The 56,797-nt window shown below is 69.1% G+C and carries 46 protein-coding genes, 2 tRNA genes and 1 pseudogene (1 of these 49 cut by a window edge); 35 read left to right on the top strand and 14 right to left on the bottom strand.

Features of this window, described 5'->3' with window-relative positions:
* Both J2Y70_RS10960 and J2Y70_RS10955 read right to left on the bottom strand, forming a co-directional pair.
* Positions 1-2,335 carry the 5' portion of a TonB-dependent receptor gene (locus J2Y70_RS10960; protein ID WP_309917164.1) on the bottom strand. It extends 428 nt beyond the left edge of the window, so the window shows 2,335 of its 2,763 coding nt (coding positions 1-2,335); it begins with the start codon at positions 2,333-2,335; the stop codon falls past the left edge of the window.
* Between the two features lie 254 nt (positions 2,336-2,589).
* Positions 2,590-2,844, bottom strand: a pseudogene (locus tag J2Y70_RS10955) (glycoside hydrolase family 97 N-terminal domain-containing protein); the annotation flags it as partial.
* 259 nt (positions 2,845-3,103) lie between these two features.
* On the opposite strand from J2Y70_RS10955, the gene J2Y70_RS10950 reads away from it, so the two are divergent.
* Genes J2Y70_RS10950 through J2Y70_RS10940 form a run of 3 tightly spaced genes read left to right on the top strand, consistent with a single transcriptional unit; the run spans position 3,104 to position 8,474 of the window.
* Positions 3,104-5,305 carry a Six-hairpin glycosidase-like protein gene (locus tag J2Y70_RS10950; protein WP_309917161.1) on the top strand — a complete coding sequence of 734 codons (2,202 nt, stop codon included), beginning with the start codon at positions 3,104-3,106 and terminating at the stop codon, positions 5,303-5,305.
* Positions 5,302-6,801, top strand: coding sequence for an MFS transporter (locus J2Y70_RS10945; RefSeq protein WP_309917158.1), 1,500 nt, complete (start codon positions 5,302-5,304; stop codon positions 6,799-6,801). The genes J2Y70_RS10950 and J2Y70_RS10945 overlap by 4 nt, the downstream gene beginning before the upstream one ends.
* Positions 6,798-8,474, top strand: a complete 1,677-nt coding sequence (locus J2Y70_RS10940) for an alpha-amylase family glycosyl hydrolase (RefSeq protein WP_309917156.1) — start codon at positions 6,798-6,800, stop codon at positions 8,472-8,474. The genes J2Y70_RS10945 and J2Y70_RS10940 overlap by 4 nt, the downstream gene beginning before the upstream one ends.
* A gap of 356 nt (positions 8,475-8,830) precedes the next feature.
* Here the strand turns inward: J2Y70_RS10940 and J2Y70_RS10935 are convergent, their stop codons facing one another.
* Positions 8,831-9,898 carry a LacI family DNA-binding transcriptional regulator gene (locus J2Y70_RS10935; protein WP_309917153.1) on the bottom strand — a complete coding sequence of 356 codons (1,068 nt, stop codon included), beginning with the start codon at positions 9,896-9,898 and terminating at the stop codon, positions 8,831-8,833.
* A 456-nt stretch (positions 9,899-10,354) separates the two neighbouring features.
* Between J2Y70_RS10935 and thrS the strand changes: the two genes are divergently transcribed.
* The 22 genes from thrS (at position 10,355) to J2Y70_RS10825 (ending at position 33,948) form a co-directional block, all read left to right on the top strand.
* The gene (gene thrS, locus J2Y70_RS10930) at positions 10,355-12,259 is read left to right on the top strand and encodes a threonine--tRNA ligase (RefSeq protein WP_263394898.1); all 1,905 of its coding nucleotides are present in this window, start codon (positions 10,355-10,357) and stop codon (positions 12,257-12,259) included.
* Positions 12,260-12,322: 63 nt separating this feature from the next.
* On the top strand, positions 12,323-12,847 hold the full coding sequence (gene infC, locus J2Y70_RS10925) for a translation initiation factor IF-3 (RefSeq protein ID WP_074375534.1): 525 nt from the start codon (positions 12,323-12,325) through the stop codon (positions 12,845-12,847).
* Positions 12,848-13,355: 508 nt separating this feature from the next.
* Complete coding sequence (gene rpmI, locus J2Y70_RS10920) at positions 13,356-13,553, top strand: 50S ribosomal protein L35 (RefSeq protein ID WP_002811096.1); 198 nt, start codon at positions 13,356-13,358, stop codon at positions 13,551-13,553.
* A gap of 10 nt (positions 13,554-13,563) precedes the next feature.
* Positions 13,564-13,923 (top strand): 50S ribosomal protein L20, encoded by a 360-nt coding sequence (gene rplT, locus J2Y70_RS10915; protein ID WP_003466653.1) that lies wholly within the window; start codon positions 13,564-13,566, stop codon positions 13,921-13,923.
* A gap of 203 nt (positions 13,924-14,126) precedes the next feature.
* Positions 14,127-15,122, top strand: a complete 996-nt coding sequence (gene pheS / locus J2Y70_RS10910) for a phenylalanine--tRNA ligase subunit alpha (protein ID WP_309917148.1) — start codon at positions 14,127-14,129, stop codon at positions 15,120-15,122.
* 120 nt (positions 15,123-15,242) lie between these two features.
* Positions 15,243-17,621 carry a phenylalanine--tRNA ligase subunit beta gene (gene pheT / locus J2Y70_RS10905; RefSeq protein ID WP_309917146.1) on the top strand — a complete coding sequence of 793 codons (2,379 nt, stop codon included), beginning with the start codon at positions 15,243-15,245 and terminating at the stop codon, positions 17,619-17,621.
* Positions 17,622-17,643: 22 nt separating this feature from the next.
* The gene (locus J2Y70_RS10900; RefSeq protein WP_003466661.1) at positions 17,644-17,943 is read left to right on the top strand and encodes an integration host factor subunit alpha; all 300 of its coding nucleotides are present in this window, start codon (positions 17,644-17,646) and stop codon (positions 17,941-17,943) included.
* Positions 17,924-18,280, top strand: coding sequence for a MerR family transcriptional regulator (locus tag J2Y70_RS10895; protein WP_009597860.1), 357 nt, complete (start codon positions 17,924-17,926; stop codon positions 18,278-18,280). Before J2Y70_RS10900 ends, J2Y70_RS10895 begins: the two co-directional genes overlap by 20 nt.
* Before the next feature lie 97 nt (positions 18,281-18,377).
* Positions 18,378-18,454: transfer RNA gene (locus J2Y70_RS10890), tRNA-Pro, on the top strand.
* A 719-nt stretch (positions 18,455-19,173) separates the two neighbouring features.
* Entirely contained in the window at positions 19,174-19,872 is a 699-nt protein-coding gene (locus J2Y70_RS10885) for a polysaccharide biosynthesis/export family protein (RefSeq protein WP_263394895.1), read from the top strand.
* Positions 19,854-21,287 (top strand): GumC family protein, encoded by a 1,434-nt coding sequence (locus tag J2Y70_RS10880; protein ID WP_309917710.1) that lies wholly within the window; start codon positions 19,854-19,856, stop codon positions 21,285-21,287. Before J2Y70_RS10885 ends, J2Y70_RS10880 begins: the two co-directional genes overlap by 19 nt.
* A 307-nt stretch (positions 21,288-21,594) precedes the next feature.
* Positions 21,595-23,055, top strand: coding sequence for an undecaprenyl-phosphate glucose phosphotransferase (locus tag J2Y70_RS10875; protein ID WP_309917139.1), 1,461 nt, complete (start codon positions 21,595-21,597; stop codon positions 23,053-23,055).
* A 205-nt stretch (positions 23,056-23,260) separates the two neighbouring features.
* The gene (locus J2Y70_RS10870; RefSeq protein ID WP_309917707.1) at positions 23,261-24,517 is read left to right on the top strand and encodes a polysaccharide biosynthesis protein GumE; all 1,257 of its coding nucleotides are present in this window, start codon (positions 23,261-23,263) and stop codon (positions 24,515-24,517) included.
* Positions 24,514-25,620: an acyltransferase family protein gene (locus tag J2Y70_RS10865; protein ID WP_309917136.1), complete on the top strand. Its 1,107-nt coding sequence runs from the start codon at positions 24,514-24,516 to the stop codon at positions 25,618-25,620. Before J2Y70_RS10870 ends, J2Y70_RS10865 begins: the two co-directional genes overlap by 4 nt.
* 46 nt (positions 25,621-25,666) lie before the next feature.
* Complete coding sequence (locus tag J2Y70_RS10860; protein WP_309917134.1) at positions 25,667-26,800, top strand: glycosyltransferase family 4 protein; 1,134 nt, start codon at positions 25,667-25,669, stop codon at positions 26,798-26,800.
* The gene (locus tag J2Y70_RS10855) at positions 26,797-27,846 is read left to right on the top strand and encodes a GDP-mannose--glycolipid 4-beta-D-mannosyltransferase (RefSeq protein ID WP_309917132.1); all 1,050 of its coding nucleotides are present in this window, start codon (positions 26,797-26,799) and stop codon (positions 27,844-27,846) included. Before J2Y70_RS10860 ends, J2Y70_RS10855 begins: the two co-directional genes overlap by 4 nt.
* Positions 27,843-29,348 carry a lipopolysaccharide biosynthesis protein gene (locus J2Y70_RS10850; protein ID WP_309917129.1) on the top strand — a complete coding sequence of 502 codons (1,506 nt, stop codon included), beginning with the start codon at positions 27,843-27,845 and terminating at the stop codon, positions 29,346-29,348. Before J2Y70_RS10855 ends, J2Y70_RS10850 begins: the two co-directional genes overlap by 4 nt.
* 52 nt (positions 29,349-29,400) lie before the next feature.
* Entirely contained in the window at positions 29,401-30,588 is a 1,188-nt protein-coding gene (locus J2Y70_RS10845) for a glycosyltransferase family 1 protein (RefSeq protein WP_309917126.1), read from the top strand.
* Between the two features lie 61 nt (positions 30,589-30,649).
* Complete coding sequence (locus J2Y70_RS10840) at positions 30,650-31,441, top strand: polysaccharide pyruvyl transferase family protein (protein ID WP_309917124.1); 792 nt, start codon at positions 30,650-30,652, stop codon at positions 31,439-31,441.
* Positions 31,428-32,225 (top strand): WecB/TagA/CpsF family glycosyltransferase, encoded by a 798-nt coding sequence (locus tag J2Y70_RS10835; RefSeq protein ID WP_309917121.1) that lies wholly within the window; start codon positions 31,428-31,430, stop codon positions 32,223-32,225. Before J2Y70_RS10840 ends, J2Y70_RS10835 begins: the two co-directional genes overlap by 14 nt.
* A 176-nt stretch (positions 32,226-32,401) precedes the next feature.
* Positions 32,402-32,872: a cupin domain-containing protein gene (locus tag J2Y70_RS10830; protein WP_309917118.1), complete on the top strand. Its 471-nt coding sequence runs from the start codon at positions 32,402-32,404 to the stop codon at positions 32,870-32,872.
* Between the two features lie 89 nt (positions 32,873-32,961).
* Positions 32,962-33,948, top strand: a complete 987-nt coding sequence (locus J2Y70_RS10825; protein WP_309917115.1) for a TraB/GumN family protein — start codon at positions 32,962-32,964, stop codon at positions 33,946-33,948.
* 73 nt (positions 33,949-34,021) lie between these two features.
* On the opposite strand, the gene dxs is transcribed toward J2Y70_RS10825, so the two are convergent.
* The 8 genes from dxs to J2Y70_RS10785 form a co-directional block, all read right to left on the bottom strand.
* Positions 34,022-35,935, bottom strand: a complete 1,914-nt coding sequence (gene dxs / locus J2Y70_RS10820; RefSeq protein ID WP_263394884.1) for a 1-deoxy-D-xylulose-5-phosphate synthase — start codon at positions 35,933-35,935, stop codon at positions 34,022-34,024.
* 151 nt (positions 35,936-36,086) lie between these two features.
* Positions 36,087-36,746, bottom strand: a complete 660-nt coding sequence (locus tag J2Y70_RS10815; RefSeq protein WP_263394883.1) for an HNH endonuclease — start codon at positions 36,744-36,746, stop codon at positions 36,087-36,089.
* 101 nt (positions 36,747-36,847) lie between these two features.
* Complete coding sequence (locus J2Y70_RS10810) at positions 36,848-38,632, bottom strand: acyl-CoA dehydrogenase C-terminal domain-containing protein (protein WP_263394882.1); 1,785 nt, start codon at positions 38,630-38,632, stop codon at positions 36,848-36,850.
* Between the two features lie 202 nt (positions 38,633-38,834).
* Positions 38,835-39,830, bottom strand: coding sequence for an HlyD family secretion protein (locus J2Y70_RS10805; protein WP_263394881.1), 996 nt, complete (start codon positions 39,828-39,830; stop codon positions 38,835-38,837).
* Positions 39,831-39,838: 8 nt separating this feature from the next.
* Positions 39,839-40,039, bottom strand: coding sequence for a DUF1656 domain-containing protein (locus J2Y70_RS10800; RefSeq protein WP_263398475.1), 201 nt, complete (start codon positions 40,037-40,039; stop codon positions 39,839-39,841).
* The gene (locus J2Y70_RS10795) at positions 40,029-42,212 is read right to left on the bottom strand and encodes an FUSC family protein (RefSeq protein WP_309917107.1); all 2,184 of its coding nucleotides are present in this window, start codon (positions 42,210-42,212) and stop codon (positions 40,029-40,031) included. Before J2Y70_RS10795 ends, J2Y70_RS10800 begins: the two co-directional genes overlap by 11 nt.
* Positions 42,209-42,706 carry a MarR family transcriptional regulator gene (locus J2Y70_RS10790; protein ID WP_309917106.1) on the bottom strand — a complete coding sequence of 166 codons (498 nt, stop codon included), beginning with the start codon at positions 42,704-42,706 and terminating at the stop codon, positions 42,209-42,211. The genes J2Y70_RS10795 and J2Y70_RS10790 overlap by 4 nt, the downstream gene beginning before the upstream one ends.
* Before the next feature lie 535 nt (positions 42,707-43,241).
* A complete protein-coding gene (locus J2Y70_RS10785) occupies positions 43,242-43,718 on the bottom strand; it encodes an LEA type 2 family protein (RefSeq protein WP_309917103.1) in 477 nt (158 codons plus the stop codon).
* A 16-nt stretch (positions 43,719-43,734) separates the two neighbouring features.
* Between J2Y70_RS10785 and J2Y70_RS10780 the strand changes: the two genes are divergently transcribed.
* The 4 genes from J2Y70_RS10780 to J2Y70_RS10765 all read left to right on the top strand — a co-directional run bounded on the left by J2Y70_RS10780 (position 43,735) and on the right by J2Y70_RS10765 (position 46,039).
* On the top strand, positions 43,735-44,151 hold the full coding sequence (locus J2Y70_RS10780) for a hypothetical protein (RefSeq protein ID WP_309917101.1): 417 nt from the start codon (positions 43,735-43,737) through the stop codon (positions 44,149-44,151).
* 324 nt (positions 44,152-44,475) lie between these two features.
* Positions 44,476-44,551 (top strand) — tRNA-Phe (locus J2Y70_RS10775).
* 372 nt (positions 44,552-44,923) lie between these two features.
* A complete protein-coding gene (locus tag J2Y70_RS10770) occupies positions 44,924-45,205 on the top strand; it encodes a hypothetical protein (protein ID WP_263394876.1) in 282 nt (93 codons plus the stop codon).
* Between the two features lie 291 nt (positions 45,206-45,496).
* The gene (locus tag J2Y70_RS10765) at positions 45,497-46,039 is read left to right on the top strand and encodes a lipocalin family protein (protein ID WP_263394875.1); all 543 of its coding nucleotides are present in this window, start codon (positions 45,497-45,499) and stop codon (positions 46,037-46,039) included.
* Positions 46,040-46,083: 44 nt separating this feature from the next.
* On the opposite strand, the gene J2Y70_RS10760 is transcribed toward J2Y70_RS10765, so the two are convergent.
* The 3 genes from J2Y70_RS10760 to queG are packed head-to-tail and all read right to left on the bottom strand — an operon-like array spanning position 46,084 to position 49,008.
* Entirely contained in the window at positions 46,084-46,479 is a 396-nt protein-coding gene (locus J2Y70_RS10760) for a hypothetical protein (RefSeq protein ID WP_263394874.1), read from the bottom strand.
* Between the two features lie 43 nt (positions 46,480-46,522).
* Positions 46,523-47,854, bottom strand: coding sequence for an exodeoxyribonuclease VII large subunit (gene xseA / locus J2Y70_RS10755; RefSeq protein ID WP_263394873.1), 1,332 nt, complete (start codon positions 47,852-47,854; stop codon positions 46,523-46,525).
* Between the two features lie 26 nt (positions 47,855-47,880).
* Positions 47,881-49,008, bottom strand: a complete 1,128-nt coding sequence (queG, locus tag J2Y70_RS10750) for a tRNA epoxyqueuosine(34) reductase QueG (protein ID WP_309917096.1) — start codon at positions 49,006-49,008, stop codon at positions 47,881-47,883.
* Between the two features lie 23 nt (positions 49,009-49,031).
* Here queG and J2Y70_RS10745 point away from each other — a divergent pair, with 23 nt between their 5' ends.
* From J2Y70_RS10745 to J2Y70_RS10720, 6 genes are all read left to right on the top strand, one after another.
* The gene (locus J2Y70_RS10745; protein WP_309917093.1) at positions 49,032-50,516 is read left to right on the top strand and encodes an NAD(P)H-hydrate dehydratase; all 1,485 of its coding nucleotides are present in this window, start codon (positions 49,032-49,034) and stop codon (positions 50,514-50,516) included.
* Positions 50,513-50,992, top strand: coding sequence for a tRNA (adenosine(37)-N6)-threonylcarbamoyltransferase complex ATPase subunit type 1 TsaE (tsaE, locus tag J2Y70_RS10740; RefSeq protein WP_263394870.1), 480 nt, complete (start codon positions 50,513-50,515; stop codon positions 50,990-50,992). Before J2Y70_RS10745 ends, tsaE begins: the two co-directional genes overlap by 4 nt.
* Positions 50,993-51,073: 81 nt before the next feature.
* Complete coding sequence (locus tag J2Y70_RS10735) at positions 51,074-52,705, top strand: N-acetylmuramoyl-L-alanine amidase (protein ID WP_263394869.1); 1,632 nt, start codon at positions 51,074-51,076, stop codon at positions 52,703-52,705.
* Positions 52,706-52,864: 159 nt separating this feature from the next.
* On the top strand, positions 52,865-54,730 hold the full coding sequence (gene mutL, locus J2Y70_RS10730; RefSeq protein ID WP_263394868.1) for a DNA mismatch repair endonuclease MutL: 1,866 nt from the start codon (positions 52,865-52,867) through the stop codon (positions 54,728-54,730).
* Entirely contained in the window at positions 54,730-55,659 is a 930-nt protein-coding gene (locus tag J2Y70_RS10725; RefSeq protein WP_263398474.1) for a DUF1684 domain-containing protein, read from the top strand. The genes mutL and J2Y70_RS10725 overlap by 1 nt, the downstream gene beginning before the upstream one ends.
* 16 nt (positions 55,660-55,675) lie before the next feature.
* Positions 55,676-56,632, top strand: coding sequence for a TraB/GumN family protein (locus J2Y70_RS10720; protein ID WP_309917088.1), 957 nt, complete (start codon positions 55,676-55,678; stop codon positions 56,630-56,632).
* Positions 56,633-56,797 lie beyond the last annotated feature (165 nt).

The raw sequence follows: 56,797 nt of genomic DNA, 5'->3' as shown, positions 1-56,797 counted from the left end.
CGCCGAAGCCGCGCAGGCTGTCGGTCAGCATGTCCAGCGGCAGCGAGGCGGTGAGCTCCAGGCCGCGCAGGGTGCCGCCCTTGCCGTTCTGCGGCGAGGAGAAGGTGCCGATGGTCTGCACCGGGGCGGTCATGCCCGGCGGCACCACGTAGTTGGCGAGCAGGCCGGAGAAGTCGTAGTCGTCGCGCGACTGCGTGTAGACGTAGCTCTTCAGGTCCTTGTAGAAGATCGCCGCGGCCACGTAGGCCTTTTCGTCGAAGTATTTCTCGTACGACAGATCCAGTGCGGTCGCGCGCCACGGATCCAGCAGCGGGTTGCCGCCGCTGCCGCCGGGCCTGCCGGTGGATGTGTCGACGCCGAAATCCAGGCCGGCGCGCATCTGGTCCACACGCGGGCGCGCGACCTGCTTGGCGGCGGCGAAGCGCAGGGTCTGCTGGTGCGGGAACGTGAAGGCCAGGTTCAAGCTCGGCAACCAGTCGTTGTAGGTCTTGCCGGAATCGATCGGCAGCACGTTCTGGCCCGCCGGGCGCGAACGGTCGAAATAGTTGGACTGCGAGCTCTGGTCGGTGTGCTGCATCTGCACGCCGATGTTGCCGCGTACGCTCACTTCGCCGATATCGGTATTGATGTTGGCGCGCAGCCAGGCGGTGGTGATTTTTTCCTGCACGGTCCACGACTTCGGGATCAGATAGTCGAGATCGGTCACCGGATTGAACGTCATGTAGCGCCCGACCGCAGCCGGCACATTCCAGGCCGGAATGTAGCCGATGCCGGCGAAGCCCAGATTCACCGGATCGTACTGCAGATCGTTGGCGATGCTGGTTTCGCCCTGCACGCCGAGCAGGATGTTGCCTTCGGCCTGGGTCTTCTGCTTTCGCCGGTCGGCGTAGTTCACGCCCACGTCGATATCCGAGAACCACGACAAGGCCTGCGGCGCCGGTAGTGTCGCCGACAGGCGCCCGCCCTTCAGGCGGTCCTCGATCTGCGGCACCTTGCCGTAGCCGGAACCGTAGATGGTGTTGGTCAGGAACAGCGCATCGGGGTTGGAGTAGTCCAGCCCGGGTGCGATCTGCGAGAAGCCGTTGGGGTTGACGGTGACGCCGACGGTATCCAGTTGCGGCATTGGGGTCAGCTGCAGGTTGTTCTCCAGGTTCAACTCGTCGCGGGTGGCCTTGGAATAGTTCAGGTCGGCGACGAGCCTGACATCGCCGACGTTGATCTCGTTGTTCCAGCCGAACGCGTCGATCTTGTCCTTGCGCTTGTTGTACATGCCGCGCACCAGCGGATAGACGCCGCTGGCGTTGCCGCCGGTGAAGGTGTTGTCGGCATTCAGCTGCGGATTGCCGATCAGCAGGCCGGGGGTGTAGTTGCCGTTGTAGTTGCTGAGGTTGACCTCGAACTGGTTGGCGGTATCGATCTGTTCGGCTTCGGTGTGGAACGCATCGAAGGTGCTGGTCCACGTGCCGGACGGGCGGAATTGCACGGTAGCCATCACGCCGTCGCGCTTGTTGTTGCCGGTGCGGCGCAAGGCCTTGATGCCATCGGAGAAGTAGGTGCCCGGGGCCAGGCCAGGGCGGTTGCCGGCGTCGGTATGCTCGGTGGTCCACGGCTCGTACAGGCCGACCTGGTTCTCCTGGATCGGGTTGTCGCTGTGCGCGTAGCCGATCGAGATGCCCAGGGTCTTGTCGAGGAACTGGTCGATGTAGCTGGCGCTGAAGCGGTTGCCGTACGCGTCGACATCGGCCGCCTCACCCAGCGAAGTCTTCTGCAGGCGGCCGCTGACCGCGATCACCCGGTCCGGGAAGCTCAACGGGCGCACGGTCTGCATGTCGATGGTGCCCGACAGGCCCTGGCCGACCAGCGCCGCGTCTGGGGTTTTGTACACGGTCACGCCGTTGACCAGTTCCGAGGGGTATTGGTCGAACTCGACGCTGCGGTTGTCGCCGGTGCTGACCACCTCGCGGCCGTTGAGCAGGGTGGTGGCGAAGTCGGGCGACAGGCCGCGGACGCTGATCACCTGAGCGCGACCGGCCACGCGCTGCGCGGCCAGGCCCGGCAGGCGGCCCAGCGATTCGGCGATGCTCACGTCCGGCAGCTTGCCGATGTCCTCGGCCGAGATCGCCTCGACGATGGACGTGGCGTCCTGCTTGACCGCGATCGCGCTCTCGATGCCGCGACGGATGCCGGTCACCTGGACCTTGTCCAGTTCGGTGACCGGATTCTGCGCCGGCGCGGTGGCGGTGCCGGTCTGCGTTGCGGACTGTGCGGTAGCCAGCATCGGCGTCATGGCGATGGCCAACGCCAGCGTCAGCGCATTGCGCTTGTGGTTCAACATTTTCCCCTCCCAGGCAATGTTGTCTTGCGAATTTTCTGGCCCGGCCAAATCGCCGGATGTAGGTATCGCGCTGCCGACGATGCGGTGACGCGACTGCGACGTATGGTAGACACGGCAGTCCAGCGCGAACGTCGGCTGCATACGTATTCACTGGGTTTCATCACGGTGGAATCGATTCCACGATTGCGATGTCTTGTTTGCGGTGGCCACGCGCATGCGTGCTCGGTATCGCAGGGTCGTCATGCGGAAGGTGCCATCGACAGAGCGCGGTCCAGGCGTCCGTCGCGCAACTGGAAGCCCAGCCTGGAATCGCCGATCACCGGGTCGCCGAGGCGCTGCACGCGGTAGCTCGGCTTGCCGTCGTCCAGCTGCAGCGCGACCTGCAGCACCTTGCTCGGGGAGTTCACGCTGGCCACGGTCCTGGATTCTGCGCGCAGCAGCGGTGCAACGCACAACAACACCACTGCAAAAAGGAGCGGCAGGCGCGGCGCGCGGCGCACGCGTGGCATGGCATGAAGCTGCGGCATGTCCCCTCCCAAGGCGGCCGTGGCACGTGCGGCGACTATAGCGAGGCGCTGCGGCGCCGCTGCGGGGTGGGCGATGAATACGTATGCAGATGTGCGCGCCACGGTGCGGCGCGTCTACCATGTCTGCAGCGCTTCTCGAAGAAGAGGCCGCGACCGCGGCGCCGGCATGCCGGTGCTGCGAACCCACAATGCAGGCAAAGAGGGAGGGAGGCCGACGGGCGCGAGCCGGTCCGCCGCTTCGATGCTGAAGATGATCTGCTTGGCCGCCACCTTGGGTGCCGCGGTGTCGGCGTCTGCGTGGCAGACGTCGTTGCAATGGCGCGGCCAGACTGCGCAGGCCGCGACCGCTGCCGACGGCGGCTTCGTGCTGACCTCGGCGCAGGGCACGCGCACGCTGGTGGCGCAGCCGCTGCGCAGCGAAACCGCCAGTCCGCTGTTCGATGCGCTGTTCGCGCTGGCGCAGCAGGAACTGCGCGACGACCAGGTGGACGCGATCCGCGATCCGGCCTTCGACCACGGCAAGCCGTTGCCGTGCGATTGCTATCAGACCGGCGAACGCTGGCCCTACGTGTGGACCCGCGACGTCAGCTACGCGGCCGATCTCGCGCTGGCGCGGCTGGACCCGCAGCGCACGCGGCGTTCGCTGCGTTTCAAGCTGTCGGCGATGCGCGGCGCGGACGCGCGGTCGGGACTGTTCGTGGCCCAGGACACCGGCTCCGGCGGCAGCTGGCCGGTGAGCAGCGACCGCGTGGTCTGGTTCCTGGCCGCGCGGCATCTGCTCGACGACGCGGCGTTCGCGGCCGATACCCGCGCCGCGCTCGCGGCGACCCTGGCGCAGGACCGCGAATTCGCATTCGATTCGCGGATCGGCCTGTACCGCGGCGAGACCTCGTTCCTGGACTGGCGCGAACAGACCTATCCGGCCTGGACCCGCAACGACGTGCGCTTCATCGCCGAGTCGTACGCGCTGTCCACCAACGTGCTGCACTATCAGGCGCTGCGCCTGGGCGAGCGGCTGGCGCGCGAGCAGGGCGACGACGTGCCCGCGGCGCGCTACGCCGGCTGGGCTGACGCGCTGAAACGGGCGATCGCGCAGCGCTTCTGGCGCGAGGACCGCGGCACCTACGTTAGCTATCTCGGCAGCGCCGCGCATCCAGTCGCCTACGAGAGCTACGACCTGCTCGGCCTGTCGCTGGCGGTGCTGGCCGACGTGCTGCCGCGCGAACGCGCGCGCCAGGCGCTGGCGCGCTATCCGGCGGTCGAGGCGGGTAGTCCGGTGGTGTGGCCGCAGCAGCAGGACGTGCCGATCTACCACAATCGCGCGATCTGGCCGTTCGTCAGCGCTTATGCGCTGCGCGCGGCGCGGCATACCGACGACAGCGCGCGCATCGCCTTCGAAGTGCGCTCGCTGCTGCGTGGCGCCGCATTGGCCGGTTCGAACATGGAGAACTACGAATTCCTGAGCCAGGCCGCGCACGTGGACGATGGCCCGCTCAGCGGACCGGTGGTCAATTCGCCGCGCCAGCTGTGGTCGGTGGCCGGCTATCTGGCGATGGTGATCGAAGGCGTGTTCGGAGTCGAGGACGACGGCAAGGTCGCGCCCAAGCTGCCGGTGAGCCTGGTGCCGATGCTGTTCGGCGACAACGACGAGATCGCGCTGCAACTGCGCGACCGGCGCATCGTGCTGCGGCGGCCGGCGCAGCTGCACGGCGACCTGCTGGTGGCTGGCGACACGCACACCCATGACGGCGTGACCACCGTGCAACTGGTCGCGCGCGACACGGCGAGTGCGCCGGTGCCGCTGCTCGCGGCCAAGGATGCATTCGCCCCGCCGACGCCACCGGCGCCGCGCGTCGACCGCGACGCGCAGGGCTGGCGCGTCGCGGCGGCCGCCGACACGGTGCTGTACGTCGATGGCCAGCGCCAGCCGGGCGCTGCCGACGGTGCGCGTCTGCCGCTGCGCGAGCAGGTGCAGTGCCTGAGCCTGACCCGGCGCGGCGCGCAGTGGGAGTCATTGCACAGTCCCAGCGTCTGCGTCGGCGACGTGGTGCGCCTGGCCGGTGGCGACGATTGGCGCTGGACCGCGCCGCGCGATGGCGACTACCGGCTGCGTCTGCGCTACGTCAATGCGCATGGCCCAATCAATACCGGCGTCACCGCCGCGGTGAAACAGTTGCAGCTGCAGTGCGGCGACGCCGCGCCGCAACGCATGCCGGTGGTGATGCCGCACAGCGTCGGGGAACAGGAATCCACCGCGGCGGTGTTCGCGCTGAAGACCGGGCAGGCCTGCCGCATCCGGGTGGTGCCTGCGGCGAACATGAGCGCGCTGCAGCACTTCGCCCGCTACACCGGCGGCCAGGGCGGCGCCGACGGCGTGGTCAACGCCGCGGACGTCGCCGCACTGCTGATCGCGCCGGCCGGCGCAGCGCAGGTGCGCCGATGAGCGCCATGCCCATGCCGCGCACCAAGCCGGCGCTGTCGTTCTGGCAGATCTGGAACATGTGCTTCGGCTTCCTCGGCATCCAGTTCGGCTTCGCGCTGCAGAACGCCAATGCCAGCCGCATCTTCCAGACCCTGGGCGCGGACATGGAGCAGGTGCCGGGCCTGTGGATCGCCGCGCCGCTGACCGGCTTGATCGTGCAGCCGATCGTCGGCCATCTGTCCGACCGCACCTGGAACCGCTTCGGCCGGCGCCGTCCGTATTTCATGGTCGGCGCGCTGTTCACCACGCTGGCGCTGCTGGCGATGCCGAACTCGCCGGCGCTGTGGGTGGCCGCGGGCACGCTGTGGATCCTGGATGCGTCGATCAACATCTCGATGGAGCCGTTCCGCGCCTTCGTCGGCGACCAGTTGCCGCAGCGCCAGCGCGCCAGCGGCTATGCGATGCAGAGCTTCTTCATCGGCGTCGGCGCGGTGGTGGCGAGCATGCTGCCGTGGCTGCTGGCGCACTGGGGGGTGAGCAATACCGCCGCGCCCGGCCATGTGCCGGCCACGGTGCGCTATGCGTTCTACCTGGGCGGCGCGGTGCTGTTCCTGTCCATCGGTTGGACCGTGCTGCGCACCCGCGAGTATCCGCCCGAGACCTTGCAGGGGTTCGACGACGCAGCGCCAGCGCTTGTCGCCGAGCATGCGGCGACCATGCCGCGTTCCGATGGCGTCGCGGCGCTGTGGCTCGCGCTCGGCCTCGCCGGCGCGGCGGCGATCTTCTGGAGCGGCGGCGATCGCATGCCGTACGTGCTGGCCGGTCTGTTCGTCGGCTATGGGCTGTTGCGATGGCTGGCGCCGCGGCTGCGCCCCGAGCACATGCTGGCGGCGATCATGCGCGACGTGCAGGCGATGCCGCAGGCGATGCGGCGCCTGGCCTGGGTGCAGTTCTTCTCGTGGTTCGCGCTGTTCGCGATGTGGATCTACACCACCGCGGCGGTGACGCAGACGCACTACGGCGCCAGCGACGTCACCTCGGCGGCGTACAACGACGGCGCCAACTGGGTCGGCGTGCTGTTCGGCGCGTACAACGGCTTCGCTGCGCTGGCGGCGATCGTCATCCCGCTGCTGGTGCGCGCGTTCGGCCTGCGCGTCAGCCACCTGCTCAACCTGTGCCTGGGTGCGGCCGGCCTGCTGTCGTTCCTGTGGATCCGCGATCCGCAGTGGCTGCTGCTGTCGATGCTCGGCGTCGGCTTCGCCTGGGCCTCGATCCTGTCGCTGCCGTACGCCTTGCTGTCCGACAGCGTGCCGGCGGCGAAGATGGGCGTGTACATGGGCATCTTCAATTTCTTCATCGTGATCCCGCAGCTGGTTGCGGTCAGCGTGCTGGGCTTCGTGCTCACGCACTGGCTCGGCGGCCGGCCGCTGTACGCGCTGGGCATCGGTGGCGCCAGCCTGCTGCTGGCGGCGCTGTGCGTGCTGCGGGTCCCCGCCGAACATGGAGCAAGACAATGACCTATCGGATGTCGCTGCTGGCGCTGGCGCTGCTGGGCGCCTGCGCGCCGCCTGCGCGGGCGCAGTCGGCGGAGTACTACGGCACGCTGGAGCCGTTCGCCAGCGAGGCGGTGTATTTCGTGGTCACCGACCGTTTCGTCAACGGCGATTCCGGCAACGACCATCGCGACCAGGGCGGGGCGCACCGCACCTTCGACATCCCGCTGCCGGCGCCGCCGGGCGAGAGCGACAACATCGGCTACCTGGGTGGCGACTTCAAGGGCGTGGTCGACAATGCCGGCTATATCCGCGGCCTGGGCTTCGGCGCGGTGTGGATCACGCCGATCGTCGACAACCCGGACGAAGCCTTCACCGGCGGCAAACCGATCACATGGGGCAGCAACCTGAGCGATCGCGGCAAGACCGGTTACCACGGCTACTGGGGCGTCAATTTCTACAAGCTGGACGAGCACCTGCCCAGCCCGGGCCTGGATTTCGCCGGCTTCACCCAGGCGATGCACGCGCAGCGCCTGAAGGTGGTGCTGGACATCGTCGGCAACCACGGCTCACCGGCCTATTCGATGCCGCAGCGGCAACCGCTGTTCGGTCAGGTGTTCGATCGCGACGGCACACTGGTCGCCGACCACCAGAACCTGCCACCGGCCAAGCTGGACCCGGCGCGCAACCCGCTGCATGCGTTCTACAACACCGGCGGCGGCCTGGCCGAGCTGTCGGACTTCAACGAACGCAATCCGGCGGTGATGGAGTATCTGGTCGGTGCCTATTCGCAATGGCTGGGGCAGGGCGCCGACGCGTTCCGCATCGATACCATCGGCTGGATGCCGGACAGCTTCTGGCATGAATTCGTGCGCCGCATTCGCGCGCAGCGGCCGGGCATGTTCATGTTCGGCGAGGCCTTCGATTACGACGCGCTCAAGATCGCCGGGCACACCTGGGCGCGCAATGCCGGGGTCAGCGTGCTGGATTTCCCGCTGAAGCAGGCGCTGGCCTCGGTGTTCGGGCATGCGCGCGGCGGCTTCGAACAGTTGCAGGCGCCGCTGTACCTGGAGCGCGGCCCGTACGCCAATCCGTACGAGCTGATGACCTTCTACGACAACCACGACATGGCGCGGCTCGACGCCAGCGACGCCGGCTTCATCGATGCGCACAACTGGCTGTTCACCGCGCGCGGCATCCCGGTGATCTACTACGGCTCGGAAACCGGCTTCATGCGCGGCCGCGCCGAGCATGCCGGCAACCGCAACTACTTCGGCCAGGAACGGATAGACGCCGCGCCGCAGAGTCCGATCTTCGCGCCGTTGCAGCGCATCGCGCAGCTGCGTCAGCGCAGCCCGGCATTGCAGCGCGGGCTGCAGCTCAACTTGCGCCTGGCCGGCGACGAAGCGGTGTTCTATCGCGTGTACCAGCACGCCGGCAGCACCCAGACCGCGCTGGTGTTGCTGAACAAGAGCGATGCGCCGAAGACGCTGGAGGCGAATCGCTACCTGCAGCCCGGCACCTGGCGCGACGGCTTCGACGGCAGCGCGATCGAGGTCGCGGACGCCTTGCGTGCCGAAGTGCCGGCGCATGGCGTGCGCGTGTTCCTGTCCGATGCGCCGATCGTGCGCCCTGATTTGCGCGCACGGCTCGCTTGGCTGATGGCGGCCAAGGACGGCGTGGCGCCGCCGCAGTAGCTTGATGCTTGCCCTTGTAGGAGCGGCTTTAGCCGCGACACTCCATCGGGTAGAGCGTCACGGCTAGCCGCTTTTTACGGGAAAGCCGGTGCACTGCAGGAGAGGCTTGAGCCTCGACGCGGATTGCCGCGCCGTTGTGGTCTCCAACTCCGTTCGTCGCGACTGAAGTCGCTCCCACAGTGACTTGCGGCGAGGTCGCTGGGTGCACTGTGGGAGGGACTTCAGTCCCGACTGCTCCAAAACTGGATAACAGGACTGGCCGTTCATCGCGGCGAATACGAACGGCATGCGCGGGTCTGCAAGGCACGCCAGAGCGGGACGCCACGGGGCCTGCCTGCCCGCAGGCCGCCATGCCGTCAATTGCGCAGCGACGAGCCGCGCAACGCCAGCGTCACCGGCAGGGTGCGGCTGTCGACCGGCTGCCCGGCGATCTGCGCCAGCAGGGTCTCGACCAGCACCGCACCGGCCAGCTTGGTGTCCTGCTGCACGGTCGACAGCGCAGGCGCCACGCAGGCAGCGACGGGGATGTCGTCGAAGCCGGCCAGGGCTACGTCCTCGGGCACGCGCAGGCCGTGTTCGCGCAACGCCTTCAGTGCGCCGATCGCGATCAGGTCGCTGGCGGCGAACACCGCGTCGAAGCGTTCGCCGCCGCGCAGCAGCGCCTGCGCCGCCTCGTAGCCGGACTGCTCGGTGGTGATCGCGTCCACCTGCAGGCCGGGCACGAGGTCAGACCCGGCCGCGCGCAGGGCCTGGGCATGGCCGCGGTAGCGCTCGAGGAATTCGGGATAGTGGTTCGAGGCGTCGCCGAGGAAGGCGATGCGCCGGCAGCCCTGCTCCAGCAGGTGCGCGGTGATGTCGTGGCCGCCCTGGAAGTTGTCGCTGCCGATCGACACCCCGGGCTGTCCGGGCAGCACCGCGCCCCAGCGCACGAAGTGGGTGCCTTGCTCGACCAGATGCTGCAGCCGCTGCTGCGCCTGCAGGTAGTCGCCGTAGCCGAGCAGGATCAGGCCGTCGGCCTTCTGGCTGTCGCCGTAGTCGGCGCGCCAGTTGTCCGACAGCTGCTGGAACGACACCAGCAGGTCGTAGCCGTGGCGCGCGCAGGCGCGGGTGATCGAGCCCAGCATCGCGTGGAAGAACGGGTTGATCAGCGAATCGTCGGTGGTCGGGTCTTCGAAGAACAGCAACGCCAACGTGCCGGCATTGCGCAGGCGCAGGCTGGAGGCGTGCTTGTCGACCTTGTAGTTCAGCTCGTTGGCGATCGCCAGGATCTTGCGCCGGGTCTGCTCGTTGACCGCCGGGCTGCCGCGCAGGGCGCGCGACACGGTGGGCTGCGACACGCCCGCCAGATAGGCGATATCGAGCGATGTGGCCTTGCCTTTGATGACGGCGCTCGCATTGCAGGAAAACAGCCCGAAGCATGCCATGGCGTACGGGATAGCACTTGCTGCGGCGCAGCGTTGGGTGGCGGGACCAGGGACCGGGGACCGGGGACCCGGAAGAGCGCAGGGCATGCAACTTTCGCTGCTATCGTTCTGGCAGGAGGCTTTCATGATCGATGCGATGCATGCCGTCAGCCCCCAGCCAAGCGCTTGTCGGGTCCCTGGTCCCCGGTCCCGGGCGTGCAGACAGGCAAATCCCCAACGCCGCCGAATTGGTTTACCATTCCACAACTATTCAACGCGGAATGACGGGTGGCCCGCGGCAACGCCGGCCGAGCGTGCGACATGAGCACTACCATCGCCCCAGCATGAAACCCGCCCAAGGCTGTCCGAGCAGGCGCCCTTGTGGCGCCTTCTTTGTATCCCGCGCCTAGCGCCGCCGGCTTCCGGCGCGCGGCGGGAAACGCCCGCTCCGCATCGCTTTCCTTCTTGCCGACTCCCATGATCACGATCACGCTTCCCGACGGCAGCCGCCGCGAATTCGAACACCCCGTCAGCCCCATGGACGTGGCCCAGTCCATCGGCCCGGGCCTGGCCAAGGCGACCATCGCCGGCCAGGTCGACGGCCGCCTGGTCGACGCCAGCGACCTGATCGACCACGACGCCAGCCTGCGCCTCATCACCGCCAAGGACGCCGAGGGCGTGGAGATCATCCGCCACTCCTGCGCGCACCTGGTCGGTCACGCGGTCAAGCAGCTGTACCCCGAGGTCAAGATGGTGATCGGCCCGGTCATCGCCGAAGGCTTCTACTACGACATCTACAGCGAGCGCCCGTTCACCCCCGAGGACATGGCGGCGATCGAGCAGCGCATGCAGCAGCTGATCGCGCAGGACTACGACGTGGTCAAGAAGGTCACTCCGCGCGCGGAGGTGATCGAACTGTTCCGCCAGCGCGGCGAGGACTACAAGCTGCGCCTGATCGAGGACATGTCCGACGACATCACCGCGATGGGCTTGTACTACCATCAGGAATACGTGGACATGTGCCGCGGCCCGCACGTGCCCAACACGCGCTTCCTCAAGGCGTTCAAGCTGACCCGCATCTCCGGAGCCTACTGGCGCGGCGACGCCAAGAACGAGCAGCTGCAGCGCATCTACGGCACCGCCTGGGCCGACAAGAAGCAGCTCGACGCTTACATCCTGCGCATGGAAGAGGCCGACAAGCGCGACCACCGCAAGATCGGCAAGGCCCAGGACCTGTTCCACCTGCAGGAAGAGGCGCCCGGCCTGGTGTTCTGGCACCCCAAGGGCTGGTCGCTGTGGCAGGTGGTCGAGCAGTACATGCGCAAGGTCTACCGCGACAGCGGCTACGGCGAGGTGCGTTGCCCGCAGATCCTGGACGTGTCGCTGTGGCAGAAGTCCGGTCACTGGGACAACTACCAGGACGCGATGTTCTTCACCGAGTCGGAGAAGCGCACCTACGCGGTCAAGCCGATGAACTGCCCCGGCCACGTGCAGGTGTTCAACCAGGGCCTGCACAGCTACCGCGACCTGCCGATCCGCTATGGCGAGTTCGGCGCCTGCCACCGCAACGAGCCCTCCGGCGCGCTGCACGGCATCCTGCGCGTGCGCGGCTTCACCCAGGACGACGGACACGTGTTCTGCCTGGAGTCGCAGATCGAGGCGGAGGTCACCGCGTTCCACCAGCAGGCGCTGGCGGTGTACGCCGCGTTCGGTTTCGACGACATCCAGATCAAGATCGCGCTGCGCCCGGAAAAGCGCCTCGGCGACGACGTGACCTGGGACAAGGCCGAAGCGGCGCTGCGCAGCGCCCTGGGCGTGTGCGGGGTGGAATGGCAGGAGCTGCCGGGCGAGGGCGCCTTCTACGGCCCCAAGATCGAGTACCACCTGAAGGACGCGATCGGCCGCACCTGGCAGCTGGGCACGATGCAGGTGGACTTCATGATGCCCGGCCGCCTCGGCGCCGAATACGTGGACGAGAACAGCCAGAAGAAGCACCCGGTCATGCTGCACCGGGCCATCGTCGGCTCGATGGAGCGCTTCATCGGCATCCTGATCGAGCACCATGCCGGCGCGTTCCCGGCCTGGCTGGCGCCGGTGCAGGCGATGGTGATGAACATCACCGATGCACAGGCCGACTACGTAGACAGCGTGCGGAAACTCCTTGCAAATCAAGGCTTCCGCATCGAGGCCGATTTGCGGAACGAAAAAATCGGCTATAAGATTCGCGAACACACGCTGCAGCGGGTGCCGTACCTGTTGGTGGCGGGCGACCGCGAGAAGGAAAACGGCGCCATTGCAGTACGCACGCGATCGGGGGAGGATCTGGGAACCATGTCGGTTGCCGCCTTCGCCGAACGGCTGCTCGCCGAGCAGCTGGCGTAAGACAACCCCGATGCGGGCGGAGCCTCCGTCCGCGTCGGTCCGATTCCCCTGGGAGATTGCAACATCAGTACCCCTGACAACAAACAGAACCGCAAGAACCAAGAGATCCGTGTCCCGCGCGTTCGCGTGATCGGCAAGGACGGCGAAATGGTCGGCGTGCTGACGCGCGACGAAGCGTTGGCGCTGGCCGAAGAGGATGGGCTCGACCTGGTCGAGATCCAGCCGCAGGCCGATCCGCCTGTCTGCAAGATCATGGACTTCGGCAAGTTCAAGTTCGAGCAGCAGAAGAAGGCGAACGAAGCCAAGAAGAAGACCAAGCAGGTCGAGATCAAGGAAATCAAGTTCCGTCCGGTCACGGACGAAGGCGATTACCAGATCAAGCTGCGCAACATGCGCCGCTTCCTCGAAGAGGGCGACAAGGTCAAGGTCAACATCCGCTTCCGTGGCCGCGAAATGAGCCACCAGGAACTCGGGCGCGAAATGGCGTCGCGGATCGAAGCCGACCTCGGCGAAGACATCGTCATCGAATCGCGTCCGCGCCTGGAAGGCCGGCAGATGGTGATGATGATCGCGCCGAAGAAGCGCTGACCGCAGCAGCTCAGGATCGCGCCCCCGCCCATGTGCGGGAGCGCGGCCGCTGCCGGGCGCCTGCTGGCGCCCTTCGCGTTTTCCGATGTCGCTTGCCGCCGCCGTCAGGCGGTGGAGGGGCGTGGCTGCCCGCTGTCCGGGGTAAGTCGCCTGCTGCGCCCATCGGGTGTCGCGCGCAGGGCGGGGCCAGTATCCGCTCGAGACAGCAGCGCACTGCGAGCACTCCCTGTCCGATGGTGCGCAAGCACCCGCCGATGCCGCAGCCTTTCCGAATCCCGAATCCCGAATCCCGGGCGCCAGCGCCCAGATCGAAATGCATGATTTGCAAGGCATTCCAAGCCCTGGCATAATGCGCGGCCCAGTGCATCGGGTTTGCCGTTCACGCGGCAATAGGACCCGCCCTGATTCTTTGAGGATCAAGGGCTTACAAGCCGGTACGGGCACGGATGGAAAGCGTGGCGCAAGCCACCGCCCTGACCAGTGACAAAACACCATCAAGGACATTGCAATGCCCAAGATCAAGACCAACCGGGCGGCGGCCAAGCGTTTCCGCAAGACCGCCTCCGGCAAATACAAGTGCGGCCACGCCAACCGTAGCCATATCCTCACCAAGAAAGCGACCAAGCGGAAGCGCAACCTGCGGCAGACGAACCATGTTCGTGCCGAGGACGCTGGCCGTCTTGACCGTATGCTGCCTTACCTCTGAGGACTGAACCATGGCTCGAGTAAAACGTGGCGTCCAGGCACGCCGTCGTCACAAGAAAGTTCTGAACCTGGCCAAGGGCTACTACAACGCCCGTCGCAAGGTCTTCCGCGTCGCCAAGCAGGCGGTGATCAAGGCGCAGCAGTACGCCTACATCGGCCGCAAGCAGAAGAAGCGCGTGTTCCGTTCGCTGTGGATCACCCGCATCAATGCGGCGGCCCGCATCAACGGCCTGAGCTACAGCCGTTTCATGAACGGCCTGCTCAAGGCCGGCATCACCCTGGACCGCAAGGTGCTGGCGGACATCGCCGTGCACGACGCGCAGGGCTTTGCCGCCCTGGCGGAGAAGGCAAAGGGCGCGCTGGCGGCATAATGCAGGTCCCTCTGCAACGGCCCGCACATCCATGTGCGGACTGTTGAACAACAGCAGGGAAATAGCAGACATGCAGGGGAAGGGCGCGAGTCCTTCCCCTTTTTGCGTTTTGTGCATCCCGATAGCGAGTGTTGCTCGCGATCGGGTGTCTCCCGAGCACCGTATCCGGATCGGGTGGTCGGCTGAATTGAGGCGCGAGTGCAATGAGTGAAATCGAATCCCTGAGCGGGAAGGCGCTGGCGGACATCGCCGCCGCGCAGAGTCCCGAGGCGCTGGAGCAGTTGCGGGTCGCGCTGCTGGGCAAGAGCGGCAGCATCACCGCGCAGCTGAAGCAGCTCGGCGCATTGCCGCCGGAGCAGCGCAAGCTGGCCGGCGAGGCGATCAACCAGGCGCGCGATGCGGTGTCCGCGGCGCTGGCCGAACGCCGCGCGCTGCTGGAAAGCGCAGCGCTGGACGCGCGCCTGGCGGCCGAGCGCATCGACGTGACCCTGCCGGGCCGGCGCGGCGAGCGCGGCGGACTGCATCCGGTCACGCGCACGCTGGAGCGCATCACCGAGATCTTCGCGCGGCTGGGCTACGAGCTGTCCGACGGCCCGGAGATCGAGGACGACTGGCACAACTTCGAGGCGCTGAATTTTCCGCCGCACCATCCGGCGCGGGCGATGCACGACACCTTCTACTTCGGCGACGGCCGCCTGCTGCGCACGCATACCTCCGGGGTGCAGGTGCGCTACATGGCCGAGCATGCGCCGCCGCTGCGCATGATCGCCGCCGGCAAGGTCTACCGCAGCGACAGCGACCAGACCCATTCGCCGATGTTCCACCAGGTCGAAGGCCTGCTGGTGGACGAGCATTCGACCTTCGCCGACCTCAAGGGCACCTTGTCCGAGTTCGTGCGCGCGTTCTTCGAGCGCGATTTCGAGATGCGCTTCCGTCCCAGCTACTTCCCGTTCGTCGAACCCGGCGCGGAGGTGGACATCGCCTGGCAGCAGCCCGACGGCAGCACCCGCTGGCTGGAAGTGCTCGGTTGCGGCATGGTCCATCCGAACGTGCTGCGCAGCGTCGGCATCGATCCGGAACGCTATACCGGCTTCGCCTTCGGCATGGGCGTGGAGCGCTTCGCGATGCTGCGCTACGGCGTCAACGACCTGCGCGCGTTCTTCGAGAACGATGTGCGGTTCCTCAGGCAGTTCGCCTGAGGGCCGGGATTGGGAATTCGGGATTTGGGATTCGCGAAAGCGGGTCCGTCCTGGTTTCTGGTCCCGCATGAAGCCGCTGTTACGAATCTCCAATCCCGAATCCCAAATCCCGGCCTCTCAATGAAATTCAGCGAAAACTGGCTGCGCAGCCACGTCCCCACCCAGGCCTCGCGCGACGAACTGGCCGCGACCCTGACCGCTATCGGTCTTGAAGTCGAAGAGGTCACGCCGCTCGGCGAGTCGCTGCAGCAGGTGGTGGTGGCGCGCATCGTCGAAGCGGCGCGGCATCCGGAGGCCGATCGGCTGCAGGTATGCCAGGTCGATGCCGGGCAGGGCGGCTTGCTGCAGATCGTCTGCGGCGCGCCGAACGCGCGCGCCGGGCTGGTCGCGCCGCTGGCGCTGGTCGGCGCCCAGGTCGGCGGCATCGCGATCAAGGCGGCCAAGCTGCGCGGCGTGGAATCCAACGGCATGCTGTGCTCGGCCAAGGAACTGGGCCTGGACAGCGATGCGTCCGGCCTGTTCGAACTGCCCGACGACGCGCCGATCGGCCAGGCGCTGGCCGAGTACCTGGGCCTGCCCGACGCCAGCATCGAGATCAAGCTGACCCCGAACCGCGCCGACTGCTTCGGCGTACGCGGCATCGCCTACGACGTGGCTGCGGCCTGCGCCAGCGAAGTGCTGCCGTTCGCGGCCGAGCCGGTCGCCGTCGCCAGCGAGCGCCGCCTCGAGGTGCGCCTGCAGGCGGGCGGCGATGCGCCGCGCTATTGCGGCCGCGTCGTCGAGGATCTGGACCCGGCGGCGAAGACGCCGCTGTGGATGGCCGAGCGCCTGCGCCGCAGCGGCGTGCGCCCGGTGTCGCTGCTGGTCGATGTCACCCAGTACGTGATGCTGGAACTGGGCCAGCCGATGCATGCCTTCGACCTGGACACGCTGCACGGCCCGGTCGGGGTGCGCCGTGCGCGCGCCGGGGAGACGCTGAAGCTGCTCGACGGCCGCGACGCGACGCTCGACGATGGCTTCCTGGCCGTCACCGATGACGACCGCGTGGTCGCCCTGGCCGGCCTGATGGGTGGCTACGACACCCGCGTCACCGATGCGACCCGGCACGTGTTCCTGGAAGCGGCGCATTTCGCGCCGGCGGCGATCATGGGCCGCGGCCGCAAGCTCGGCCTGCACACCGATGCCGGCCACCGCTTCGAGCGTGGCGTGGATCCGGCATTGCCGCGGCAGGCGCTGGAACTGGCGACGCGGCTGGTGCTGGAACTGGCCGGCGGCCGTGCCGGCCCGGTGGTCGAGGCCGAGCTGCCCGACTACCTGCCGGCGCCGGCGCCGATCGCGCTGCGCCGCGCGCGCATCGTGCGCGTGCTCGGCATCGAGATCGCCGACGCCGAGGTCGAGCGCATCCTGCGCGCGCTGGGCATGGCCGTCGCCGCCGCCGCCGACGGTTGGCAGGTCACCGCGCCGAGCCGCCGCTTCGACATCGCCCTGGAAGAGGATCTGATCGAGGAACTGGCGCGCATCCACGGCTACGACCGCTTGCCGACCACGCTGCCTGGCGGCGCGTCGCGCATCGCCATGGGCAGCGAGACGCAGCTGGACGAACTGAGCGTGCGCCGCCAGCTGGTCGCGCGCGAGATGCTGGAAACCATCAACTACGCCTTCGTCGATGCCGGCCTGCTGGACCAGTGGGGCCTGGACGCCGGGCGCGTGGCGCTGGCCAATCCGCTCAGCGCCGAACTGGCGGTGATGCGCCCGGCGCTGCTGCCCGGGCTGGTCGCGGCGCTGGGCCGCAACGCCGCGCGGCAGGCCGGGCGCGTGCGCCTGTTCGAGCTGGGCAAGGCGTTCGAGGCGGCCGCGGCGGCCGGCGCGGCGCCAGCCGAGACCCAGCGCGTGGCCGCGGCGGTGTGCGGCGATGCCGACGCGCTGCAGTGGGGCCTGCCGGCGCGCAAGGTCGACTTCCACGATCTGAAGGGCGACCTGGAGGCGCTGGCCAGCGCCGCCGGCGCGCGCCTGGACTACCGTCCATCGGCGCGTTCGTTCGCGCATCCGACCCGCTCGGCCGACGTGTATCGCGACGGCGCCCTGATCGGCTGGATCGGCCAGCTGCATCCGCGGGTGCTGCAGGCGATGCAGATCGACGTGGACGTACTCGGGTTCGAGCTGGACCTGGCGCCGCTGGCCGCGCGCGCGCTGCCGCGTGCCGCCGAGCTGTCGCGGTTCCCGTCGGTACGCCGCGACCTGGCGTTCCTGGTGCCGGAGGCGGTGGCCTGGTCGGCGCTGGCCAGCAGCGTGCGCGGCGCGGTCGGGCCGCTGCTGCGCGAGGTGGTGCTGTTCGACCGCTACGTCGGGCCGGGGGTCGAGGCGGGTTTCAAGAGTCTCGCTATGGGCTTGATTTTGCAGGACAACTCGCGCACTCTGACGGATCGCGATGTGGATGCCGTGGTCGCCGATGCAGTGGCGGCGCTGGCGCGCGAACACGATGCGCGGATTCGCGGCTGAGACGTACGGGGATAGCAGGGCAATGGCGTTGACCAAAGCGGAAATGGCCGAACGGTTGTTCGACGAAGTCGGGCTGAACAAGCGCGAGGCCAAGGAATTCGTCGATGCTTTCTTCGATGTGCTGCGCGATGCGCTGGAGCAGGGACGGCAGGTGAAGCTGTCCGGCTTCGGCAACTTCGATCTGCGCCGCAAGAACCAACGGCCCGGTCGCAATCCCAAGACCGGCGAAGAAATTCCGATCTCGGCACGGACGGTGGTGACCTTCCGCCCGGGACAGAAACTCAAGGAGCGAGTGGAGGCTTATGCTGGACCCGGGCAGTAACCGCGAACTTCCGCCGATTCCGGCCAAGCGCTACTTCACCATCGGTGAGGTCAGCGAGCTGTGCGACGTCAAGCCGCACGTGCTGCGCTACTGGGAAACCGAATTCCCCAGCCTGGAGCCGGTCAAGCGCCGCGGCAACCGCCGTTACTACCAGCGCCACGACGTGTTGATGGTGCGGCAGATCCGCAGCCTGCTGTACGAACAGGGTTATACCATCGGCGGTGCGCGGCTGCGCCTGGAAGGCGAGGGCGCGCGGCAGGAGTCGGCGCTGAGCAACCAGATCATCAAGCAGGTGCGGCAGGAACTGGAAGAAGTGCTGCAGTTGCTGCGGCGGTGAGCGCAGCGGCGCAACCGGCTAGGAATGGCCGCGCCAATCCCGCTATAATCGCCAGCTCGCCGCGAGGCGGGACCGCCGCAACGGCGGACGTTTTTACCGGGGTATAGCGCAGCCTGGTAGCGCACTAGTCTGGGGGACTAGTGGTCGTCGGTTCGAATCCGGCTACCCCGACCATCTTCGAAGGCCCATGTCAGCGACATGGGCCTTTTTCGTTTGCGCCCAGTCGGCGGCCCGCCTTGTTCTGAACATTGGCCATGGCCTCAGCGAGCGGATGAACGGTAGGCCGGAGGGGTATGTGCCGCAGTGCAGCGCCGAATCTGCGCGCCGGAATGGCCGTCGCGGACGCTGTGGCGCTGGGGAGCAGGCCGGGTGCGATACGTTTTCGGTCAGGCGAGCCGCGACTGAAGCCGCTTCCGCTAAATGGGCCGATGACCGGCGCAGGGCACTGCCGCGGCTGGAATCGGGCGGCGGTGTAGACAAATGCGCCGACGCCGGTTCAATTTCGGCTCATCCAATCCACGCACCGGGAAGGCAGACTGCCGGCGACGCCGGGAAGCCGGCGCGGAAGTGCGGAGGAGGGCCGTCAAGGCTTTGACATGCGTCACGTTAACGTCGTGTCTTTTGCTGCACTGCGTCGTTCGCATTGCTGAATATCCGGACATGTAGTTGAATCCCTCCGGTATGGCGTCAAAAAAATGTCGGATGACGTCTTGGTGAGGGCAGACAGCTGTGCCATAGTGCACTGCAACACGAGGCTTCACTGTTGGCCCGGGCAGTCGCCCGAGGCTGGAAATGACACTGCAATCGTCTTACCCGACCGGTGATGGAGCATCGGCCGGTGGGGAGAGTGCGGCGTTCTCAAAACCACTCGACAGAGGGCATCGGCATCGCGCATGGGTAAACTTTTCGGCACGTTCAACTGGGCACTGTGCTTGGCCCTTTCCTGTCTGGTCTTCCTGTCCGCCTGCAGTAGCGGACCGAAGCTGCGGACGGACTTGCCTCCAGGCGATCCGCTGGCAGGTTCGATGGGGCAGCCGGAATACCTGCTCGGCCCCGGCGATCTGCTGACGGTCAAGGTGTTCCAGATCGACGACCTGGAACGCCAGGTGCGGGTCGACAACGAGGGCCGCATCTCGCTGCCGCTGATCGGCGACGTCAAGGCGGCCGGGCTCAGCGTCAACGCATTGCAGAAGGACATCGCCCAGCGCTATCGCAACGGCTATGTGCAGAACCCGCAGGTGTCGGTGCTGGTCGACGAATTCACCGGCAACCGGGTCACCGTGAGCGGCGCGGTCACCGAGCCGGGCATCTATCCGATCGCAGGTTCCGCGCTGACCCTGCAGCAGGCGCTGGCGCTGGGCAAGGGCGTCAACAATGTCGCCAGCCGCGGCAACGTGGTGGTGTTCCGCAACGTCGGTGGGCAGAAGATGCTGGCGCGGTTCGACCTTGGCGATATCGAGAAGGGCGCATCCCCCGATCCTGAAATCTACGGCGGCGACATCGTCGTGGTGTATCGCTCCGATGCGCGCCTGCTGTTGCGCACGTTGGTGGAACTGACGCCGTTCGTGATGATCTGGCGGGCCTACCGATGAGTACCCACGGCATGCATCACCGCTCCTCCTCGGCATCGGCACCGCTGAGCCCGGCCGACATCAGCCTGCTGGACTACTGGAACGCCCTGTACCGGCAGCGCTGGTTGATCGTCGGCATCACCGCCGCGGTCGTGCTGCTGGCGCTGCTGGTCACCTTGCTGATGACGCCCAAGTATCGCGCCACCAGCGTGCTGCAGATCGAGCGCGAGGCCTTGAACGTCACCAACGTGGCGAACCTGATGCCGGTGGAATCGCCGCAGGATCGCGATTTCTACCAGACCCAGTACGAGCTGCTCGGCAGCCGTTCGCTGGCCCGCGCGGTGATCCGCGAGGCACGGTTGACCCAGGAGCCGACCTTCAAACCGTTGGTCGACGAGGCGCTGGAGAAGCTGCAAGGCAATGGCGATGGCCGCGCGCCGTCGCCGCAGGCGCGCGCCACCGCGGCCGAGAACGCGCTGGTCGGGCCGGTGCTTGACGCGCTGCAGATCGAGCCGGTGCGCGACTCGCGGCTGGTGCGGATCAACTTCGATTCGCCCGATCGTGCGCTGGCCGCGCGCGTGGCCAACACCTACGCCAAGATGTTCATCGCCTCGACCCAGGAGCGGCGCCTGCAGGCGTCCTCGTTCGCGTCCAAGTACCTGTCCGAGCGGCTGGAACAGCTGCGCGACAAGGTCGAGGAGTCGGAGAAGAACACGGTCGACTACTCCAGCAAGGAGCAGATCGTGTCGCTGGGCGACGACAAGCCGTCGCTGCCGACGCAGAACATGAGCGAGCTCAACGTGCGCCTGGCGGCCGCGCAGGATGCGCGGATCAAGGCCGAGTCGGCCTGGCGCCAGGCCGGGATCGGCGACGGCCTGGGCCTGCCGCAGGTGATCAGCAGCCCGCTGATCCAGAACCTGCGGACCGAACAGGTGAGGCTGGCGACCGAGTACCAGCAGAAGCTGGCGACCTTCCAGCCCGGCTATCCGGAAATGCAGCGTTTGCAGAACCAGATCGCGGAGACCAAGCGGCAGATCGCCAATGAGATCGCCAACATCCGCACTGCGCTGAAGAACGATTACGAGGCGGCGCGGCAACAGGAGACCTTGCTGTCCGAGCGCATCTCCGGCCTGAAGAACGAAGAGCTGGATCTGCAGACCCGCAGCATCCGCTACAACATGCTCAAGCGCGAAGCCGACACCAACCGCCAGCTCTACGACGCGCTGCTGCAGCGCTACAAGGAGATCGGCGTGGCCGGCAACGTCGGCACCAACAACGTGTCGATCGTGGACCGGGCCGACGTGCCGGGCCGGCCGAGTTCGCCCAAGACCTTGCTGAACCTGGCGCTGGCCTTCGTGTTCGGCCTGTTCATGGCGATCACGATCGCCCTGATCCGCTATTTCCTGCGCGAAGCCAATGCGGCGGCCGCGGCATGAACGGCGCGACGCCATGCGGCAGCGTGACCGCGATCGCGGTCGCTGCGCCGATGCAAGCACAGGTCATTTTTTCTACGCAAATTCTTCAGCGAGGTGATACGTGATTCAGCTAAGAACCAAGGCGATCGATTATTTTCCTGACCGGTTGTACGCAGTCGTCGTTCTGTTGAAGTAACACGGGCTGCCGTGGACCTGGGGTCGGTGAGGAAGGCACCGCAGCGGTCCACTGGCAGATGAGATCGAGGCTCGACGACGTCGCATGTTCCCCCGCATGCCACCGACCCGAGTTTGGATGGGAATCCCGACCATGCTTTTGGCAGACCTGAGTAGCGCCACCTATACAACTTCGTCCCCCCGCCTGCTGTCCAAATATGCGGCCGCGGCGGATATCGTGCTCCGCGTTTCGGATCTGACGGTCATCGTCGCCGCGGCGCTGGTCAGCCACCGCCTGCTGTTCGGCAACTGGTTGCCGGAAGCGTCCTACCGGGTCGCGATCGGCACCACGCTGCTGTACGCGGTGATCTGTTTCGCGCTGTTCCCGCTGTACCGCAGTTGGCGCGGACGCGGCCTGTTGCGCGAAATGATGGTGCTGGGCCTGGCCTGCAGCGGCGTGTTCGCGCTGTTCGCGGTGCACGCCTTCGTGGTGCAGTTCGGACAGCAGGTGTCGCGGCTGTGGATCGGGCTGTGGTTCACCAGCAGCCTGGCCACGTTGCTGGTCTCGCGCACCATGGTTCGCGGCGTGCTCAACCACCTGCGCTCGGAAGGCGTGGACGTGCAGCGCGTGGTCGTGGTCGGCCTGCGCCACCCGGTGGTCAAGATCCACAACTACCTGAGCCGCAACCCATGGGTCGGCATGCAACTGGTCGGCTATTTCAGCAGCGACTACGATCTGTCGGTGGCCGACCATCCGAAGAAGCTGCAGTGCCTGGGGGCCGGCACGCCGGAATCGCTGATCGAGTACCTCAACAATAACGAGGTCGAGCAGGTGTGGATCTCGCTGCCGCTGGGCGAACGCGACCACATCAAGCAGCTGCTGCAGCAGATGGACCGCTATCCGATCCAGGTCAGGCTGATTCCCGATCTGTTCGACTTCGGCATGCTCAACCAGTCCGGCGACCAGATCGGCAACGTGCCGGTGATCAACCTGCGCCAGGGCGGGGTGGACCGCAACACCTACTTCGTGGTCGCCAAGGCGCTGCAGGACAAGGTGGTGGCGCTGGCGGCGCTGGCGGTGCTGTGGCCGGTGATGCTGGCGGTGGCGGTGGGAGTGAAGCTGAGTTCGCCGGGTCCGGTGTTCTTCCGCCAGCGCCGTCACGGCCTGGGCGGGCGCGAGTTCTACATGTACAAGTTCCGCTCGATGCGCGTGCAGCAGGAACCCAGCGACGTGGTGGTGCAGGCCAAGCGCGGCGACAGCCGGGTCACGCCGTTCGGCGCGTTCCTGCGCCGCACCAGCCTGGACGAGTTGCCGCAGCTGTTCAACGTGCTCGGCGGCAGCATGTCGGTGGTGGGGCCGCGTCCGCATGCGGCGCAGCACAACACCCACTACGAGAAGCTGATCAACCATTACATGCAGCGGCACTACGTCAAGCCGGGCATCACCGGCTGGGCCCAGGTCAACGGGTTCCGCGGCGAGACGCCGGAGCTGCGGACGATGAAGAAGCGCATCCAGTACGACCTGGACTACATCCGGCGCTGGTCGCTGTGGCTGGATACGCGGATCATCGTGCTCACCGCGGTGAAGGTGCTCGGGCAGAAGACCGCCTACTGATGCGCCCGATGTACCGTTACTCCGCCGACCGTCCCCGCTGCCGGCGCCGCCCCGTCGTCGCCGTCGGCAGCGGGGACGGCGGCGGCCGGGGCGCATGCCGCCGCGCGATGAGGGAGTCGGCCAACCGTCGCCTGTGTATTCGCGGCGCCGTCGTTGTGCCGCTTTTTGCCGTCTCGCGAGGCGGCGCGTGCTGACCGCGCCGGTGATGACGCTGCGCGAGCGGCGCCGCAACCTGCTGATCGAGCTGTTGCTGTTGTTCGCCATCGGCTACAACTTCCTGCTCGCGCTGGTGAACGCCAAGGTGTTCCGGGTCAGCCCGGCCATGACCTATGTCGCCGAACTGGGGGCCTACGGCGCCTGCTTCGTGATCGGCCTGTGGGCGCTGGACCGCAAGCGCACCGCCCTGGTGTTCACCGGGCTCGCGGCGATCGTGCTGCTGATGCTGGCGCGGCTGTTCCTGGTCTGGTCGATCGATCCGAAGTTCTTCCGTGATGCGCTGATCCCGTTCGCGTTCCTGGTGCTGGGCGCGGCCTATACCGGGTCGCTGCCCAAGCTGTTCCTGCGCATGGCGCTGATTGTGTCGCTGGTGGCGCTGTTCGAGCTGGCGCTGCCCAAGCTGTACGGCGACGTGGTCAATCCGAAGAGCTACTTCGTCAATGCGCGCGGCGCCGCGGCGTCCAGTTTCTGGAACGCGGACAGCAACCTGTTCGTCAGCGCGACCCGGCCGGGCGCGCGCAACTTCCTGCCGTCCTCCAACCTGCCGCGCGCCTCCTCGGTGTTCATCGAGCCGGTGACGATGGGCAACTTCATCATCTTCTTCACCGCGATCCTGCTGACCTTCTGGCGCTGGATGCGGCCGCTGGCCATCGCCGCGTCGGTGGCGATGATCGGTTTCCTGATCGTGGCCTCGGACGGACGCCTGGCCGCCGGCACCTGCGTGATGATGGTGCTGCTGACCCCGCTGCTGCGGCGCATGGACCAGCGCCTGGGCTTTCTGATCTTCTTCGGCGTGCTGCTGGGTGCGTGGCTGATGGTGTGGGCGTCCGGCATCCAGAGCTACGAGGACACCACCCTGGGGCGGGTGTTCTTCACCGTCTATTCGATCCGCAACATGACCCCCGAATCGTGGCTGGGCCTGGATTCCCAGTCGCCGTACACATATTTCGACAGCGGCATCGCCTATTTCATCTCCTCGCAGTCGGTGGTGATGGTGCTGGCGTTCCTGGTCGCCTATTCGTTCGCGATGCTGATGCGCACGATCGAGGGCCAGCTGTTCAAGAATCTGCTGATCTTCGCGTTCGCGCTGAGCCTGCTGGTGTCCAACGGCTATTTCTCGATCAAGACCGCGGCGCTGTGGTGGTTCGTCTGCGGCTGCCTGTGGCAGATGGTGCCGCGGCGGCGCGAACTGGACGCGCTACCGCCAGCCACTGATACGCAACGACCTGAGGCGGTGGCGACATGAGCGCAGCGACGCAGCCGTTGCAGACGGTGCTGGCCGAGGAGCCGACCAAAACCGGTGTGCGCGGGACCCGCGGCCCGCGCGATGCGCGCATCGACGCGGCCAAGGCGCTGGCGATCGTGCTGGTGGTGTTCGGCCATGCCAAGGGCATCCCGCAGGCCTATGTGATCCTGGCCTACAGCTTCCACGTGCCGATGTTCTTCGTGCTGTCCGGCTGGGTCGGGGAGGCGTTCGGCAAGCGGCCACTGGGCGTGGCGACCTGGACCAAGCTGGCGCGCAGCCTGCTGTTGCCGTACCTGGCGTTCTTCGTGGTCGCGTATGCGTATTGGATGCTGACCCGCAACATCGGCTCCAAGGCGCAGCTGTGGGGCGACCGGCCATGGTGGGAACCGTTGCTGGGCCTGGTCAGCGGCATCGGGCCCAAGCTCTACGTGATGCCGGCGCTGTGGTTCCTGCCGGCGCTGTTCGTGACCACGCTGGCCTATCTGTACCTGCGCCGGCGCCTGTCGCTGGATGTGCTGGCGCTGCTGTCGCTGCTGCTGGCCTGGGGCTGGGCGATCTGGTTCCCCACCCAGGACTACCGGCTGCCGTTCGCGCTGGATGTGCTGCCGGTGGCGTTGTGCTTCTTCGCGGTCGGCGCGGCCGCGGCCAAGCGCAGCGCGCGCCTGCCGCGTAGCCGCATGGGCAATGCGCTGGCGGCGTTGCTGCTCGGCGCGGCGTGGTACGCGATCGCCTGGAACAACGGCCGGGTGGACGTGAACATGATGAAGTTCGGCCATTCGCCGCTGGCGTTCCTGGCGGCGAGCCTGCTCGGCAGTGCGATGGCGCTGTGCGCGGCGCGACTGGTGCAGGAATGGGCCTGGGTGCAGTGGATCGGGCGCAATACCTTGCTGATCCTGTGCACGCATACGCTGCTGTTCTCGGTCATGGCCGGCGTCGCCAGCCGCACCGGCCTGGTCCGCGGCGATGCCTGGGGACCAACCTGGGCGGTATCGGTGGGCGTGCTCGCGGTGATCGCCAGCGTGCCGATCCGCGCGGTGATCGTGCGCGTGGCGCCGTGGATGATCGGGCTGCGCCGCGAACCGGCCAGACAGGAGGCGCCCTGATGGCGCCATCGCAACAACGCTGTGCGCTGTCGCACGGGAGCGCTCAATGAAAGTGGTACATGTCGTGCGCCAGTTCCATCCGTCCGTTGGCGGCATGGAGGAGGTGGTGCTGAACATCGCGCGGCGGCATCTGCAGCAGGGCCGCGATCAGGTCGAGGTGGTCACCCTGGACCGGGTCTTCACCCGGCCGCAGGAGCGGTTGGCGCGACACGACGTGTACCAGGGCGTGCCGATCGTGCGCGTGCCGTTCCGCGGCTCCTCGCGCTATCCGTTGGCGCCGCAGGTGCTGGCGACGCTGCGCGGCGCCGACCTGGTGCACGTGCACGGCATCGATTTCTTCTACGACTTCCTGGCCTTGACCCGCCTGCTGCACGGCACGCCGATGATCGTGTCCACCCACGGCGGGTTCTTCCACACCACCTATGCCTCGCGGTTGAAGATGCTGTGGTTCAAGACGCTGACCCGGGCCTCGGCCTGGGCCTACGCGCGGGTCGTGGCGACCAGCGAGAACGACGGCCAGGTGTTCTCCGCGGTGGTCGCGCCGCAGCGGCTGCGGGTGATCGAAAACGGCGTGGACGTGAGCAAGTTCGCCGGGCAGGGCAGCGCCTCGCCCGGACGCACGCTGATCTATTTCGGGCGCTGGTCGGTCAACAAGGGCCTGCTGGAGACGCTGGACCTGCTGCGCGCGCTGGCGGCGCAGGATCCGGCGTGGCGGCTGATCGTGGCCGGGCGCGAGTACGACTTCACCCAGGCCGACCTGCTGCAGGCGATCGCTGAGCGCGGCCTGCAGGAGCGCGTGCAGCTGCACGTGGCGCCGTCGCAGGAGGAACTGGCGCAGCTGCTCGGCAGTGCGCAGTATTTCGTGTGCCTGTCGCGGCACGAGGGTTTCGGCCTGGCCGCGGTCGAGGCGATGAGCGCCGGCCTGCTGCCGGTGTTGAGCGACATCCCGCCGTTCGCGCGGCTGGTGCGCGAATCGGCGCAGGGCGTGCTGGTGGATCCGGCCGATGCGCAGCGCGCCGCCGACGCGGTGCAGGCCTACGCGGCCGCCACCGACGCTGCGTTCGCCGCGCAGCGGCAGGCGGCCATGGCCTATGCGCAGCGCTACGACTGGGAGCAGGTGGTCGGCGCCTACCTGGACGAGTACCGCGCGGCGCTGGGCACTGCGGAGGGCGTGCGATGAGCGTGGAACCGCGCTGCAGCGGCGATGCGCGCGTGCCCGGTCCGTCGATCACCGTGTTGCTGTCGACCGAACGGCCGGCCGCGACCACCAACCCATACCTGACCCAGCTGTACGCCGCGTTGCCGCAGCAGGTGCAGCTGCGCTTCTTCTCGATGCGCGCGGCGCTGCTGTCGCGCTACGACGTGTTGCACGTGCACTGGCCGGAATACATGATGCGGCACCGCAGCGGCCTGGGCACGCTGGCCAAGCAGGCGTGCATGGCGCTGCTGCTGCTGCGGCTGTGGCTCACCGGCGTGCCGCTGGTGCGCACGCTGCACAACGTGGCCCCGCACGAGGACAAGGGCTGGCGCGAGCGCCAGCTGCTGCGCTGGACCGATCGGCTGACCGCGCGCTGGATCCGCATCAACGCCACCACGCCCGAGCGCGCGCCGGCTACCGACACCATCCTGCACGGCCACTACCGCGACTGGTATGCGGCCATGCCGCAGCCGCCGCGGGTACGCGGGCGGCTGCTGCATTTCGGCCTGCTGCGCCCGTACAAGGGCGTGGAAACGCTGGTGGCGACGCTGCAGGCCTTGCCCGATCCGGCGCTGAGCCTGCGCATCGCCGGCAATCCGATCAATCCGCAGATCCGCGCCGTGGTCGAGCAGGCCTGCGCCGCCGATCCGCGGATCAGCGCGCGCCTGCAGTACGTGGAGGACGAGGTGCTGGCGCGCGAGGTCGGCGAGGCCGAGCTGGTGGTGTTGCCGTACCGGCAGATGCACAACTCCGGCACGCTGTTGCTGGCCTTGTCGCTGGCGCGGCCGGTGCTGGCGCCGTGGAACGAGGCCAATGCGGCGATCGCCGCGGAGGTCGGGCCGCAGTGGGTGCTGCTGTACCGGGGCGAGCTGGATGCGGCGCAGCTGGCGGACGCGCTGGCGCAGGCGCAGCGGCTGCCGGCCGATGCGATGCCGGACCTGTCACGGCGCGACTGGAGCGCGATCGGCGTGCAGCACTACCGCAGCTATCTGGACACGCTCGGCCAGCGCGTCGAGGCGCTGGCATGAGCGTGGCCGGAGCGCCGCCGCCCGCCGCGCCGCCGGAACGCAGCCTGGGGTCGCGCGCGGCCGGCGGCGCGGCGGTGACGATGGCCGGGCAGCTGGCCAAGATGGTGGTGCAGTTCGGCGGCATCGTGCTGCTGGCGCGCTTGCTCACGCCCTACGACTACGGCCTGATGGCGATGGTCACCGCGATCGTCGGCATGGCCGAGATCCTGCGCGATTTCGGCCTGTCCTCGGCCGCGATCCAGGCCAAGCACGTCAGCCGCGAGCAGCGCGACAACCTGTTCTGGATCAACAGCGGCATCGGCCTGGTGCTGGCGGTGGTGGTATTCCTGTCCTCGTCGTGGATCGCGCACTTCTATCGCGAACCGGCGCTGCTGGGCATCTCGCAGGCGCTGGCGGTGACCTTCCTGCTCAACGGCATGACCACCCAGTACCGCGCGCACCTGAGCCGCGGGCTGCGCTTCGGCCAGGTATCGCTGAGCGACGTCGGTGCGCAGGTGCTGGGCCTGATCGCCGGCGTCGGCGTGGCCCTGGCCGGCTACGGCTACTGGGCGCTGGTCTGGCAGCAGGTGGTGCAGGCGCTGGTCAACCTGGCCATCGCCGGCGCCTGCGCGCGCTGGCTGCCGCGCGGCTACCGCCGCGATGCGCCGATGCGCGCGTTCCTGAGCTTCGGCTGGAACCTGATGGCCGCGCAGCTGCTCGGCTACGCCAGCCGCAACGTCGGCCAGGTGATCATCGGCCACCGCATCGGCGCAGAAGCGCTGGGCCTGTACAACCGCGCGTTCCAGCTGCTGATGATGCCGCTGAACCAGATCAACGCGCCGGCCACCTCGGTGGCGTTGCCGGTGCTGTCGCAGCTGCAGGACGATCCGCCGCGCTTCGGCAGCTTCCTGCTGCGCGGGCAGACGGTGATGGTGCACCTGATCGTGGCGCTGTTCTCCTTCGCCTGCGCGCTGGCGCTGCCGCTGATCGTGCTGGTGCTCGGCGAACAGTGGCGGCCGGCGGTGCCGCTGTTCCAAGTGCTGACCCTGGGCGGCATCTTCCAGACCGCGTCCTACGCCACCTACTGGGTGTTCCTGGCGCTGGGCCTGATGCGCCAGCAGCTGGTGTATTCGGTGGTCGGGCGGGTGATGCTGATCGCCTGCATCTTCGCCGGTTCGATCTGGGGCGTGATGGGGGTGACCGTCGGCTACACCCTGGGCCTGCTGGTGATGTGGCCGCTGTCGGTGATCTGGATCGCCAAGGTGGCGCCGCAGGTGCCGGCGATGGAGCTGTTCAACAACGGCCTGCGCGCGATCCTCGGCTATGGCGCCTGCGGCGTGGCGGCGTACTTCGCCGCGCAGCAGTGGGGCGGCGGCTCGCTGTGGCAGCAGCTGGCGGTGGGCAGCGCGGCGATGGCGCTGGGCTGCGTGCTGGTGTTCGCGCTGTGGCCGGCGTTCCGCCACGACGTGATGGCGATCCTCAACATGCGTACGCTGCTGCGCGATGCCAGGGCCAAGCGATGACCCGCGGCCAGGCGACATTTCCCGAAACCCCTTCCCGCAAAGGAGCGATGCCATGAGCGATTCTTCCGCGTCGGCGACGCTCGCCGCGGCACCGGCCGCGGCCATCGCCGGACGCCCGCCGTGCTACCTGGTGCTGTCGGCGCACGACTACCGCACGCCGCGCCGCGCCAACATCCATTTCATTGCCGACGAGCTGGCCAAGCGCGGCACCACGCGCTTCTTCTCGCTGCGCTACAGCCTGCTGTCGCGGCTCAAGGGCGACCTGCGGCTGCCGCTGGACGCCACCGCCAACACGGTGGTCAGGCACAACGGCGTGGACTGCTACCTGTGGCGCGCGCCGCTGCACCCGTTCAACACCCGGCGGCGCTGGCTGCGGCCGCTGGAAGACCTGATGTTCAAGCTGTACGCGGCCAAGCCGCCGGCCACGCTGCTGCGCTGGATGCAGGAAGCGGACGTGATCGTGTTCGAGAGCGGCATCGCGGTGGCCTTCATCGAACTGGCGGCGCGGATCAACCCGACCGCGCGCAAGGTCTACCGTGCCTCCGACGGGCTGAGCACGATCAACGTCGCCGACTACATCGAGCGCGAGTTCGAGCGGGTGGCGCCGAGCCTGGACGTGATCGCGCTGGTGTCGCCGGCGATGGCCGACGAGATCTCCAGCCGCCACAACGTGTTCCACGTCGGCCACGGCGTGGACCACAACCTGGACACGCTCGGCGATCCGTCGCCGTACGCCGAGGGCATCCATGCGGTGGCGGTCGGCTCGATGCTGTTCGATCCGGACTTCTTCGTCGCCGCCAGCCGCGCCTTCCCGCAGGTCACCTTCCACGTGATCGGTTCGGGCATGGGCCGCGCGCCGGGCTACGGCGACAACGTGGTGGTGTACGGCGAGATGAAGCATGCCGAGACCATCCGCTACATCAAGCACGCCCGCTTCGGCATCGCCCCGTACGCCTCGGAACAGGTGCCGGTGTACCTGGCCGACAGTTCGATGAAGCTGCTGCAGTACGATTTCTTCGGCCTGCCGGCGGTGTGCCCGAACGCGGTGGTCGGCCGCTATCCGTCGCGTTTCGGCTACACGCCGGGCGACGAGGCCTCGATCGTCGCCGCGATCGGACAGGCGCTGCAGGCGCCGCACGAGCGCCATCGCCAGTGCCTGAGCTGGTCGGACACCACCGACCGCGTGCTCGACCCGGCGGCCTATCCGGAAACGCGGATGTTTACAGATAGCCCGGCCTGAGACGCCGGCAGTCCGCCACTACCGAACGAATACCGTATGCGCATCTGGAGGAGGAGCCCGCATGTCCGCACTGCAAAAATGGATTGACTACGAAGAACGGCGTGCGCTGTTCTGGTGGAAACCGAAGAACGGGGAGATCAATGTCGGCGATCACCTGTCCAAGATCATCGTCTCCAATGTCCTCGGCCAGCGCGACCGCACCCTGCTGGACAAGCGCGACAAGCGCAAGCGCCTGATCGCGATCGGCTCGGTGCTGCATTTCGCCAGGGATGGCGACACGGTGTGGGGCAGCGGCGTCAACGGCAAGATTCCGGCCGACCGGCACACCTTCCGCAGCCTCGACGTGCGCGCCGTGCGCGGCCCCAAGACCCGCGCGTTCCTGCGCGAGCGCGGGCTGGAGGTGCCGGAGATCTACGGCGATCCGGGGCTGCTGATGCCGCTGTTCTTCCCGCGCGAGGCGCTGGCGCCGCCGGCCACGCGGCAGCCGTTCCTGATCGTGCCGCACTTCAACGAACCATCGGACAAATATGCGCGCTACAAGGACCAGCTGGTGTTGCCGAACCGGCAACCAGCCACGTTCGTGCGGCAACTGCTGGGCGCGGAACTGGTGGTGTCCAGTTCCTTGCACGGCCTGATCCTGGCCGAGGCCTACGGCGTGCCGTCGGTCTACCTGGATTGGGGCAATGGCGAGGACCGGTTCAAGTACGACGATTACTACCACGGCACCGGACGCATGCAGTGGCATGCCGGCCACAGCGTGGAGGAGTGCCTGGCCTTGGGCGGCAACGCGGGTTTCGATCTGGACAGCGTGCAGCGCGGTCTGTTGGACAGCTTCCCCCATGACCTCTGGTGACCGCCAGCCCGAAACCCAGGAGGTGATGGCGCTGGGCGGCTATCCGATCCTGCGCACCACCGAAGCGGCGTTCGCGCATGCGCTGTTCCAGGCGCGCGCGCGCGGCGAGCAGCGCCAGGTGTTCTTCGCCAACACCAACTTCGTGGTGCAGTGCCAGGCGTTGCGCGCGCGGTTGCGCGCGCCGGACGTGCGCATCGTCAACGACGGCATCGGCATGGACCTGGGCGCGCTGCTGGTGCACGGCCGGCGCTTCGCCGGCAACCTCAACGGCACCGACCTGATCCCGTACCTGTGCCGGCACAGCCCGCGGCCGCTGCGCTTCTTCCTGCTCGGCGGCCGTCCGGGCGTGGCCGAGTCCGCCGCGCAGATGCTGCGGCAGACGCTGGGGCAGGACGTGGTCGGCACCTGCGACGGCTACGCCGAGTTCGCCGCCGCCGGCGCCGGGTTGACCGATCGCATCAACGCCAGCGGCGCCGACGTGGTGCTGGTGGCGTTCGGCAATCCGCTGCAGGAAACCTGGATCCTCGACCATGCCGCGCAGCTGCGAGCGCCGTTGCTGTTCGGGATCGGCGCGTTGCTGGATTTCCTGTCCGGCAAGGCGCAACGCGCGCCCGAATGGGTGCGGCGGCTGCACATGGAGTGGATGTACCGGTTGCTGCGCGAGCCGCGCCGCCTGCTCAAGCGCTACAGCTGGGACCTGCTGGTGTTCTTCGGCGTGTGCCTGCGCAATGGCCGGCACCTGGACCAGGGGATGGCGGTGCCGGGAAGCCAGCGCATGCCCTGAACCGCGCGCCGCGGCGATCACGCATCGGCGCGTGCACGGAGGGAAGTGCCGGCGCATGCGGCCGGATCGAGCCGGCACACAGTGCCGCGGGCGATCGGTTGGCACAGCTATGGATGGGCCAGGCGACCGTGCGCAATGGCCTATTCCAATCGCGCTGGCGAACCCTAGACTGACGCATGGCCACCGCATCCTCCTCCCGTATCCAGACGTTGCTGCGCGACCTGTCGCTGCAGCCGCATCCCGAAGGCGGGCACTATGCCCGCGTGCATACCTCCACGCTGCAGGTCCAGCACGAGGCGACGACGCGTCCGGCCTGCACCGCGATCCGCTTCCTGTTGGTGCACGGCGAACACAGCGACTGGCACCGGATCGATGCCGACGAGACCTGGCAGTGGGAGGAGGGCGGCGCGCTGGAACTGCTGAGCTTCGATCCGCGGCACGGCCTGCAACGCCATCGGCTGGACGCCAGCGAACGCGGCGGCCTGTCCGCCGTGGTGATCGCCGCCGGCAGCTGGCAAGCGGCGCGGCCGCTGGACGACTATTGCCTGGTGCGCTGCGTGGTGGCGCCGGGCTTTCTGTGGGAACGCTTCGAACTGCTGTCCGCCGCCGATCCGTTGGCCGCGAAACTGCCCACGCTGGCAGTCTGAACAACGTCGCGCCGGGTTCGGCGCCGATCCAATTGCTGGAGTGTGGCCGGATGCGTTTGGCGAATGCGGTACGGGGCGGCTGTGCCGCAGTGTTGTTGGCATGCGCGGCGTTGGCCGCGGCGCAGCCGGGTCCGCCGCCGGCAGTGCAGGCCGCCGCGCCGCCGGTGGTCGACCTGGATGCGGTGCTGGTCACCGGCCGCCAGCCTGGTCCCGGGCTGTGGCAGGTGCGCCGTGGCGAGCATGTGCTGTGGATCCTGGGCACGGTGTCGCCGTTGCCCAAGCGCATGCAGTGGGAATCGGGCGAAGTGGAACGGGTCATCGGCCAGTCGCAGCAGGTCATCGCCGCGCCGACGCTGTCGCTGTCCTCCGATCTGGGCGTGTTCCGCAGCATGCTGTTGCTGCCGTCGCTGCTGAAGGCGCGGCGCAACCCGGACGACAAGACCCTGCAGCAGGTGCTGCCGGCGGATCTGTATGCGCGTTGGCTGCCGCTGAAGGCGCGCTACCTGGGCCGCGACGGCAGCGTGGAAAAATGGCGCCCGGTCTTCGCCGCGCAGGAGCTCTACGAGGCGGCGATGCGCAAGTCGGGGTTGAGCATGGCCAGCGTCACCGAGCCGGTGATCGCGCGCGCGGCCAAGCGCGCCAAGGTGCCGATCGTGCCGGTGGTGGTGGAAGTGAAGGTGCCCGACGCCAAGCGCGCGCTGCAGGAATTCCGCGCCACCTCGTTGAATGACAGCCGCTGTTTCGCGCGCACCCTGCAGGTCATCCAGGGCGACCTGGAGACGATGCGCCAACGCGCCAATGCCTGGTCCGAAGGCGATCTGGACGCGCTCGCCGGGTTGCCGGGCAACGACCAGTACCGGGTGTGCGTGGATGCGGTGGGCGAAGCGGCGATCGCGCGCAAGCTGGGCCTGGGCGACGTGCGCCGGCGTGCGCGGGACAAGTGGCTGGAGACGGCCGAGCGGGCCCTGGCGCAGCACCGTTCCAGCTTCGCGGTGTTGTCGATGCAGACCTTGCAGGAGGCCGACGGCCCGCTGGACCGGCTGCGCGCGCGCGGCTACGAGGTGATCGCGCCCTGATGCGCCGACGTGCGGCGCACGCTACTGGCCGCGCCGCACCTGCCGCTCCCGGCATGCCGACCCTCGCCGGCGGTCAGCCGGCCGCGGTGCGCGGCGTGCTGGCGCCGGCGGCCAGTTGCGGCCAGCGCGCCAGCACCGCGGCGCGGATGCCGGCGGCGTCGATGCCGGCTTCGGTCAGCAACTGCTCGCGGCTGGCGTGGTGCTGGAAGGCGTCGGGCAGGCCCAGGTGCAGCACCGGGCGCAGCACGCCTTCCGCATTGAGCAGTTCGGCCACGCCGGAGCCGGCGCCGCCGGCCACCACGTTGTCCTCGATGGTCACGAAGCCGTCGTGGCTGCGCGCCAGTTCCAGCAGCAGTGCGCGGTCCAGCGGCTTGACGAAGCGCATGTTGACCACGCTCAGGCCCAGTTCGCGGCCGACCTGTTCGGCCGCCGCCACGGTCGCGCCGAACGCCAGCAGCGCCAGCGTGGCGCCCTGCAGGCGCAGCTGCGCCTTGCCGATCGGCAGCGTGTCCAGCGCCGTGCCGGGCGCCACGCCGGGGCCGGTGCCGCGCGGGTAGCGCACCGCGGCCGGGCCGGCATGCTGCAGGCCGGTGCTGAGCATCTGCCGGCACTCGGCCTCGTCGGCCGGCGCCATCACCACCAGGTGCGGCACGCAGCGCAGGAAGCTCAGGTCCAGGTTCCCGGCGTGGGTGGCGCCGTCCGGGCCGACCACGCCGCCGCGGTCGATCGCGAACAGCACATCGAGTTTCTGCACCGCCACGTCGTGCACCAGCTGGTCGTAGCCGCGCTGCAGGAAGGTCGAGTAGATCGCCACCACGGGTTTGGCGCCCTGGGTGGCCATGCCCGCGGCCAGCGTCACCGCGTGCTGCTCGGCGATCGCCACGTCGAAGTAGCGCTGTGGGTATTCCTTGCTGAAGCGCACCAGGCCCGAGCCCTCGCGCATCGCCGGGGTGATCGCCAGCAGCGCCGGTTCGGCGGCGGCCATGTCGCAGATCCACTCGCCGAACACGTCGGTATAGGTCGGCGCCTTGGCCCCCGGCTTGGACACCAGGCCCTTGCTCGGGTCGAACGGGCCGACCGCGTGGTAGCCGATCTGGTCGCCCTCGGCCAGTTCGTAGCCCTTGCCCTTGGTGGTGATCACGTGCAGCAGCTGGGGCCCCTTCAGCGTCTGCAGGGTCTTCAGTGCGCCGATCAGCGCCGGCAGGTCGTGGCCGTCGATCGGGCCGGTGTAGTGGAAGCCCATCTCCTCGAACAGCGTGGACGGCACGAACATGCCCTTCCAGTGCTCTTCCCAGCGGCGCACGAAGCGCGCGGTGGGATTGCTCTTCTTGTCGCCGAGGATCTTCTTGCCGCCCTCGCGGATCGCATTGAGGGTCTTGCTGCCGCTCATGCGGCCGAGCATCTTGGTGACCCCGCCGACCGCCTCGGAGATCGACATGCGGTTGTCGTTGAGGATCACCAGCAGGTTCGGCTCAGGCTCCATGCCGCCGGCGTGGTTCAAGGCCTCGTAGGCCATGCCGGCGGTCATCGCGCCGTCGCCGATCACCGCCACCACCTTGCGTTCGTCGCCGGCGCGCTGCAGCGCGATGGCCATGCCCAGCGCCGCGGAGATCGAGGTGGAGGAATGGCCGACGCCGAAGGTGTCGTAGTCGCTTTCCTCGCGCTTGGGGAACGGCGCCACGCCGTCGGCCTGCTTGACCGTATGGATCTGGTCGCGGCGCCCGGTCAGGATCTTGTGCGGGTAGGTCTGGTGGCCGACGTCCCACACCAGCTGATCCACGGGGGTGTCGTAGAGGTAGTGCAAGGCGACGGTGAGTTCGATCACGCCCAGGCCGGCGCCGAAATGGCCGCCACTCTTGCCGACGCACTCGATCAGGTAGGCGCGCAGCTCCTCCGCGATCGCCGGCAGCTCGGATTCCTCGAAGCGGCGCAGTTCGGCGGGGATCTGGATGCGCGAGAGGCGCGGATAGCGGGTGGGATCGATCATCGGAATCTGGATTCAGCGGACCGATCATTTTCCTCCCCATTCCGAAGACGGGCAAGCAAACCGGTTCAGCTGGGCGCAGCGCGGGCCGTTGCGGGGACCGGGTGCGGCAATCCGTCGCAGGCAAGGGCGCCGACTGCGCCGCCGTGGCGGGTCAGACCGACAGCTTGGAGCGCTTGGGCAGTTGCGCCTTCAGGAACGACATCTGGTCGGCCAGGATGTTGCGGTTGGACAGGATCAGGTGCTCGATCCAGCTCGGCCGGTAGGGCACCGCCAGCAGCGGCATCGACGCCTGCTGCGGGGTGCGGTTGCCCTTGCGCGAGTTGCAGTGGAAGCACGCGGTGACCACGTTCTCCCAGGTGTCGCGGCCGCCCTTGGACACCGGCAGCACGTGGTCGCGGGTCAGTTGTGGGCGGCTGAACTGCTGGCCGCAGTACAGGCACAGCTGCGCGTCGCGGGCGAACAGCGCGGTGTTGGTCAGGGTCGGGGTGGGGTCGAGCGCGCGCGAACGGGCATGGCCGCGCGCGGCGATGATCGGATGCAGGTGCAGCACGCTGCGCTCGCCGCTGGCGCGCGACATGCCGCCATGGATGTGCATGCACGGCTCGCCCAGGGTCCAGGCCACCGCGCCGCGCGCATACAGGCAAGCGGCCGATTGCCAGTTGATCCAGTCCAGCACCCGGCCGTGCGCGTCGAGCGACAGCAGGCGGACCGAAGGCAGGTGGGCGGGGGGCGGCGGCAACGACGCGCCGCCGGCCGAAGCGGCGAAGGCTCCGGTATCGATCAGACCAAGCGTTGTTGTGTCTGTCTCCATCGGGAAAACAGCTTATACCCGATTGTTGACGATTTGTGTATCGCACCGGGACGGATCTGCGCGACCGGCGCATGCGCTGCCGGTCGCGCCTTGCGCAGGGTTCAGAAGTGCGCGTCGGCCATCGCCATCAGCGGTTCGGCGCCGGCCTCGATCACCGCGGCGTGGGTCAGCGTGCGCGGCAGCAGCTTGGCGTAGTAGAAGCGCGCGGTCTCGCGCTTGGACTGCTTGAACGCCTCGCTGTGCGCCGATGCCTCGGCCGCGGCGACGCTGCGCGCCCACCAGTAGGCCAGCACCACGTAGCCGGAATAGAACACGTAGTCGTAGCTGGCCGCGCCCAGCTCGTCGGCATTGCCGGCGGCGCGCTGCAGGATGCGCTTGGTCAGCGCCGCCCATTCGCCGGCCTTCTCGCGCAGCGGCGCGATGAACTCGGCCACCGCCGGATTGTCCGCGTGCTCGCCGGCGAAGGCCTCGATCTGCGCCAGGAACAGCTTCAGCCCGGCGCCCTGGCTGGACGCGGTCTTGCGCCCGATCAGGTCCAGCGCCTGGATGCCGGTGGTGCCTTCGTACAGCGTGGTGATGCGCGCATCGCGCGCCAGCTGCTCCATGCCGTGCTCGTGGATGTAGCCGTGGCCGCCGAAGCATTGCAGCGCGTGATAGGTGTTCTCTACGCCCCATTCGGTCTGGCAGGCCTTGGAGATCGGGGTCAGGAAACTGACCAGCACGTCGGCCCGCTCGCGTTCGGCCGGGTCCTGCGCATGGTGGGCGACGTCGATCAGGGTCGCGGCGTGCAGCGCCAGCAGGCGGCTGCCTTCGGTCAGCGCCTTCACCGTCAGCAGCATGCGGCGCACGTCCGGATGCACCAGGATCGGGTCGGCCGGCTTGTCCGGCAGCTTGGCCCCGGTCAGCGAGCGCGACTGCAGGCGCTCGCGCGCATAGCGCAGGGCGTTCTGGTAGGCGCGCTCGGACAGGCCGATGCCTTGCAACCCAACGCCCAGGCGTGCGGTGTTCATCATCGTAAACATGGCCTGCAGGCCCTTGTGCGGCTGGCCGACCAGGTAACCCTGCGCGCCGTCGAAGTTCATCACGCAGGTGGCCGAGCCGTGGATGCCCATCTTGTGCTCCAGCGAGCCGCAGCGCACCGCGTTGCGCTCGCCGACGCTGCCGTCGCGGGCGACCTTGAACTTGGGCACCACCAGCAGCGAAATGCCCTTGGCCCCGGCCGGCGCGTCCGGCAGCCGCGCCAGCACCAGGTGCACGATGTTGTCGGTGAAGTCGTGCTCGCCGGCGGTGATGAAGATCTTGGTGCCGCTGACCGACCAACTGCCGTCGGCGTCGGGTTCGGCGCGGGTCTTGAGCAGGCCCAGATCGGTGCCGCAGTGCGGTTCGGTCAGGCACATGGTGCCGGTCCAGCGGCCGTCGACCAGCGGCTTCAGGAACACCTCCTGCTGCCAGGCCTCGCCGTGCTGCTTCAGCGCCTCGACCGCGCCATGCGACAGCAGCGGGAAGTTGCCCCAGGCCAGGTTGGCGGCGTTGACCATTTCGTTGAGCGGCACGCCCAGCGTGTGCGGCAGGCCCTGGCCGCCGAATTCGACCGCGGCGGTCAGGCCGGTCCAGCCGCCGTCGGCGAACTGCCGGTAGGCCTCGCGGAAACCGGGTGCGGTGGTGACCGCGCCGGTGGCCGCGTCCAGCGTGCAGCCATGCTCGTCGCCGACCCGGTTCAGCGGCGCCAGCACCGTGCCGGTGAAGCGCGCGGCTTCCTCCAGGACGGCATCGACCACGTCGGCGGTGGCGTCGGCGTAGCCCAGGCGGGCGAACAGGGCCTCCACCTGCAGCACGTCGTGCAGCGCGAAGCGCAGGTCGGTCAGCGGGGCTTGGTAGGTGCTCATGCGGTCGCTCGGAACAGAGGCCGCGGCGCGGCCGAGATGCGCAGGATACTACGGCGTATGGATGTGGGGCCGGATTGGGGATTGGAGATTCGGGATTCGTAACGGCGATCGCGCGGTGTGGATGGATCGAGGCCCGCAGCTGGCTTTTACGAATCCCCAATCCCGACTCCCGAAGCGCTCCACAACGGCCGAAGGCCGGTCATCACGGCTTTCCATGCACCGTGACTGTCGCAGTCATGCCCGCGGCCAGGATGGTGCCCTCCGGCACGCTGGCCGGGTCGATGCGCACCCGCACCGGCACCCGCTGCGCCAGGCGGATCCAGTTGAAAGTTGGGCTGACGTCGGCGAGCAGCGAGGCGCTGGTCGGGTTGTCGCTGTCGGCGATGCCGCGGGCGATGCCTTCGACCCGTCCATGCAGCAGCACCCCGCCGCTCATCAGGCGGATGTCGGCGCGATCGCCGACGTGCACCTGCGGCAGTTTGGTCTCCTCGAAGTAGCCGTAGACCCACATCGCGTCGTCGCGCACCAGCGCCAGCCGCGCGCCGCCGGCCTGGGCGTAGTCGCCGACGCGCACGTCCAGGTTGGTGACGTAGCCGTCGGCGGTGGCGCGGACCTGGGTGCGCTGCAGGTCCAGCGCGGCCAGGTCGACCGCGGCCTGGGCCTGCTCCACCGCCGCCAGCGCCTGCGCCTGTGCGGCGCTGGCCTGGCCGCGCACGGCGGCGGTGCGGTGCACGTCGGCCTGCGCCGAGCGCGCGGTGGCCTCGGCGTCGGAGCGGGCCTCGGCCGAGATCACCGCCGCGGCGCGGGCGCGGCGTTCGGCCTGCGCGCGGCGCATCTGGAATTCGGCCTCGCTCGCCGCCTGGCTGGCGGCCGCGGCGGAGATGCTGGCGCCGGCCGAGCGCGCCTGCGCCTGCGCCGCGGCCAAATCGGCGCGGGCCTGCGCCAGGGCCAGCTCGAAGCGCCGCCGATCGACGCTGAACAGCACGTCGCCGCGCTTGACGTGCTGGTTGTCGGTCACCGCGACCGCATCGACCAGGCCGGACACGTCCGGGGCGATGCGCACCACTTCGGCGCGCACGCGGCCGTCGCGGGTCCACGGCGACAGCATGTAGTGGCGCCACAGCGCATGCGCGAGCAGGGCGGCGATCAGCACGACCGCGGCGGTCAGGGCGAAACGGATCAGGGCAGGGGTCTTCATGGCGGGACTCACGGCAAAAGGAGCAGGCCGCACGCGGCGAACACGGCGACGTACAAGGCCAGGCGGAACAGCGGCGGGTGCCAGGCGTAGCGGTACAGCCCGGCGCGGCCGGCCAGCGCGTCGACCGCCCAGGCGGCGAACAGCAGCAGCACCGCCAGCACCAACAGGCCGGGCACGTACACGCCGGCGATCGAGATTTCAGCGGGCAGCGACATCGGCGGCTCCTGGCGAGGGCGGGGCGGGCGGGTGCCCGCTGGCGAGTGCGGCAAGCACCGAGTCGGCATCGAGCAGAGCGCCGCGCAGCAGGTGCAGGTGCTCGCGGGTGCGTTTCCAGCGCAGCGGCACCTGGCCGTCGACCCGGCTCGCGGCCAGCGCCGCGTCGATGCGCTGCAGCGCCAGGCGGTGCCGTGCCGGCGAGGGCGCCAGGTACAGCGCGGCCAGCGCCTGCACCGCGGCGTCCACGTCGGCCGCCAGCGCGGCCGGCAGGTCGCCGTCGGCGGCGTCGCGGCGCAGCTCGACCAGGGTGCGCCCGGTCTCGTGCACCGACAGCGCCCAGCCGAGCAGGTCGCGCAGTTCGTCGCTGCCCGGCGGGGTATGCGCGACGATCTGCTGGAACAGGTCGCGGTTGACGCTTTCCAGGCGCAACTGCAGGCCGGGCAGCGGCGCGCGCGCGGCCAACGTGGTCTGCCGCCGCAGCTGTTCCAGCAGGCGCCGGCGATGCCAGCGAGTGCCGATCACCGGCGGCACGAACACGAACGCCACGCTTACCGCCAGCGTGCCCAGCAGCAGCGGCACCACGCTGTTGAAGGTGGCGACGGCATCGAAGTGCGGCGTGGGCTGCACCGCCAGGATCGAGATGAAGGCCAGGTTGGTGCCGGTGGCGAAGCCGAACAGCGCCGGCTTGGAGGCCAGGTACAGGGTCAGCAGCAGGAACGGTGCGGTGCCGGCGACGAACAGGACGTAGCCGTCCATCTGCGGCAGCACCAGCAACTGGCAGACCGCCCCCAACGTGGCGCCGAACACGAAGCCCTTGAACAGCGAGCGCGCCGCCGCCGGCGCGTTGGCGCTGGACGACAGGATCGCGCTCAACGCCACCGCCTGGAACACCGCGGTGGCGCCGCTGATCCAGCCGGCCTGGATCCACAGCCAGCACATCGCCGCCACCAGCAGCGCGCTGCGCAACGCGGTCAGCGCCGCCGCCGCGTAGTCGTTGCCGCGCAGGAACACCGCGGTGTCGCCGCCGGCCTGCGGCGTGCGCCACTGCTGCGGGGCGACCAGCGCGGCTTCGGCGGCGACGTAATCGTGCAGCTCGCCGAAGAAGCGCCGCAGCAGCGACACGCCGGTATCAAAATCCTCATAGCGCGCGCTCGGCAGGGTGTCGCGTACCGCGGCGGCGCGAGGTGCCAGCGCGTCGCGGCACTCGGCCAGCCGGCGCGCGGTCTCGGCGGTGCGCTCGCGGCCGCCGCGCTCGCTCAGCGCCGCCTTCAGCGGCCGGTACAGGCCGATCAGCGCATCGGCGACCTCGCCCTCGGCCTGGCGCAGCAGGCGGTTGATGTAGTGGTGCAGCGACTGGAAGCTGGTGGACACGGCCATGAAGCGCTGGTTGAGCAGGCGCAGGCGGCCGCTGCGCACGCGCGCCTCCGGGTCTTCGAACACCACCGAGCTGCGCAGGTCCTCGATCTCCACCGCGTCGCGGACGAAGCGCAGGTGCGCCTGCTCCATCGCCGCGCGCGGCAGCTGGCCGCCGGTGGCGTCGCGGACGAAATCGAGGAAGCCGTCGTAGGCGCGGCGCACGGTGTCGCGCAGGGTCTGGCGCAGGCGGCTGGGGAACACCACGTCGCTGACCACGCCGGTCACCAGCAGCCCCAGCAGCACCTCGGTCACGCGCGCGACCACCAGCGTGAACACGTTCTCCGGCTGGTTCACCGCCGGCAGCGCGATCAGCGCCACGGTATAGCCGGACAGCACGAACGCGTACGCCTTGAAGTTGCGGTACAGCAGCGCGCCACCGGTGCACAGGCCGATCCACAGCGCCAGCGCCAGCACGAACAGCACCGGCTCCTGCGGAAACAGCGCGACCATCGCCAGCGCGGCGACGCTGCCGATCAGTGTGCCCAGCACGCGATAGAACCCCTTGGCGAACACCATGCCGGTCTGTCGGTGCATCACCACCACCACGGTGATCATCGCGGTCATCGGCGAGGACAGGTCCAGGCGCAGCGCGATCCAGCCGGCGAGGTAGATCGACAGCAGCGTGCGCAGCACGAACAGCCAGGCTTCGCCTTCGCCGCGCAAGGCCTCGGCCAGCAGCGTGCGCAGGCGCTGCGGCGCCGCCGCGCCTGCGGGCGCGCCGGTGCCGACATCGGCGCGGTGCGCGCTCATGCGTCGCGCTCCACGCCGCGCAGCAATGTCTTCAACAGGGCTTCCAGTTGTGCCAGTTCGGCGCGCTGCAGGTGCTGCGCATAGCCGCTGAGCTGCGCGAACACGTCGGGCATGAACGCCGCGATCAGGCGCTCGCCCTCGGCGGTCAGGCGCAGCAGCAACATGCGCCGGTCCTCCGCGCTGGGGCTGCGCTGGATCAGGCCCTTGTCGACCAGATGGCTGGTCAGGCGGGTGATGTTGGCCGATTTCTCGCTGGCCGCGTCGCTCAGCTGCGACGGACTCAGGGTTCCGTCGGGACTGGCGTCGATCATCATCAGCACGTTGTATTCGGAGTAGTTCAGGCCATAGGCGCGCAGCAGGTCGTTGCCCTGGTCCAGGATCAGCTTGTGCAGCAGCTTGATCAGGCGCACGACCGTGGCCGCGTCGCGCGGGAAACCCGGATGCTTGCGGCCGGTGACGTCCAGGCGCTGTTCGGTGGCACCGAAGCGGCTCATGCGTGGCTGCCTATTTTGTACATATGTATATATTACATTTATGTATTAATTTGGCGGTAATGACAGCTGAACGTGCCCAGGCTCTTGTGGAGCGACGTTCTGGACTCGTCGATGCACCCGGCGCTGGCGCGATGGCGCAGACCCACCGGAGGCGGGTGCGTGGGTCAGTGGGGCGCTGGCGATGGCCAGTACAGCAGCGGGCCCGCGAAGGTCGTGGCTGCGATCGGTGAAGCGCCGGTCGACGGCATGGCGTCGGCCCTCGACGTTTTGGGCGAGTTACTGGGGCGGTGATGGCGCTTCGGGCAGTGCGAGCCGGCAGGGTTGCCGGGTTCAGCGAAGGTCTTGGCGATGTCGATACAGCCGCGAGCTGCGGCGCTTCGCCGCGCTATGACGAGCAATCGCTGCGGAGCAAGTTCAGGCTATTTCTTTGTCGAGGAGACATTCTGCCCAGGCGGCAGGCAGGCGCAGGTCGCCTGCCGACTACCGGTACCGCAGTGCCCGCGCCGCAGCGCCGGCAGCGCGGCGGCGGTTGGCGTCAACGCAGGACGCCGTCCAGTCCAGGCGCCGGGCTGAGCATGTTGCGCGTGTCGATCTCGAAGTTGCGCTGCTTCTTCTCTTCCGGCGTCGCGTCGATGCTGCCCTTGAGCGTGTACTCCAGGCTGCGGCGCCCGGCCAGCGCGTCGGCGACCGCGATGCGGGCAGCCGAACTGGGGCGCAGCGCGATGCTGACCACGTCCGCCGTTTCCGGTCCGATCGAGATCCCGGGCGCGGTCTGCACGGTCCCGGCGGCTTCGCCGCCCACGCCCAGTTCCAGGCGCACGGTGTCGTAGCGCATCGGGATGCTGCTGTAGTTCTGCAGGCGCAGGTCCACCTTCCAGCTGCCGTCCATGTTGACGGTGAGTTGCTGCACGCTGGCGGCGGGGTCGGACACGCGGCGCACCATGCCGTCGCCGCAGCCAGACAGCAGCGCAGTGCACAACACGAGCAAGCCGAAGCGAAGCCGCTGACCCATAACCGAATTCCAAGACGTGAAGATCGGCGAAGAATACTACGGCGCCTGGGCACTGCGTGGTGGGGCGGGCACGCCGAAGGCGTGCGCGTGGACGCTGGACATTCCTGTCGGCAGGAGGTTCCGGCAGAGGCTCGCCGTCTCGTGGCGTCCCGTCGCCATGCGCGCCGTGTCGCGGTACCGCAGCGCAGCCATGCCGGGCGCGGTCTCGATCGGCGGCGCGCGCTACAGCATGGGCGGGCAGATCGGCGCCGCAGGCTCGCTGCACCTGCACCTGCACCTGCGCGAACTCGTCGGCTTGGTCAGCGCCGCAGCGCTGGTCGCAGCGCCACCGCTCCTGCGAACCGGTAGCGCGGCACCCGCATGTGCAGTGCGATCCCACCTGCAAGGCAGATCATGCGTCTCCGGTAGCAGATGCGGCAGTAGTCCTTCATAGCGCGCCGGCTGAAACAAAGGATCTGACGTGCCACCGCCAGCGGCACAGAACGCTCCGGTGGCAGAGGCTTAGACGCCGGTGGCGCGGGATCCTTCCACGTCGCGCTGTCCTCGGCGACCTGGTCCATGACCATTGCCAGCGGCATCCGTGCCGTGCATGGACCAGGCACCGAGGACGCCCGCAGCATGGCGCGCGCCGCCGTCCGGCACAGTCGGCGCACGCCCTGCCGTGCGGTAGGGAAATTCCGGAAACACCACACTTGCCCAATTCCGACAGCATCGCTATGATGCGCGTCCTCGCACCGGTCCTGCCGCGTTGCGCAGTGGCCGAGTAGCTCAGTTGGTAGAGCAGGGGATTGAAAATCCCCGTGTCGGCGGTTCGATTCCGTCCTCGGCCACCATTACACCAAGGGCCTGCAGAAATGCAGGCCCTTTTCTTTGCGGCAAGCGCTGCCGCACGATTGCGTCGTGCCGCCGCATACGCGCCGAGGGCTGCGACCGCGTTGCCCGGGCTTCCGCGGTACATGCCTGCGCGGGCGCCAGCGCTGAGCGACACGATATGCCGATTTCCGCACGTCACTCATGTTTTGTCCGATGCCGTTGCCCCGCCTTTCTGCCTCAGACGCGACCATTTACAGGACGTCGCACGTACGGGGGCGCATGTTCACGCGCCGTAGACAAATGATGGGATGCGGCCTTTTTTCGGGATATACCGCTCAACTACTGGCCGCGGCTGTCGCAATCATTGGGTACATGGCCAACAGGGGAAGCCAATGAACAGCGGATTGTTGCGGTTTTGCTTGTGTGTCATGGCCTGGGCGTTTGCGGGAGCTGCGAGCGCCGCTGCAACAGCGGATGTTTCCGATGCGGATGCCGCCTCCCAGGCGGGTGTCGGCAACGGCGCGCCGTACATCGAGCAGATCGGTGCCGAATGCGTGCAGGTCAACGTGTACCTGCATCACCGCGATGGTGTCGCCGAGCAGGTCGTCCTGCGCGAGCCGGTGGAGTGCGGCGGCCACAGCGAGGATCTCGCAGTCGCCGATCTGTTCCCCTGACGCCTGGTGGCGCGTCGATTCTGAGTTCCGGTCCGGCGCCAGCGGTTCAAACAGCGCCAGCGTCTGCCGGTCCGTCGCGCTGAGCTAGCGGCGCCAGCGCGACCCACCCGGATGCCATGGCGTGCGGAAGGCGCGCACGCATCGCGCGCGCAGTCGCAGCGGACAACGCGCGCATGGCAACTTTGCGCCGCGGCCAATCGCCTGCCGCATCGCCGCGCGCGGTCGCGCCGCGGCTTTACATCGTTGCCGCGCTGCTGCATAAGGCTGTCTTCTCCCCTTGCTGGATCGCGCATGCGTCATTCATCGATCGCGATGCTGCTGGCCTGTGTGCTGTGCCTGGCGCTGCCGGCGCGGGCCGCGCAGCCGGTGAGCTCGGTCGCCGAGTTCGACCTGGGCCGCTACGCCGGGCAATGGCACGAAATCGCGCACCTGCCGGTGTCGTTCCAGAAGAAATGCACCGGCGACATCACCGCCGCCTACATGCTGCGCGACGACGGACTGGTCGGCGTGCGCAACGCCTGCCGGACCGGCAAGGACGGCGTGCTCGCCGCCGAGGGCGTGGCACGGCGGGTCCAAGGCCATCCCGGACGGCTGCAGGTGCGTTTCGCGCCCGATTGGCTGGCCTGGGTGCCGATGGTCTGGGCCGATTACTGGGTGATCGCGCTGGATCCGGACTACCAGTGGGCGCTGATCGGCGAACCGGACCGCAAATACCTGTGGGTGCTGTCGCGTTCGCCGCGGATGCCGCGCGCGCTGTTCGAGCAGATCAAGGCCAGGGCGGTGGCGATGGGCTACGACCTGGATCCGTTGCTGGTCGTCGCGCCGCTGGACTGAGCCCGCGCGCCGGTCCGCGGGCGACTGCGCGCGGCACATCGCCGCTAAGCGGCGAAGGCCACGCGGGCTGCGGCGAGCAGCCGGGCGCTGGCGCCGTCCTGCAGCAGCTGACGCGGCGTATGGCCGTCGAGCTGCGCGTGGCGGCCGTTCAACCACTGCGACAGCGCGGCATGGTCGCCACCGCAGCCGTTCCAGACGATGCAGATGGTCTCGCCGACATCGGCCAGGTGTTCGGCACGCAACTGCGGCAGCGTGTGCGCATCGCGCGCCAGCCAGTCGATCACGCGCTGCGCGTCGCCGGCGGAGCCGTAGGTGGCGCCGCCGATCAGGGAGAGCGTGTCGTTCGTGCGCGACAATTGGCCGGCCCTGTCGCGCTCGGCGCGGCGCATGCCTTGCAGCACCGCCTTGATGCGTTGCTCGTTGGAAGTCTGTTGTGGCATGAGGGGGGCAACGATGAGCAACGGTCGCGACAGGTTGCCGCAGTCATTCTGTACGTAGCGTCACCTCACCGTCGGCCAGCCGCGCGCGCAGGCGGTCGCCGGGCGCGAGTTGCGTGGTCGAGCGCACCAGCGTGCCGTCGTCGACCCGGGTCAGGATCGTGTAGCCGCGCGTCACCGTGGCCAGCGGGCTGACCGTTTCCAGCGCGCGGGCCAGCGCGCGCAGGCGTTGCGCGTCGGCCTGCAGCTGGCGCGCCATCGCCGCTTGCGGGCGCCTGCCGAGCGCCAGCAGGCGCTCGCGCAGGGCCGCCAGGCGCCGTTGCGGTTGCGCCGTGCGCAGCACCGCGGCGGCATGGCGCAGGCGCGCGCCGCGGCGTTCTTGCTGCTGCCGCCACAGCGCCAGCAGGCGGCGCGCGGCATCCTGCTGGCGCCGTCGCAGCAATTGCAGCTGCGCTTGCGGGCTCTGCGCCTGCAGCCGCAGCAAGGCGCGATCGGCGCGTTGCATCGCCTGGCGCAGGCGGTGCTGCTGCCACTGCAGCAGCCGCGCGTGCTGGCCGCGCAGGCGCGCGGCGAGATCGCGCTGGTCGGGGGCGAGCAGTTCCGCGGCGACCGACGGCGTCGGCGCGCGCAGGTCGGCGGCGAAGTCGGCCAGGGTCACGTCGGTCTCGTGGCCGACCGCCGACACCACCGGCGTGGCCGCGGCGGCGATCGCCCGCGCCAGGCGTTCGTCGTTGAACGCCCACAGGTCTTCCAGCGAGCCGCCGCCGCGGGTCAGCAGGATCGCGTCGTAGCGGCCGCTGGCATCGGCGCGCTGCAGCAGCGAGGTGAGTTGCGCCGCGGCGCTGTCGCCTTGCACCAGGCTCGGCAGGATGTCCACCTGCAGCAGCGGCAGGCGCCGGCCGAGCACGCTCAGCACGTCGCGCACCGCCGCGCCGCTGGGCGAGGTGATCACCGCCAGGCGGCGCACGAAGGCGGGCAGGGCGCGCTTGCGCTCGCTGGCGAACAGGCCTTCGGCGGCCAGTCTGGCCTTGAGTTCCTCGAAGGCGCGGCGCAACGCGCCTTCGCCGGCTTCCTCCAGATGATCCAGCACCAACTGGTAGTCGCCGCGCGCCTCGTACAGGGTCAGGCGGCCGCGCGCGAGCACGCGCAGGCCCTCGCGCGGCACGAACTTCAGCCATTGGCTCTTCGGCTTGAACATCGCGCAGCGCACCTGCGCCCGCGCGTCCTTCAAGGTGAAGTACAGATGGCCGGACGAGGGCCGGGTGACGTTGCCCAGTTCGCCTTCCACCCAGGCCAGCGGGAACGCGCTTTCCAGCAGATCGCGCGCCAGCGTGTTGAGCTGGCTGGGGCTGAGGATCTGGTCGTCGCGATCGGGCATGCGGGCGTTGCGATGGGTGCGGGCGTCTATCGTCGCACGTCGGCGTGATCGGCCGGTCGCGGCGTGGCGCCGTCGCTTGTGGACGCTGCGTCTGCATGCCGCGCCAGCGCCCATTGCACATGCTCGCGGACCAGCGGCGAAGCGTGCTGTGCGCGCGCGCCGAGCGCGGCCAGCACCTGCGGCGTGGTAGGCGCATTGCCCAGCGCCACGGCCAGGTTGCGCAGCCAGCGCTCGTGGCCGCTGCGGCGGATCGCGCTGCCTTCGGTGCGGCGCAGGAACTCGTCTTCGTCCCAGGCGAACAGCTGCGCCAGCGTGGCCCGATCGAGGTCGTTGCGGGCGCGGAAGTCGGGTTCGTCGCTGCGCTTGGCGAACTTGTTCCATGGGCACACCAGCTGGCAGTCGTCGCAGCCGAAGATGCGGTTGCCGATCGCCGGGCGCAGTTCCTCGGGAATCGCGCCGTCGTGCTCGATGGTCAGGTAGGCGATGCAGCGGCGCGCGTCCAGCCGGTACGGCGCGACGATCGCCTGGGTCGGGCACACGTCGATGCAGCGCGTGCAAGTGCCGCAATGCTCGCTGGCCGGCGGGTCGATCGGCAGCGGCAGGTCGACGTAGATCTCGCCGAGGAAGAACCAGGAGCCGCCGTTGCGGTCGATCAGGCAGGTGTGCTTGCCGATCCAGCCCAGGCCGGCGTCGCGCGCCAGGGCGCGCTCCAGCACCGGCGCCGAATCGACGAACACGCGATGGCCGAAGCGGCCGATCTCGGCCTGGACGCGCTCGGCCAGCTTCTGCAGGCGGTTGCGCATCAGCTTGTGGTAGTCGCGGCCCAGCGCGTAGCGGGCGACGTAGGCGCGCTCGCCGTCGCGCAGCGTGTCCCAGGCCGAATCGTCGTCGTTGCGGCCGTAGTCCAGACCGACCGAGATCACCCGCAGCGTGCCCGGAATCAGTTCGGCCGGGCGCGCGCGCTTGTCGCCATGCTGCGCCATCCACTGCATCGTGCCGTACAGGCCTTGCGCCAGCCAGTCGCGCAGATGTGCCTCGTCCTGTTGCAGCTCGATCCCGGCGATGCCGCAGCGCTGGAAGCCGAACTCGCGCGCGAGCGCGCGAATGCGCGCGGCGGCGGCATGGGGATCGACAGGAGCAACGTTGCTGGACATGGTGCAAGTATAGAATCTCGCGCATGTCCGACTCGTTCGATCTCTACGCCACCGCCGCCGCGCGGCGCCTCGACGCGCAGGCCACGGCCTTGCTAGGTGGCGACGGCTACACGCTGATGCAGCGTGCAGGCCAGGCCGCCTGGCAGGCGCTGCTGCAGCATTGGCCGCAGGCGCAGCGCATCCTGGTGGCCTGCGGCACCGGCAACAACGGCGGCGACGGCTACGTGCTGGCGCGGCTCGCGCATTGCGCCGGACGCCGCGTGCGCGTGCTGCATCTTCCCGGGCGCGGCCCGCAATCGGCGTTGGCGCAGCGCGCCTGCACCGACTACATCGGCGTCGGCGGCCGCATCGAGGTGTTCGATGCCGCGCTGGACCAGGCCGACGTGGTCGTCGACGCGCTGCTCGGCATCGGCCTCAATCGCGCACCCGACGCCGAACTGGCCGCCTTGCTGGGCGCACTGGCCGGGCTCGGTGCGCCGGTGTTGGCGCTGGACGTGCCCAGCGGCGTGGATGCCGAGCGCGGCAGCGTGCCCGGCGCGGCCTTGCCGGCGACGCTGACCGTGCAGTTCATCGTCGCCCATGCCGGATTGCACACCGGTGCGGCGTTGAACCATGTCGGCGACGCCACCCTGGCGACGCTGGACGTGCCGGCCGCCGCGTTCGACGGCTGCACGCCGCAGGCGCAGGCCTGGACCGCCGCGGCGCTGGGCACGCGCTTGGCGCCGCGCCGGCGCGACAGCCACAAGGGCGATTCCGGCCACGTGCTGTGCATCGGCGGCAACCTCGGCAGCGGCGGCGCGGTCATGCTCGCGGCCGAAGCGGCGTTGCGCGGCGGCGCCGGCCTGGTCAGCGTGGCGACGCGCGCACCGCATGTGGCGCCGCTGCTGGCGCGGTGTCCGGAAGCGATGGCGCACGCGGTCGAGGACGGCGCCGCGCTGGCGCCGCTGCTGCGCAAGGCGAGCGTGGTCGCGCTCGGTCCAGGTCTGGGCCAGGACGAGTGGGCGCAGGGCCTGTGGCGGCTGGCGCTGGCGGCGGAGTTGCCGATGGTGATCGATGCCGATGCGCTGAACCTGCTGGCGCAATCGCCGCGCGCATTGCCGGACGCGGTGCTGACCCCGCATCCGGGCGAGGCCGGGCGCCTGCTCGGCATCGCCACCGCCGAGGTGCAGCGCGACCGCTTCGCCGCCGCCGCGGCGCTGGCCGAGCGCTACCAGGCGACGGTGGTGCTGAAAGGCGCCGGCAGCATCGTCGCCGCGCCAGGGCGAGTGCCGCGGGTCATCGCCGCCGGCAATCCGGGCATGGCGGTTGGCGGCATGGGCGATCTGTTGACCGGGGTGATCGCCGCACTGCGCGCGCAGGGTCTGGACGCGTTCGACGCGGCCAGCGTTGGTGCGCTGCTGCATGCCGCGGCCGGCGATCGCGCCGCCGCCGCCGGCCAACGCGGCTTGCTGCCGTCCGACCTGCTGCCGGCGCTGCGCCACCTGGCCAATCCGGAGGCGGAGCGATGATGCATCTCCATCTGCACGACAGCGACGCCACCGAGCGCCTGGGCCAGATCTTGGCCGCCACCCGCCCTGCGCTGGCGACGGTACACCTGCATGGCGATCTGGGCGCCGGCAAATCGACCCTGGCACGGGCGCTGCTGCGCGCGCTGGGGGTGCAGGGCGCGATCCGCAGCCCGACCTACACCCTGGTCGAGCGCTATCCGCTGTCCGACGGCGAAGCCTGGCATCTGGACCTGTACCGCATCGGGGCCGCCGGCGAACTGGATTTCTTGGGGCTCGACGAAGCCGCGGCGACGCTGTGGCTGGTGGAATGGCCCGAACGCGGCGGCGACATGCTGCCGCCCGCCGATCTGGCCGTGGCGCTGGCACTGCACGATGCCGGACGCTCGGTGCAGTTGCGGACCGGCACCGCGGTGGGCGAGGCGTGGCTGGCGCGGGTCGCAGAACGGGACGACTTGCACGGTCTTTCTGTCGGCTGACACTAGGAAGTGCAGGCAGGTTATGGATTATTAAGGGAAAACCGCTTGTGTTTATGGCGCGGTGATGCTTGAATCGCCCCCATGCGCCTGGGGATCCGATTTTTCGCCTGTTCCGCCATCGCCGCAGGCTGGTGCCTAGCGGCGCAATCGGCGTTTGCGGGCCAGGTGCAGGCGGTGTCGGTCGGCAATGGCGCCACCGGCACCCGCGCGGAGATCCGGCTGCAGGGCAGCGGCGGCTTCACCACGCTAACCCTGGCCAATCCCAACCGGCTGGTCGTCGATCTGCCCGAATCCTCGGCCGCGCAAGGCCTGAAGCTGCCCGCCGGCAACGGCGTTGTCACCGCCGTGCGCACCGGCCATCCGGTTCCCGGCACCTTGCGCATCGTGTTCGACCTGAGCAGCCCGGTGGTGGCGTTCAAGCCGCAGATGCAGACCGTCGGCGGCAGTTCGGTGCTGGTGATCGAGTGGCCGGGCGATGCGTCGTCGGCCAAGCCGGTGGTCAGCGCCAGTGCCGCCGCGCCGGCATCGACCGCGTCCAGCAATCCCCAGCCTGCCGCCGCCGCGGATGCGGTCGCGGCCAAGCCGACGCCCGATCCACGCCAGGAAGCGGCACGCGCGACCGCGGCCTTGACCTCGTCGGTGGTGCAGCGTGCGGCGCCGGCGCCCGCACCGGCACCCACGGCGCCGTCCAGCGCAGCGCCGACGCCGGCGCCGATGGCCGGTGCGATGGCGGCACCCGCTGCGGCCCAGGCCGCGGTGGCGGCGACCGGAACTCTGGTGCCGGCCCCTTCGACCAGCAGCACCGTGCCTGGCCAGCAGGGCGTCGCGGCAGCGCCGGGGCCGGCGAAGCCCGATGCCGTGGCCAGCGCCGACGACGCGGCCGTGGCTGCCGCGGCCGAAGCGCGCCCGGTGATGCCGAGCGCGCCGTCGCGGGTGGCGATGAAGCCGGGCATGCGGCCGTTGATCGTGGCTATCGATCCCGGCCACGGCGGCCAGGATCCCGGCGCCACCGGCCCGACCGGCAAGCGCGAGAAGGACGTGACCCTGGCGATCGGCCGCGAACTGGCGCGGCAGATCAACGCAACGCCAGGCATGAAGGCCTACATGACCCGCGACAGCGACGTGTTCATCCCGCTGCCGATGCGCGCGCAGAAGGCGCGCGCGGCCAAGGCCGACATCTTCATCTCGATCCACGCCGACGCCGCCGAGAACCGCAGCGCGACCGGCTCCTCGGTCTACGTGCTGTCGACCAAGGGCGCCTCCTCGCAGCGCGCACGCTGGTTGGCGGACAAGGAAAACGCGGCCGACCTGGTCGGCGGCGTGCGCCTGCAGAAGACCGACAGCACCCTGGCCAGCGTGTTGCTGGACCTGGCCCAGAGCGGGCACATGAAGGCCTCCGAAGACGCGGCCGGACACGTGCTGGGCGGGCTCAAGCGGATCGGCAACAACCACAAGCCGGAACTGGAGCGCGCCAACTTCGCGGTGCTGCGCACCTCGGACATGCCGGCGATGCTGGTCGAGACCGCCTTCATCTCCAATCCGGACGAAGAGCGTCGGCTGACCGATCCGGGCTACCAGCGGCGCCTGGCCGGCGCGGTGCTGGACGGGGTCAATACCTTCTTCACCCGGCAGCCGCCGCCGGGCACGCTGTTCGCGGCGCGCGCGCAGGCCGAGGCCGAAGCCGCCAGCACCGTCGCCGGCGGCAGCCGCTGAGGCGCTCGGCTATCATCGCCGGCTGATCCTCATGACGGCGTCCGCGCCGTGAGCCGTGCCGATGTTCCGTAACCGTTGCTGTTCTCCCGTTTCCGAATCCGGCGCGATCGCGCGGCGTCTGAATTGCGCGTGCGCGCCGCAGTGCGCGCAGGAGCCGACATGAGCATCCGCCAGTTGCCCGACATCCTGATCAACCAGATCGCCGCGGGCGAGGTGGTCGAGCGTCCCGCCTCGGTGGTCAAGGAACTGGTCGAGAACGCGCTGGATGCCGGCGCACGCCGCGTCGACATCGACCTGGAAGAGGGCGGCGTGCGCCTGATCCGGATCCGCGACGACGGCGGCGGCATCGCGCCGGAGGAATTGCCGCTGGCGGTCTCGCGCCACGCGACCAGCAAGATCGCCTCGCTCGACGACCTGGAGTCGGTCGGCACGCTCGGTTTCCGCGGCGAGGCGCTGCCGTCGATCGCCTCGGTCAGCCGCTTCACCCTGGCCTCGCGGCGTCCCGGCGACGAACATGGCGTGGCGCTGCAGGTCGACGGCGGCAAGGTCGGCCAGGTGCAGCCGCGCGCGCAGGCGCCGGGCACCACGGTCGAGGTGCGCGAGCTGTTCTACAACGTGCCGGCACGACGCAAGTTCCTGCGCGCCGAGCGCACCGAGCTGGGCCACATCGAGGAATGGCTGCGCTCGCTGGCGCTGGCGCGCCCGGACGTGGAGCTGCGCGTCTCCCACAACGGCAAGCCGTCGCGGCGCTACAAGCCCGGCGACCTGTATTCGGATGCGCGGCTGGGCGAGACCCTGGGCGAGGATTTCGCGCGGCAGGCGCTGCGCGTGGACCACAGCGGCGCCGGGCTGCGCCTGCACGGCTGGATCGCGCAGCCGCACTATTCGCGCGCCAGCGCCGATCAGCAGTATCTGTACGTCAACGGCCGCTCGGTGCGCGACCGCAGCGTCGCGCATGCGGTGAAGATGGCCTACGGCGACGTGCTGTTCCATGGCCGCCAGCCGGCGTACGTGCTGTTCCTGGAACTGGAGCCGTCGCGGGTCGACGTCAACGTGCATCCGGCCAAGCACGAGGTGCGCTTCCGCGATGCGCGGCTGATCCACGACTTCGTCTATCGCACGTTGCAGGACGCGCTGGCGCAGACCCGCGCCGGCAGTACGCCGACCGCCGGCGATGCCGCGCAGGCGCCGCCGATGGCGTATGCCGGCGGCGCGCTGCCGATGTCCGGCGCGGTGGGCAGCGGCACCGGGGGCGGCGGCTACGGCGCGCAATGGCGCCCGGCGCAATCGCCGCTCGGCCTGCGCGTCAACGAGGCCCCGGCCGCCTACGCGGCGCTGTATGCCGCGCCCGCGGGGAGCGCCGATGGGGCGGCGGCGACCCTGCCGCTGCAGGCCCAGGATGCGGCCGGCGGCCTGCCGCCGACCTCGCCCGACAGCGGCGTGCCGCCGCTCGGCTATGCGATCGCGCAGCTGCACGGCATCTACATCCTGGCCGAGAACGCCGAAGGCCTGATCGTGGTCGACATGCACGCCGCGCACGAGCGCATCGGCTACGAACGGCTGAAGAACGCGCACGACGGCATCGGCCTGCATGCGCAGCCGCTGCTGGTGCCGATCACCCTGGCGGTGGGCGAGCGCGATGCCGACACCGCCGAGCGCGAGGCGGACACGCTGGCCGCGCTGGGCTTCGAGATCACCCGCAGCGGCCCGCAGTCGCTGCACGTGCGCAGCATCCCGGCGCTGTTGGCCCAAGCCGAACCGGAAGCTCTGCTGCGCGACGTGCTGACCGACCTGCGCGAGCACGGCCACAGCCGCCGCGTCGCCGGCGCGCGCGACGAACTGCTGTCGACGATGGCCTGCCACGGCGCGGTGCGCGCCAACCGGCGCCTCACCGTGCCGGAAATGAACGCGCTGCTGCGCGACATGGAAGCCACCGAGCGCTCCGGGCAGTGCAATCATGGACGCCCGACCTGGGCGCGCTTCACGCTGGGCGAGATCGATCGATGGTTCTTACGGGGGCGCTGATGGGCAAGTGGGGAAGAACGACGGCGCTGCTCGTCGCGCTGCTCGCGTTGGGCGCATGCGGCAAGCAGGCGCCGGCACCGGCCGCGCCGGCGCTCGCCGACAAGGCGTTCCTGGCCGATCAGCAGCGCTGGCGCGAACAGCGCAGGCAGGAACTGCAGGCGCCCGACGGCTGGACCAGCCTGGTCGGCCTGCACTGGCTGGAACTGAAGGAACACTACATCGGCAGCGGTCCCGGCAGCGGCATCCGCCTGGCGGTGGGACCGGCGCGGATGGCGCTGGTGTCGCGCGTGGACGGGCAGGTGTTCCTGACCCCGGAGCCCGGCGCGGCGCTGCGCATGGACGGCAAGCCATTGCAGCGGCGCACGCGCCTGTACAGCGACCACGACGCCACGCCCAGCGTGGTCGAGTTCGACGACGGCAAGGGCAAGCTGAGCCTGATCGCGCGCGGCGGCCGCTATGCGCTGCGGGTCAAGCACGCCGACGCGCCGACCCGGCTCGGCTTCGCCGGGTTGAGCGACTGGCCGCCGGCCGAATCCTGGCGCATCCGCGGCCGCTTCGTGCCCAACGCGCCGGGCAAGACCCTGCCGATCGTCGACATCATCGGCGTCACCACCGAATCGCCCAATGCCGGCGCGCTGGAGTTCGAGCGCGACGGCAAGCGCCTGCGCCTGGAAGCGATCGGCGAACCCGGGCGCCCGCTGTTCGTGGTGTTCGCCGACCGCACCAGTGGCCGCGGCAGCTATCCGGCCGGTCGCTTCCTGGACGTGCCGGCGCCCAACGCCGACGGCAGCGTGGTGCTGGATTTCAACCGCGCCTACAACCCACCGTGCGCGTTCACCCCGTTCGCGACCTGCCCGCTGCCGCCGCCGGAGAACCGGCTGGACCTGGCGGTGGAGGCCGGCGAGAAGAGCTACGCCGCCGCGCACTGACTGACCCGAGACTCCGATGACGCCGATTCCGCGCCTGCTGCGCTGCCTGCTGTTGTGCCTGACCCTGTTCGTCGCCGCACCGGCGCCGGCGCGCGCACCGCTTCCCGTCGCTACGCCCAGCGCCACGCCAGCGCCGCCGACGCCGCTGCTATGGAAGGTCGACGGGCCGCGCGGCGCGCTGTACCTGCTCGGCTCGTTCCATCTGCTCAAGCCCGACGACTACCCGCTGGCGCGCGAAGTCGATGCGGCGTACGCGGCGTCGCCGCGGCTGCTGTTCGAACTGTCGCCGCAGGACGTGGACGCGCCGCAACTGGGCGCGCAGATGCTGCAGGCGGCGCAACGCCAGGACGGCAAGCGCCTGCAGGACGACCTGGATGCGGCCACCTGGCAGCGTCTGCGCCGCTACGCCGATGGCCACGGCCTGCCGCTGCAGCAGATGGGCGGATTCGAGCCGTGGTTCGTCGGCCTGAGCATCAGCATCGCCGAGATGAAGGCGCAGGGCCTGCAGGCCGACGCCGGCCTGGACCGGCATTTCATGGACATGGCGGTGCAGGCCGGCAAGGCCGTGGAAGGCCTGGAAACCGCGCAGACGCAGATCGCGATGCTCGACGGCATGGAGCCGGTCGAGCAGCGGCAGATGCTGGTCGAAGCGCTGGACGATGCCGAACAGGGCGCGGCGCAGACCCGGCGCCTGCACGACACCTGGCGCCGCGGCGACGAGCGCCAGCTGTGGCAGGAGATCGGCGTGGAGATGAAGCGCGACTATCCGCGCCTGTACCAGCGCATCAACGTCGATCGCAACCAGGCCTGGCTGCCGCGGCTGGAACAGCGCCTGCGCGATGGCCAGGGCGACACCCTGGTGGTGGTCGGCGCCTTGCATCTGCTCGGCCCCGACGGCGTGGTCGAAGCGCTGCGCGCGCGCGGCTACAAGGTCGAGCGGATCCGTGCGTCGCCAGCGCCGCGTTCGCGCTGAGCAGCGACAACAGGATTGCAGCGCCGAGCCAATGCAGCGCCGTGTGCGCCGGTTAGGAGTAGGGACATTTTTGTAGGAGTCAACTGTCATGCAGAAGCGATCTCCGGAGGAGCGTAAGGCGCCTGGTCTCGAGCAATGGCATTGAGCCATCGCAGGTACTTGTGC

The organism is Xanthomonas sp. 1678 (assembly GCF_031455575.1).
Classification (GTDB): Bacteria; Pseudomonadota; Gammaproteobacteria; order Xanthomonadales; family Xanthomonadaceae; genus Xanthomonas_A.
Note: the sequence above shows the minus strand (reverse complement) of the source record. Positions and strands in the feature narration are given on the sequence as shown.

What these genes read in the sequence shown, in the direction of transcription:
- J2Y70_RS10950 (WP_309917161.1), top strand. Translation starts at nt 3,104, where the DNA reads ATGCTGAAGATGATCTGCTTGGCCGCCACCTTGGGTGCCGCGGTGTCG.
- J2Y70_RS10945 (WP_309917158.1), top strand. Translation starts at nt 5,302, where the DNA reads ATGAGCGCCATGCCCATGCCGCGCACCAAGCCGGCGCTGTCGTTCTGG.
- J2Y70_RS10940 (WP_309917156.1), top strand. Translation starts at nt 6,798, where the DNA reads ATGACCTATCGGATGTCGCTGCTGGCGCTGGCGCTGCTGGGCGCCTGC.
- J2Y70_RS10935 (WP_309917153.1), bottom strand. Translation starts at nt 9,898, where the DNA reads ATGGCATGCTTCGGGCTGTTTTCCTGCAATGCGAGCGCCGTCATCAAA.
- thrS (WP_263394898.1), top strand. Translation starts at nt 10,355, where the DNA reads ATGATCACGATCACGCTTCCCGACGGCAGCCGCCGCGAATTCGAACAC.
- rpmI (WP_002811096.1), top strand. Translation starts at nt 13,356, where the DNA reads ATGCCCAAGATCAAGACCAACCGGGCGGCGGCCAAGCGTTTCCGCAAG.
- rplT (WP_003466653.1), top strand. Translation starts at nt 13,564, where the DNA reads ATGGCTCGAGTAAAACGTGGCGTCCAGGCACGCCGTCGTCACAAGAAA.
- pheS (WP_309917148.1), top strand. Translation starts at nt 14,127, where the DNA reads ATGAGTGAAATCGAATCCCTGAGCGGGAAGGCGCTGGCGGACATCGCC.
- pheT (WP_309917146.1), top strand. Translation starts at nt 15,243, where the DNA reads ATGAAATTCAGCGAAAACTGGCTGCGCAGCCACGTCCCCACCCAGGCC.
- J2Y70_RS10900 (WP_003466661.1), top strand. Translation starts at nt 17,644, where the DNA reads ATGGCGTTGACCAAAGCGGAAATGGCCGAACGGTTGTTCGACGAAGTC.
- J2Y70_RS10895 (WP_009597860.1), top strand. Translation starts at nt 17,924, where the DNA reads ATGCTGGACCCGGGCAGTAACCGCGAACTTCCGCCGATTCCGGCCAAG.
- J2Y70_RS10885 (WP_263394895.1), top strand. Translation starts at nt 19,174, where the DNA reads ATGGGTAAACTTTTCGGCACGTTCAACTGGGCACTGTGCTTGGCCCTT.
- J2Y70_RS10875 (WP_309917139.1), top strand. Translation starts at nt 21,595, where the DNA reads ATGCTTTTGGCAGACCTGAGTAGCGCCACCTATACAACTTCGTCCCCC.
- J2Y70_RS10870 (WP_309917707.1), top strand. Translation starts at nt 23,261, where the DNA reads ATGACGCTGCGCGAGCGGCGCCGCAACCTGCTGATCGAGCTGTTGCTG.
- J2Y70_RS10865 (WP_309917136.1), top strand. Translation starts at nt 24,514, where the DNA reads ATGAGCGCAGCGACGCAGCCGTTGCAGACGGTGCTGGCCGAGGAGCCG.
- J2Y70_RS10860 (WP_309917134.1), top strand. Translation starts at nt 25,667, where the DNA reads ATGAAAGTGGTACATGTCGTGCGCCAGTTCCATCCGTCCGTTGGCGGC.
- J2Y70_RS10855 (WP_309917132.1), top strand. Translation starts at nt 26,797, where the DNA reads ATGAGCGTGGAACCGCGCTGCAGCGGCGATGCGCGCGTGCCCGGTCCG.
- J2Y70_RS10850 (WP_309917129.1), top strand. Translation starts at nt 27,843, where the DNA reads ATGAGCGTGGCCGGAGCGCCGCCGCCCGCCGCGCCGCCGGAACGCAGC.
- J2Y70_RS10845 (WP_309917126.1), top strand. Translation starts at nt 29,401, where the DNA reads ATGAGCGATTCTTCCGCGTCGGCGACGCTCGCCGCGGCACCGGCCGCG.
- J2Y70_RS10840 (WP_309917124.1), top strand. Translation starts at nt 30,650, where the DNA reads ATGTCCGCACTGCAAAAATGGATTGACTACGAAGAACGGCGTGCGCTG.
- J2Y70_RS10835 (WP_309917121.1), top strand. Translation starts at nt 31,428, where the DNA reads ATGACCTCTGGTGACCGCCAGCCCGAAACCCAGGAGGTGATGGCGCTG.
- J2Y70_RS10830 (WP_309917118.1), top strand. Translation starts at nt 32,402, where the DNA reads ATGGCCACCGCATCCTCCTCCCGTATCCAGACGTTGCTGCGCGACCTG.
- dxs (WP_263394884.1), bottom strand. Translation starts at nt 35,935, where the DNA reads ATGATCGATCCCACCCGCTATCCGCGCCTCTCGCGCATCCAGATCCCC.
- J2Y70_RS10815 (WP_263394883.1), bottom strand. Translation starts at nt 36,746, where the DNA reads ATGGAGACAGACACAACAACGCTTGGTCTGATCGATACCGGAGCCTTC.
- J2Y70_RS10810 (WP_263394882.1), bottom strand. Translation starts at nt 38,632, where the DNA reads ATGAGCACCTACCAAGCCCCGCTGACCGACCTGCGCTTCGCGCTGCAC.
- J2Y70_RS10805 (WP_263394881.1), bottom strand. Translation starts at nt 39,830, where the DNA reads ATGAAGACCCCTGCCCTGATCCGTTTCGCCCTGACCGCCGCGGTCGTG.
- J2Y70_RS10795 (WP_309917107.1), bottom strand. Translation starts at nt 42,212, where the DNA reads ATGAGCGCGCACCGCGCCGATGTCGGCACCGGCGCGCCCGCAGGCGCG.
- J2Y70_RS10790 (WP_309917106.1), bottom strand. Translation starts at nt 42,706, where the DNA reads ATGAGCCGCTTCGGTGCCACCGAACAGCGCCTGGACGTCACCGGCCGC.
- J2Y70_RS10785 (WP_309917103.1), bottom strand. Translation starts at nt 43,718, where the DNA reads ATGGGTCAGCGGCTTCGCTTCGGCTTGCTCGTGTTGTGCACTGCGCTG.
- J2Y70_RS10770 (WP_263394876.1), top strand. Translation starts at nt 44,924, where the DNA reads ATGAACAGCGGATTGTTGCGGTTTTGCTTGTGTGTCATGGCCTGGGCG.
- J2Y70_RS10765 (WP_263394875.1), top strand. Translation starts at nt 45,497, where the DNA reads ATGCGTCATTCATCGATCGCGATGCTGCTGGCCTGTGTGCTGTGCCTG.
- J2Y70_RS10760 (WP_263394874.1), bottom strand. Translation starts at nt 46,479, where the DNA reads ATGCCACAACAGACTTCCAACGAGCAACGCATCAAGGCGGTGCTGCAA.
- xseA (WP_263394873.1), bottom strand. Translation starts at nt 47,854, where the DNA reads ATGCCCGATCGCGACGACCAGATCCTCAGCCCCAGCCAGCTCAACACG.
- queG (WP_309917096.1), bottom strand. Translation starts at nt 49,008, where the DNA reads ATGTCCAGCAACGTTGCTCCTGTCGATCCCCATGCCGCCGCCGCGCGC.
- J2Y70_RS10745 (WP_309917093.1), top strand. Translation starts at nt 49,032, where the DNA reads ATGTCCGACTCGTTCGATCTCTACGCCACCGCCGCCGCGCGGCGCCTC.
- tsaE (WP_263394870.1), top strand. Translation starts at nt 50,513, where the DNA reads ATGATGCATCTCCATCTGCACGACAGCGACGCCACCGAGCGCCTGGGC.
- J2Y70_RS10735 (WP_263394869.1), top strand. Translation starts at nt 51,074, where the DNA reads ATGCGCCTGGGGATCCGATTTTTCGCCTGTTCCGCCATCGCCGCAGGC.
- mutL (WP_263394868.1), top strand. Translation starts at nt 52,865, where the DNA reads ATGAGCATCCGCCAGTTGCCCGACATCCTGATCAACCAGATCGCCGCG.
- J2Y70_RS10725 (WP_263398474.1), top strand. Translation starts at nt 54,730, where the DNA reads ATGGGCAAGTGGGGAAGAACGACGGCGCTGCTCGTCGCGCTGCTCGCG.
- J2Y70_RS10720 (WP_309917088.1), top strand. Translation starts at nt 55,676, where the DNA reads ATGACGCCGATTCCGCGCCTGCTGCGCTGCCTGCTGTTGTGCCTGACC.